Source organism: Loktanella sp. PT4BL, from assembly GCF_003201935.1.
In the GTDB taxonomy this organism is placed as follows: Bacteria; Pseudomonadota; Alphaproteobacteria; order Rhodobacterales; family Rhodobacteraceae; genus Yoonia.
Window position 1 is genome coordinate 113,712 of the sequence record NZ_QJJL01000004.1, and the last position, 57,671, is coordinate 171,382.

Annotated in this window: 52 protein-coding genes and 1 pseudogene (2 of these 53 cut by a window edge); 30 read left to right on the forward strand and 23 right to left on the reverse strand. The window is 56.4% G+C overall.

Going from position 1 to position 57,671, the window contains the following annotated elements; translation table 11 throughout:
• A protein-coding gene (locus tag C7964_RS14465; protein WP_110280375.1) for a surface lipoprotein assembly modifier crosses the window boundary here: on the forward strand, positions 1 to 58 show its 3' portion. The gene continues 1,319 nt to the left of window position 1, outside the view; the window shows 58 of its 1,377 coding nt (coding positions 1,320-1,377); the start codon falls outside the window, past its left edge; its stop codon occupies positions 56 to 58.
• 359 nt (positions 59 to 417) lie between these two features.
• Complete coding sequence (locus C7964_RS14470; protein ID WP_110280376.1) at positions 418 to 1,029, forward strand: GNAT family N-acetyltransferase; 612 nt, start codon at positions 418 to 420, stop codon at positions 1,027 to 1,029.
• A gap of 172 nt (positions 1,030 to 1,201) precedes the next feature.
• Here the strand turns inward: C7964_RS14470 and C7964_RS19765 are convergent, their stop codons facing one another.
• The 11 genes from C7964_RS19765 to C7964_RS14530 all read right to left on the reverse strand — a co-directional run bounded on the left by C7964_RS19765 (position 1,202) and on the right by C7964_RS14530 (position 11,311).
• Positions 1,202 to 2,071: a DUF6639 family protein gene (locus C7964_RS19765; RefSeq protein ID WP_146214870.1), complete on the reverse strand. Its 870-nt coding sequence runs from the start codon at positions 2,069 to 2,071 to the stop codon at positions 1,202 to 1,204.
• 693 nt (positions 2,072 to 2,764) lie between these two features.
• Positions 2,765 to 3,700, reverse strand: coding sequence for an ornithine cyclodeaminase family protein (locus C7964_RS14485; protein WP_110280379.1), 936 nt, complete (start codon positions 3,698 to 3,700; stop codon positions 2,765 to 2,767).
• Positions 3,701 to 3,704: 4 nt separating this feature from the next.
• Positions 3,705 to 4,058 (reverse strand): RidA family protein, encoded by a 354-nt coding sequence (locus C7964_RS14490; RefSeq protein ID WP_110280380.1) that lies wholly within the window; start codon positions 4,056 to 4,058, stop codon positions 3,705 to 3,707.
• A 60-nt stretch (positions 4,059 to 4,118) separates the two neighbouring features.
• Entirely contained in the window at positions 4,119 to 5,903 is a 1,785-nt protein-coding gene (atzF, locus tag C7964_RS14495; RefSeq protein WP_110280381.1) for an allophanate hydrolase, read from the reverse strand.
• 3 nt (positions 5,904 to 5,906) lie between these two features.
• Entirely contained in the window at positions 5,907 to 6,533 is a 627-nt protein-coding gene (locus tag C7964_RS14500) for an urea amidolyase associated protein UAAP2 (protein WP_110280382.1), read from the reverse strand.
• Between the two features lie 12 nt (positions 6,534 to 6,545).
• Positions 6,546 to 7,370, reverse strand: a complete 825-nt coding sequence (locus tag C7964_RS14505; protein ID WP_110280383.1) for an urea amidolyase associated protein UAAP1 — start codon at positions 7,368 to 7,370, stop codon at positions 6,546 to 6,548.
• 75 nt (positions 7,371 to 7,445) lie between these two features.
• Positions 7,446 to 8,135, reverse strand: a complete 690-nt coding sequence (locus C7964_RS14510; RefSeq protein WP_353652419.1) for a cysteine hydrolase family protein — start codon at positions 8,133 to 8,135, stop codon at positions 7,446 to 7,448.
• Positions 8,132 to 8,917 carry an ABC transporter permease gene (locus C7964_RS14515; RefSeq protein ID WP_220000180.1) on the reverse strand — a complete coding sequence of 262 codons (786 nt, stop codon included), beginning with the start codon at positions 8,915 to 8,917 and terminating at the stop codon, positions 8,132 to 8,134. The genes C7964_RS14510 and C7964_RS14515 overlap by 4 nt, the downstream gene beginning before the upstream one ends.
• 4 nt (positions 8,918 to 8,921) lie before the next feature.
• Entirely contained in the window at positions 8,922 to 9,611 is a 690-nt protein-coding gene (locus C7964_RS14520; RefSeq protein WP_110280385.1) for an ABC transporter permease, read from the reverse strand.
• Positions 9,612 to 9,685: 74 nt separating this feature from the next.
• Positions 9,686 to 10,456 (reverse strand): transporter substrate-binding domain-containing protein, encoded by a 771-nt coding sequence (locus tag C7964_RS14525; protein WP_110280386.1) that lies wholly within the window; start codon positions 10,454 to 10,456, stop codon positions 9,686 to 9,688.
• A gap of 60 nt (positions 10,457 to 10,516) precedes the next feature.
• A complete protein-coding gene (locus C7964_RS14530; RefSeq protein WP_110280387.1) occupies positions 10,517 to 11,311 on the reverse strand; it encodes an ABC transporter ATP-binding protein in 795 nt (264 codons plus the stop codon).
• A 117-nt stretch (positions 11,312 to 11,428) separates the two neighbouring features.
• Between C7964_RS14530 and C7964_RS14535 the strand changes: the two genes are divergently transcribed.
• Together C7964_RS14535 and C7964_RS14540 are read left to right on the forward strand one after the other, a co-directional pair.
• Complete coding sequence (locus tag C7964_RS14535; protein WP_110280388.1) at positions 11,429 to 12,340, forward strand: LysR family transcriptional regulator; 912 nt, start codon at positions 11,429 to 11,431, stop codon at positions 12,338 to 12,340.
• A 576-nt stretch (positions 12,341 to 12,916) separates the two neighbouring features.
• On the forward strand, positions 12,917 to 13,246 hold the full coding sequence (locus C7964_RS14540; RefSeq protein ID WP_181417199.1) for an EF-hand domain-containing protein: 330 nt from the start codon (positions 12,917 to 12,919) through the stop codon (positions 13,244 to 13,246).
• Positions 13,247 to 13,318: 72 nt separating this feature from the next.
• On the opposite strand, the gene C7964_RS14545 is transcribed toward C7964_RS14540, so the two are convergent.
• Entirely contained in the window at positions 13,319 to 14,617 is a 1,299-nt protein-coding gene (locus tag C7964_RS14545; RefSeq protein ID WP_181417200.1) for a sensor histidine kinase, read from the reverse strand.
• Between the two features lie 59 nt (positions 14,618 to 14,676).
• On the reverse strand, positions 14,677 to 15,393 hold the full coding sequence (locus C7964_RS14550) for a response regulator (protein WP_110280391.1): 717 nt from the start codon (positions 15,391 to 15,393) through the stop codon (positions 14,677 to 14,679).
• A gap of 197 nt (positions 15,394 to 15,590) precedes the next feature.
• Between C7964_RS14550 and C7964_RS14555 the strand changes: the two genes are divergently transcribed.
• From C7964_RS14555 to C7964_RS14615, 13 genes are all read left to right on the forward strand, one after another.
• The gene (locus C7964_RS14555; protein WP_110280392.1) at positions 15,591 to 15,812 is read left to right on the forward strand and encodes a hypothetical protein; all 222 of its coding nucleotides are present in this window, start codon (positions 15,591 to 15,593) and stop codon (positions 15,810 to 15,812) included.
• Between the two features lie 413 nt (positions 15,813 to 16,225).
• Positions 16,226 to 16,525 carry an EF-hand domain-containing protein gene (locus C7964_RS14560; RefSeq protein WP_110280393.1) on the forward strand — a complete coding sequence of 100 codons (300 nt, stop codon included), beginning with the start codon at positions 16,226 to 16,228 and terminating at the stop codon, positions 16,523 to 16,525.
• A gap of 161 nt (positions 16,526 to 16,686) precedes the next feature.
• On the forward strand, positions 16,687 to 17,397 hold the full coding sequence (locus C7964_RS14565) for a hypothetical protein (protein WP_110280394.1): 711 nt from the start codon (positions 16,687 to 16,689) through the stop codon (positions 17,395 to 17,397).
• A 1-nt stretch (position 17,398) separates the two neighbouring features.
• The gene (locus C7964_RS14570) at positions 17,399 to 18,040 is read left to right on the forward strand and encodes a hypothetical protein (RefSeq protein ID WP_110280395.1); all 642 of its coding nucleotides are present in this window, start codon (positions 17,399 to 17,401) and stop codon (positions 18,038 to 18,040) included.
• Positions 18,041 to 18,082: 42 nt separating this feature from the next.
• On the forward strand, positions 18,083 to 18,520 hold the full coding sequence (locus tag C7964_RS14575; protein ID WP_110280396.1) for a hypothetical protein: 438 nt from the start codon (positions 18,083 to 18,085) through the stop codon (positions 18,518 to 18,520).
• Between the two features lie 38 nt (positions 18,521 to 18,558).
• Entirely contained in the window at positions 18,559 to 19,803 is a 1,245-nt protein-coding gene (locus C7964_RS14580; RefSeq protein WP_110280397.1) for an efflux RND transporter periplasmic adaptor subunit, read from the forward strand.
• The gene (locus C7964_RS14585; protein ID WP_110280398.1) at positions 19,796 to 20,512 is read left to right on the forward strand and encodes an ABC transporter ATP-binding protein; all 717 of its coding nucleotides are present in this window, start codon (positions 19,796 to 19,798) and stop codon (positions 20,510 to 20,512) included. Before C7964_RS14580 ends, C7964_RS14585 begins: the two co-directional genes overlap by 8 nt.
• A complete protein-coding gene (locus C7964_RS14590; RefSeq protein ID WP_110280399.1) occupies positions 20,502 to 21,713 on the forward strand; it encodes an ABC transporter permease in 1,212 nt (403 codons plus the stop codon). Before C7964_RS14585 ends, C7964_RS14590 begins: the two co-directional genes overlap by 11 nt.
• A gap of 204 nt (positions 21,714 to 21,917) precedes the next feature.
• Positions 21,918 to 22,700 carry a MipA/OmpV family protein gene (locus tag C7964_RS14595; protein WP_110280400.1) on the forward strand — a complete coding sequence of 261 codons (783 nt, stop codon included), beginning with the start codon at positions 21,918 to 21,920 and terminating at the stop codon, positions 22,698 to 22,700.
• Between the two features lie 21 nt (positions 22,701 to 22,721).
• Complete coding sequence (locus C7964_RS14600; RefSeq protein ID WP_110280401.1) at positions 22,722 to 24,119, forward strand: TolC family outer membrane protein; 1,398 nt, start codon at positions 22,722 to 22,724, stop codon at positions 24,117 to 24,119.
• A 365-nt stretch (positions 24,120 to 24,484) separates the two neighbouring features.
• A complete protein-coding gene (locus C7964_RS14605; protein ID WP_146214871.1) occupies positions 24,485 to 25,150 on the forward strand; it encodes an alpha/beta hydrolase in 666 nt (221 codons plus the stop codon).
• A gap of 515 nt (positions 25,151 to 25,665) precedes the next feature.
• Positions 25,666 to 26,073, forward strand: a complete 408-nt coding sequence (locus C7964_RS14610) for a helix-turn-helix transcriptional regulator (protein ID WP_110280403.1) — start codon at positions 25,666 to 25,668, stop codon at positions 26,071 to 26,073.
• 9 nt (positions 26,074 to 26,082) lie between these two features.
• Entirely contained in the window at positions 26,083 to 26,310 is a 228-nt protein-coding gene (locus tag C7964_RS14615) for a hypothetical protein (protein WP_110280404.1), read from the forward strand.
• A gap of 1,225 nt (positions 26,311 to 27,535) precedes the next feature.
• Here C7964_RS14615 and C7964_RS14620 read toward each other — a convergent pair.
• Positions 27,536 to 27,793, reverse strand: a complete 258-nt coding sequence (locus tag C7964_RS14620; RefSeq protein WP_110280405.1) for a hypothetical protein — start codon at positions 27,791 to 27,793, stop codon at positions 27,536 to 27,538.
• A 139-nt stretch (positions 27,794 to 27,932) separates the two neighbouring features.
• On the opposite strand from C7964_RS14620, the gene C7964_RS14625 reads away from it, so the two are divergent.
• The 3 genes and pseudogenes from C7964_RS14625 to C7964_RS20345 form a co-directional block, all read left to right on the forward strand.
• Positions 27,933 to 28,703 (forward strand): recombinase family protein, encoded by a 771-nt coding sequence (locus C7964_RS14625; protein ID WP_110280406.1) that lies wholly within the window; start codon positions 27,933 to 27,935, stop codon positions 28,701 to 28,703.
• Between the two features lie 405 nt (positions 28,704 to 29,108).
• Positions 29,109 to 29,555 (forward strand): c-type cytochrome, encoded by a 447-nt coding sequence (locus tag C7964_RS14630; RefSeq protein ID WP_181417201.1) that lies wholly within the window; start codon positions 29,109 to 29,111, stop codon positions 29,553 to 29,555.
• A gap of 104 nt (positions 29,556 to 29,659) precedes the next feature.
• Positions 29,660 to 29,800, forward strand: a pseudogene (locus C7964_RS20345) (DUF5681 domain-containing protein); the annotation flags it as partial.
• A gap of 135 nt (positions 29,801 to 29,935) precedes the next feature.
• Here the strand turns inward: C7964_RS20345 and C7964_RS19770 are convergent.
• On the reverse strand, positions 29,936 to 30,325 hold the full coding sequence (locus C7964_RS19770; RefSeq protein ID WP_146214872.1) for a hypothetical protein: 390 nt from the start codon (positions 30,323 to 30,325) through the stop codon (positions 29,936 to 29,938).
• A 180-nt stretch (positions 30,326 to 30,505) separates the two neighbouring features.
• Between C7964_RS19770 and C7964_RS14635 the strand changes: the two genes are divergently transcribed.
• Positions 30,506 to 30,904 carry a c-type cytochrome gene (locus C7964_RS14635; RefSeq protein ID WP_181417202.1) on the forward strand — a complete coding sequence of 133 codons (399 nt, stop codon included), beginning with the start codon at positions 30,506 to 30,508 and terminating at the stop codon, positions 30,902 to 30,904.
• Between the two features lie 440 nt (positions 30,905 to 31,344).
• On the opposite strand, the gene C7964_RS14640 is transcribed toward C7964_RS14635, so the two are convergent.
• Entirely contained in the window at positions 31,345 to 32,751 is a 1,407-nt protein-coding gene (locus C7964_RS14640) for a preATP grasp domain-containing protein (RefSeq protein WP_110280408.1), read from the reverse strand.
• A 131-nt stretch (positions 32,752 to 32,882) separates the two neighbouring features.
• Here C7964_RS14640 and C7964_RS14645 point away from each other — a divergent pair, with 131 nt between their 5' ends.
• Positions 32,883 to 33,701 carry a class II glutamine amidotransferase gene (locus tag C7964_RS14645; protein ID WP_110280409.1) on the forward strand — a complete coding sequence of 273 codons (819 nt, stop codon included), beginning with the start codon at positions 32,883 to 32,885 and terminating at the stop codon, positions 33,699 to 33,701.
• 126 nt (positions 33,702 to 33,827) lie between these two features.
• Here C7964_RS14645 and C7964_RS14650 read toward each other — a convergent pair whose 3' ends face one another.
• From C7964_RS14650 to C7964_RS14660, 3 genes are all read right to left on the reverse strand, one after another.
• Entirely contained in the window at positions 33,828 to 42,284 is an 8,457-nt protein-coding gene (locus C7964_RS14650) for a glycoside hydrolase family 94 protein (RefSeq protein ID WP_110280410.1), read from the reverse strand.
• The gene (locus C7964_RS14655; RefSeq protein WP_110280411.1) at positions 42,284 to 43,306 is read right to left on the reverse strand and encodes a universal stress protein; all 1,023 of its coding nucleotides are present in this window, start codon (positions 43,304 to 43,306) and stop codon (positions 42,284 to 42,286) included. The genes C7964_RS14650 and C7964_RS14655 overlap by 1 nt, the downstream gene beginning before the upstream one ends.
• Before the next feature lie 286 nt (positions 43,307 to 43,592).
• Positions 43,593 to 43,859, reverse strand: a complete 267-nt coding sequence (locus tag C7964_RS14660) for a hypothetical protein (protein ID WP_110280412.1) — start codon at positions 43,857 to 43,859, stop codon at positions 43,593 to 43,595.
• Between the two features lie 200 nt (positions 43,860 to 44,059).
• Here C7964_RS14660 and C7964_RS14665 point away from each other — a divergent pair, with 200 nt between their 5' ends.
• The 6 genes from C7964_RS14665 to C7964_RS14690 are packed head-to-tail and all read left to right on the forward strand — an operon-like array spanning position 44,060 to position 50,201.
• The gene (locus C7964_RS14665; protein ID WP_110280413.1) at positions 44,060 to 46,702 is read left to right on the forward strand and encodes an erythromycin esterase family protein; all 2,643 of its coding nucleotides are present in this window, start codon (positions 44,060 to 44,062) and stop codon (positions 46,700 to 46,702) included.
• A gap of 43 nt (positions 46,703 to 46,745) precedes the next feature.
• Positions 46,746 to 47,189 carry an Hsp20/alpha crystallin family protein gene (locus C7964_RS14670; RefSeq protein WP_110280414.1) on the forward strand — a complete coding sequence of 148 codons (444 nt, stop codon included), beginning with the start codon at positions 46,746 to 46,748 and terminating at the stop codon, positions 47,187 to 47,189.
• A gap of 24 nt (positions 47,190 to 47,213) precedes the next feature.
• On the forward strand, positions 47,214 to 47,615 hold the full coding sequence (locus tag C7964_RS14675) for an Hsp20/alpha crystallin family protein (RefSeq protein WP_110280415.1): 402 nt from the start codon (positions 47,214 to 47,216) through the stop codon (positions 47,613 to 47,615).
• Between the two features lie 44 nt (positions 47,616 to 47,659).
• Complete coding sequence (locus C7964_RS14680) at positions 47,660 to 48,169, forward strand: Hsp20/alpha crystallin family protein (RefSeq protein ID WP_110280416.1); 510 nt, start codon at positions 47,660 to 47,662, stop codon at positions 48,167 to 48,169.
• A 57-nt stretch (positions 48,170 to 48,226) separates the two neighbouring features.
• The gene (locus tag C7964_RS14685) at positions 48,227 to 49,630 is read left to right on the forward strand and encodes a DegQ family serine endoprotease (protein ID WP_110280417.1); all 1,404 of its coding nucleotides are present in this window, start codon (positions 48,227 to 48,229) and stop codon (positions 49,628 to 49,630) included.
• 28 nt (positions 49,631 to 49,658) lie between these two features.
• The gene (locus C7964_RS14690) at positions 49,659 to 50,201 is read left to right on the forward strand and encodes a nucleotide exchange factor GrpE (protein ID WP_110280418.1); all 543 of its coding nucleotides are present in this window, start codon (positions 49,659 to 49,661) and stop codon (positions 50,199 to 50,201) included.
• A 25-nt stretch (positions 50,202 to 50,226) separates the two neighbouring features.
• Here C7964_RS14690 and C7964_RS14695 read toward each other — a convergent pair whose 3' ends face one another.
• Complete coding sequence (locus C7964_RS14695) at positions 50,227 to 51,111, reverse strand: UTP--glucose-1-phosphate uridylyltransferase (protein ID WP_110280419.1); 885 nt, start codon at positions 51,109 to 51,111, stop codon at positions 50,227 to 50,229.
• 277 nt (positions 51,112 to 51,388) lie between these two features.
• On the opposite strand from C7964_RS14695, the gene C7964_RS14700 reads away from it, so the two are divergent.
• A complete protein-coding gene (locus C7964_RS14700; RefSeq protein ID WP_110280420.1) occupies positions 51,389 to 52,600 on the forward strand; it encodes an SAM-dependent methyltransferase in 1,212 nt (403 codons plus the stop codon).
• 59 nt (positions 52,601 to 52,659) lie between these two features.
• On the opposite strand, the gene C7964_RS14705 is transcribed toward C7964_RS14700, so the two are convergent.
• The 3 genes from C7964_RS14705 to C7964_RS14715 form a co-directional block, all read right to left on the reverse strand.
• Positions 52,660 to 54,222 carry a bifunctional aminoglycoside phosphotransferase/ATP-binding protein gene (locus C7964_RS14705; RefSeq protein ID WP_110280421.1) on the reverse strand — a complete coding sequence of 521 codons (1,563 nt, stop codon included), beginning with the start codon at positions 54,220 to 54,222 and terminating at the stop codon, positions 52,660 to 52,662.
• 50 nt (positions 54,223 to 54,272) lie between these two features.
• Positions 54,273 to 55,895: a chaperonin GroEL gene (groL, locus tag C7964_RS14710; RefSeq protein ID WP_110280422.1), complete on the reverse strand. Its 1,623-nt coding sequence runs from the start codon at positions 55,893 to 55,895 to the stop codon at positions 54,273 to 54,275.
• 326 nt (positions 55,896 to 56,221) lie between these two features.
• On the reverse strand, positions 56,222 to 57,145 hold the full coding sequence (locus C7964_RS14715) for a DUF5765 domain-containing protein (protein WP_286163974.1): 924 nt from the start codon (positions 57,143 to 57,145) through the stop codon (positions 56,222 to 56,224).
• Positions 57,146 to 57,466: 321 nt separating this feature from the next.
• Here C7964_RS14715 and C7964_RS14720 point away from each other — a divergent pair.
• On the forward strand, positions 57,467 to 57,671 hold part of the coding region annotated (locus tag C7964_RS14720; RefSeq protein ID WP_146214873.1) for a chemotaxis protein CheB (this coding region is incomplete at its 3' end). Its footprint extends 3,891 nt past the window's final position; 205 of 4,096 annotated nt are visible.

Genomic DNA, 57,671 nt, shown 5'->3' on the forward strand with positions numbered 1-57,671 from the left:
CAGCCGTTTTGACCGCACATCATTTTCAGCGAGCCTGACGATTTCATCGCAGTTCTAGCATATCTGGGAGGATGGTGCTGTGAGAGAGGATTGAACTCTACAATATGATAACAAAATCAAAGTATTAAGTATTTTTTTGTAACGGTGTAACGGCCGGAAAAACGTTCTCAATGAGACTACTCTTGATCGTAATCGTATCAACTACCAGTACAAGAAACCCGCAGAGGTGATCCGGCGGGTCTGGCTGCTCTATTTGTATAGCCTAGTCAGTGGCGCCCCAGTACACGACAGCCGCCGCCGGCACGGGCGTAGAAAGCCTGACCCGCAGGACCTGTCAGTCCATTCAACATGCGAATCGTAGGCCACTAGAGATATGACTGTTAAGGTCTGCTGAACGAACTTGAGGAAAGAGCACCAATGCCCAGCACGCCCATGTTCACAGAAGCCGCTTGCCCGATCCCGCTCGCGCCGCCGCTTCGCCCCTTCCGGCGCGAGGATGCGGCGGTCGTCGCGCGGCTCAACAACGCAGCATCGGGCGGCATCCTCCTGCACCACTGGCATGAGAAGGCTGGCGCTGAGGGTGATCCGTGGGAAATCGGCCGCCTCCGCCAGATCGGCCGCATGGAAGACGGACAAACCATGGTCGTCGTGGATCGAGGCGAGGGCGTCGAGGCGGTATTGTTGGGGAACCCTATTGGGCAGGAGCCCATGGAACTCGCTGAGGCCGGCATCTACCTCCCCGTTCTTGAGCTTCAAAATCTCGTCCTCGGCAGCTGGTACCTCAACGACCTCGCCACTGTCGAGAGCGCCCGCCGCCAGGGCCTCGCCCGCCGACTGCTCGACACAGCCGAGGCCATCGCCCGCGCCGGCCGCCACGATCTGATCTGCTTAGTCGTCTCCGACGCCCACGCTCCAGCGCGCGCGCTCTACGCCGCATATGGCTACAACGAGATAGCCCGCCGCCCCATCCTTAAGGGTGGCTGGGACGGCCCGGGGAACGACTGGATCCTGCTAACGAAACCGCTTTAGCCAAGGCACCTTTCCCCAAGTCACCGTCCCCTCGCAGAGCGGGACAGCGCCACCCTCACGCGCCTCATAGAACGGCTGCGGCAGCTCTCTCCGTGTCGCTATCAGCCGCGGCGACCGCTGCGAATGGCAGAAGTCGGCGCACCTCAGCCATTCGTGCGCCGTACAGTATCAGTCACTCTGGGCTCGAAGCCGCCATTCGCTGTGATGGGCACCGAGGTCCGCTCTGTGGGGCTTTCCACACTTCTAGTTCTGCTTGCCGAATGTCGGCTTCAGAACAGTCTCTTGGGTAGCGCCGAGTTACATCTGCGGATTTTTCTCGCCTTTGTTGTGTTTCCGCGGAGCACACTTTTTGAGGTCGAACGTAAAAGGAGAACTCACCGTCAGCGATCTGGCGTATGCGCTCACAACCATCTGCTTCGGCATTGAAGTACTGCCAAGCGTTTGTGGCGAACTTCCTTGGGTCGAAGCCATAAATGAGTGAAGAGATCAGATTGATCTTCGGAGGAAGACTAACTGGCGCGGCATCAATAAACGCTTGGCGCCATCTTGGATCAATAATGTCGAGCTCCATCGCAGCGGCAACATATTCATGGTCCACAAAGGCAAGATCAGTTCCCTGACTGGATTGCTCCAACAAGGCGTGGGCCATTTCGTGAGAGATCAACGCTTGGAATACGATCTTTGTCGGCAGGACGCTATAAGGACCGCCATCTTCAATCGCTTCACCAAGTGCTTGCGGATGAATAACGCGGATGATTTCATCACGGCAATCATAGGTGGCAAGACAGTCTCCAAATGCATGCTCAATTTTTTCGACAAGAACGATTTCAATCGGGCTAGACTGATGCAGCCCACATTCAAGCAGATGCGCCTTGGCTTCAGCCGCTAGGATACAGGCGAGTTCTGAGAACTCTGGCGTGGGTGAAAGTACCGAAAGCTGGTGGTCTTGACATAGAAGCGACTCAGCAGAAGCCGACAACGCGTATGTTCCGCCGCCACCAATGACTGCCAGAGCAGAGCAAAGTCTACCAATGTTCCTCATCCGATACCCTGTCAGACCAGCACTGTATTTTTTCCCAGTTGGCAGAATTAATAATGGAAGGCGACTGTGAAGACCGCCAAGATTAACCCATAAGGGTTATAACTTACCACTCAGTTTATCTTAGCTTGGAACTAAAGAGGTGGAATTGACATTAGTCAGTTTAGCTTAAGGCTGCTCACGGCCCTTACCGGACATTCACAGGCGATTGCGACGCTGCGGTGCAGCTTCCCCCAAAGCGGACATTGGCAATGGAATGCAGCATTTCGGCTGAGCCGATGTCTGCTGGGCGGGACAAACCCGCCTTTTGCTTGTGCAGCCATTGCCGACGCAGCATTTCTTCGCATGTGCAGCGGCGGGCTTTTGGAAGCGAAGCAAGTTTCACCGAACCAGCCATTCAGAGCGACGAAACTAGGTACGACCAACCTTTCGCTGCATGATCGCTCAACAATCATGTCGTGGGACAAGCCGGACTTGTGCAAACGGGCCTATTGTTCATGCAGCATTTCCATGCATGTGTAACAATGAGCGTTCACAGGATAGAATTGAGCCGTGAGAGTTGCGATAATAGAACCGATCGCGAGAATAGCCGACCTGATCGGTGCGCAGCAGTTACTCGCGCGGCACAAGGGCCGCCGCTCCCGTCCCGTTTCCAGAAACAATAGGTCTTGGCTTGCGCAGCCACAGCTTCATCGATCACCTGCTCCAGTCGAACAAGGCCTTAGAAATCATCAGATCGAGATGCGCACCGCCGCCATTTTTGAACACAGTGATGGTATCGCGTGAGGGCCTGCCAATTTGTTTCTGGGTCAGATCATAGAGGTCACCCACCACATCCGATCTGGAAATCGTGCCCTCCCGCAGCGGGATCAGCAGCTCGCCGATATGATCAAGTGTGGTTTCAAAGCTGTCGACACATATTTGTGCGCGACCAAGCAATTCATCATCAGCTTCACGCATGTCAGACTTGAATGCCCCGATCAGGTCGACATGCGTGCCGGGCGCAACCCATTTCCCCAATAGGATCGGGTTTTGTGACATTGTCGCGGTCGAAATGATGTCGGCTTGCTTCACGCCAGCCTCCAGATCAGTAATCGCCTCAACCTTTGCTTTTTGGCCGGCGTGCCGTAACGCCAGTGCGCGGCCTTTTTCAGGGGACCGCCCCCAAATCATGATGTGCGCCAAATCTGGGAAAAGCGTTGAATAAGCGTCGACCAGACTGTCCGCAACGACGCCCGCCCCGACAATCAAAAGGGTCTTGCTGTCAGGGCGGGCCAGCAAAGACGCGCCATAGACAGAGTCTGATGCCGTTTTCCAATAGGTCACCAGACCACTGTCGACAACGGCAAGCGGTGCGCCCGTTTTGTCGTCGAAGATCAGCACTGCGCCCTGCACGGACGGTCGTTGTACTTGGGCATTTTCAGGAAAAACGGTGAAGGATTTCACTCCGATTCCGAAATCATCAATCCACGCAGCACGGTTTACGAAGCTATCGCGATCACTGCTCAAGAATTGATCGCTGATTTTCGCAGGGCTCCGCTCGTGCCCGCGTGCGATCGCATCAACAGCATTTTTCCAACCAAAACCAGCTGGAAGAGACGTGGCATCAATGACCGGGATACTGGCAGTCATCCCATTACTTCCGTGCGGCGGTCAGGATGATCTCAACTTTGTAGTCCGGTGTGGCAAGGCGTGCCTCGCCGCAGGCGCGGGTCGGTGCCTGGCCTTCTGGGACCCATGCGTCCCAAACTGCGTTCATTTCGTCGAAGTCAGCCATGTCTGCCAGCCATATCGTCGCCTGAAGCATATGCGACAGATCCGATCCGGCCTCGGCTAACAGTCTTTCGATCGAAGCAAGGCAATCGCGCGTCTGTTGTGCGACGCTCTCACCTGGGGTGCCAACCTGCCCAGCCAAGTAGATCGTATCGCCATGTGTGACGATCTGGGACATTCGCGCGTTGGTATGCGAACGGGATATAGGAGTTGTCATAGAAGTTACTTTCTGTTGCCTTAAGTTCGGGGAGGAAGATGAGCGGGTTGCTTGACCGCGCTATGCAGTCTTGGAAAGGTAGGCCTTCCAACCTCCATATTCTGTGATGTCCACGGCATTTCCTAATGCACGGCTCTCACAGATAAATCCGTTCACCTGTCGTCCGTCGGAAAGTATAATTGTCCCCAAGCCAAGCGGCGCAGGAATGAGTTTGAGGAAGCCACCCAGTGTGCTTTCAGGGAGCCGCCAGATTTCCACCTCAATACCGGCCCCGCCACTCTCGGGATCACGTACAAGTCCCGGCTTGGGTGGCGTTGTGTCGGCAAGCGCAAACAGCCTGTATTCCGACGAGGTTTGAACGGTTTCACGTAGAACACCATCCCGCTCTGTAAGCTGGCTGTTCAAAGGCATACCCGTCAAATGAGCGCCGACAACGGCGATGTCGATGTAGGACCCATCCGCTGCGTCCGGTGTGTCCTGATCTGCGATGGTAAGGCGGTCCCGCCCGGTTGCTCCAGACAAAAGTTGATGGATTTGGCCTCCGAGACGGGCAAGTGCTGCATCAGTGAAAGCCGGTGCGACGAGAGTGACACCTGCGGGCAAGCCGTCTGTGCGGAACCCCGCCGGAACAGCGATCGCTGCGTAGTCCAGCAGATTGACGCAGTTGGTGTAATAGCCAAGTTGCTTGTTGAGCTGGATTGGCTTAGCCTCCAGTTCCGCCAAGGAATAGAACGACGGCGTGGTTGGCACGCACATCACATCGATATCGTCCCAAACCACATCAAGCGCGACTTTCGCTTCGGCGGCTTTGTATATCGCATCGAACGTATCAACAGCGCTGTATTGCAAACCGTCCTCGATAATCTCCCGGGTGATTGGGTGCAGTGGATCAGGCGATGCATCAAGCCAAGGTGTCAGGGCATGGGTACGCTCAGCCACCCAAGCCGAGCCGTAGAGCATACGGGCCGTTGCGGCGAAGGGGTCAAAGTCAAACGGGACAAGAGTGTAGCCAGCTTTTGAAAGAGCTGCACAGGCGGCGGCGTAGTTATCCTCGGCCTGTGTGTCGCCAAAGAATTCAAGCGAAGCGGCGCTTGGCACACCAATGCGAAGGCTGTCTTGTGGCAAACCTACGAGTGCGGCGTCACGTGCATATGGGTCTACCCCGTCAACACCTGAAATGATGCCCCGCACCATATCGGCATCCTTCGCGGTCAGCGCAAAAACCGACAGACAATCGTGACTTCTGTTGGCAGGGAATACGCCCGTGGTCGGAACCATGCCTTTGGTTGGCTTGACCCCGACGATATTGTTGAACGCCGCCGGAACGCGACCTGATCCTGCGGTATCTGTGCCATAAGAAAAGCTAACCAGATGCGCCGCAACCGAGACGCCCGATCCAGAACTGGAGCCTCCCGAAATCATCTTTTCATCAAACACCGAATGGGGTGCGCCATAAGGTGATCGGACACCAACCAGCCCCGTAGCGAACTGATCTAAATTGGTCTTGCCAATCAGAACGGCCCCTTGATCGAGCACGCGTTGCACCGCCGTCGCAGTGCGTTCGGCTATGGGCTGTTCGCCTGCCATGCCCATCGTGGTCGGTAATCCGGCCACATCGATATTGTCTTTCACTGCAAAGGGAACGCCGTGAAGTCGCCCGCGGTCTGCAGGATTGATGTCGTCCAATTCTGCCGCAAGCTCCAGAACATCAGCATGGTCTATCCGTTTGATAAAAACCGCTGGGTCGCTGTAGGCGTCACAACCAGCAAGAACCTGTTTCATTACATCAGTGACGGTTTCACCGCCTGCATAGCGTCGGGCGAGTTCGCAAAGGCGTAAATCCATGGGTCAGTCTTCCTCAGGCGTCCAGATCAGTACGTTAACCGGCGTCGGGTTGAACCCGTTGCAGGGATTGTTGATCTGCGGGCAGTTGGAAATCAGGCAGATCACATCCATCTCTGCGCGCAGATCCAGCGAATTGCCGGGGGCAGACAGCCCGTCGGAAATGGCCAGCGCGCCCGTGGGCTCAATCGGGACATTCATGAAGAAGTTGACGTTGGCCACGATGTCACGTTTCTCCATGCCCCACTTGGCGGCCTCTGTGACGAAGTTGTCGCGGCACGCGTGCAGATGGCGGACCTCATGGCCAAATCGGACCGTGTTGGCCTCACAAGAACACGCCCCGGCGGAGGTGTCGTGCGCTCCAACGGTATCATGTACAACCGTCATCATCGGGTTACCTTCATTGGACAGAAGCACTGAGCCTTCGGTGATATAGGGGGACTTTTGAGCAAGGACCGTATCTTGGGCCGAGTAACGTTCCGACGTATCGTCGGCTCTGTAAAACAGCGTATCAACGGCCTGTTGGCCTTCAAGATCGATGATGCGCATCATCTGACCTTTGCGAATGATCGCAGACCAGCCGACGTTAGCTGGGATGTGGTGGTTGTCCGCGTGATTGGGGGCGTCTAGCATCTGGGTCACTCCTTATGACAAGCGTTTACGGTCGCCGAAAAGGGCGTCGGTGTTTTCAAAGGCGCGGCGGGCTTCGACGGTCCCGGTGCGGGCGAGATCGTCTGTCGCGGCGGGCGGCGCACGAAATTGGGTTACTGCCAAGGGCAGCGGCTCGCGATCCGGCGACATTGGATGTGCCGAGTTTGACAGGATCACAATCAGATCCATCTCGGCGCGCAGATCCACAGTAAACGGACCGCTACTGTTTTGATCTTCCCAATACAGCCGTCCGCCAGAGTCTACCGAAACCGGCGAGAAAAAGCTGATGCAAGGACCAACGTCGCGTTTGCTCAGCCCGTTTTTCAACGCGGCGCGCAGAAAGTGTTCACGCCCGCTCTGCCAATCACCACCGTCCGCAGGCCCGGGCAAGGATACACCGGCCAAACAGTCGGACCGTCCGAAATCATCATGGGTGATCGACACCATCGCACGCCCCATATCCGACAAAAGGACACGGCCCGTGGTCATCTCGCTGGTCCATTGCACCTTGATCGTGTCGCCGGGATTGAACCGTTCAGAGGTCTCATCGCTGCGCCAGAAACAGGCCGCGACCCCGGTCGCGCTTTCGGCCACAATCCGCAAACCATCGCCGCGTTTCAGGCGGCCGTGCCAGTACCCTTTGCTCGGCACGAAATCGTCAAAGATAACCGATGACGCCTCAATGGCCGGTACAGGTTGGACGCGGGCGGCAGACTGGCGCGCGGCAAAATCGCCGCCATCTCCATTCCCTTCGGACTTCAGCCTCTCATACCGCTCCTGCGGCGTTTCACCTGTGCTCAGGGTGGTTTGAACTGTCATGACGAATGGCTCCTTGTATTTGGAGAAATTGTGAAATCTTGAGGGCAGCCGGGATTGGCCGCCCTTAAGATTGAATCAAGCGGCCTGTGTTTCAGCTTTGTTTTCCATCGCGGACAGGACTTCATCCAAGGTGCGGATTGCGCCGTGCTGCAGGTATTCCATCGCGTTGAGCGATGCCTTATGCGCCTCCAGGCTAGAGCCAGCGACACAGTTTTCGATTACGCGGCAGAAATAATCGCCCTGATGGGCGTCAACGAAAGTGTAATGCACGCAGACGTCAGTCAGGCCGCCCACTAGGATCAGAGTCTCCGCCTTGAGCCCCCTCAGCAGGATTTCCAGGTCGGTCCCGTAAAACGCGGAATAACGACGCTTCGAGATGCGGTAATCATCCGGCAGCATGCCGAGTTCTTCTTCAGCGAAGGCGGTAAGTGGGTTGCTGTCAAGGCAGTGAACATCTTCATCGCCATCAGTTTCGCGGCCCATGTCGATCAAATTCGCGCGGTGGATCTCCTGAATGAATATCACTGGAATTCCGACCTCGCGTGCCTTGTCTATTGCCTCTTTTGAACGCGCCATACGCTCTGCGTAGTCTGGCATATGTGCAATCGCGCGCTTGTCATCAGGAATGGGGGCGAAGGTCGATTTCTGGATGTCGATGACGATGAGCGCGGCGCGCCCTTCGATCAGGTCACGTTTCTTCGAAGTGGTCATAGTGAGGCCTTTCGTTAACAGATAATATGATTGGGATGCGGAGGTCTGGCTCACGCGGCAACTCTTGCTGCGCCGGGTTGTGGTGTTTCTCGCGGGCGCAGATGGCCAAGGAAGCGCTTTTCGGCCAGCCGGAACGCGAAGGTGATCATGAAAACAATGGCCATGTAGAACACCATCGCGGTTAGAAAGCCTTCGTAGGCGAGGTAATAGCGGCCATTCAGCCAGCGACCGACGCCCAAAAGGTCTTGCAACGTCACCGTGCTCGCGATCACGGAGCCGTGCAGCGTGAAAATGACCTCGTTCGAGTAGGCAGGCAGCGCGCGGCGGAAGGCACTCGGCAGAACCACCAGCCGCATCCGCGCGTACGGTGACATGCCGCATGCCTTTGCGGCCTCGACCTCACCGTGGGGTGTGGTTTCGATCGCACCGCGCAGAAATTCGGTGGTATAGGCTGCTGTATTCAAGGTGAAAGCAATCATCACGCACCACCACGGGCTGCTGAGGATGGGATCCCAAAGGAAGCTTTCTTGCACGGCCGTGAACTGGCCAAGGCCGAAGTAGAATAGATAAACCTGCACCAGAAGCGGCGTGCCGCAAAAAACATAGGTGTAGACACGAATTGCGGGGCTTAGGAACGGCTTGCGGTATGCGCGTGCAATTGTCAACGGCACAGCGATTATCCCCCCGACAAGAAGCGCGAGGAATGTGAGTTGCAACGTGACCAACGCGCCGTCAACGAACCGGTCGAGGTTGTCATAGATCAGGACAAAATCGATTGGTGACTGAGTTTCACTGATGTTCTTCAGGTAGTCGTAAAAACTCTGTTCAGGTTCCATCGCCTTAGGCCTTTCTCACGCCAGCGGCGTACTTGCGGTCAACCGCCCGCAGGATCACATCAGACAGACCAGTGATGATCAGGTAGATAACCATAACAGCGATCATGAAGCTAAAGAGCATGTGCGTAGACCGGCCCGCCGTGAAAGCGTTCCAAACCAGATCGTGCAAGCCAATAACCGAGACAAGCGCGGTAGATTTGACCAGAACCAACCAGTTGTTGGTGAAGCTCGGCAACGCGAAACGTACCATTTGCGGCCAGGTGACGATCCGAAAGACCTGACTGGGTGTCATCCCCACAGCCTTCGCCGCTTCGATCTGGCCGCTCGGAACAGCAAGGATGGCGCCTCGAAAAGTTTCGGACATATATGCGCCGAAGATGAACCCAAGCGTCAGCACACCGGCCATGAACTGGTTGATGTCGATATAGCCCCAAAGGCCGGTCAATGCGCCGACTTGGCTCATCAACGTTTGACCGCCGTAGAAGATCAACATCATCAAGACAAGATCAGGCACGCTGCGCACAAAGAGGGTGTAGAGTTCACCCGCGCGTCGAACACCGCGCTTGGGCGAAAGTTTTGCATAGGCCCCCATGAGGCCCAATGCAATAGACAGAAGCAGCGACAGAACAGCCAACGAGATGGTCACCAAAGTGCCCTCGATCAGGATCTGTTTATACTCGAAGATCACATCCATTTGCTTTGTCCAGACATTGAGAGAAGTTGCGACAGGAAAGCCGGAGGACCCCCTGTCGCGCTCTCGTAACGGGGTTACTCGCCGTAAATGTCGACGTCGAAATAGGTGTCGTTGATTGCCGCATAGGTGCCATCAGCGCGGATCGCCGCAATTGCCGTGCTCAACTCAGCCGCCAGCTCGTCACCTTTGCGCACCGCGATGCCGGTCCCCTCGCCAAGGCATTCTGGATCATCGACATTGTCGCCAAGAAACGCGAACCCTTCACCCTGTGGGGTGTTGAGGAAACCGTCGATGGCCTGAAGCGTATTGTTCAACTGCATGTCCAGACGTCCGGCGACAAGATCTGCAAACACATCTTCTTGCGTGTTGTAGAGGCGCAAGTCAGCGTCAGGGAATGCCTTTTCCACATGACATTGCAATGTGGTGCCGCGCAGTACACCGATCTTCAGCCCTGCGGTACCTTCTGGTGTCAGTTCGAATGTTGCGCCTTCCGCCGCGACGAACCGCGATGGTGTCTGATAATATTTTTCAGAAAAGTCGACCAAGCGAAGGCGATCTTCGGTGATCGACATGGAAGCGACGATCGCATCATATTTGTTTGCGATCAGAGCCGGGATCATGCCATCCCACTCCTGCTCGACCAGCTCGCATTCGCGTTCCAGCTCTTCGCACAAGGCAAGTGCGATATCGATGTCGAAGCCAGACAAAGACCCGTCAGCTTCCTTTTGCGAGAACGGAGGGTATGCGCCTTCCACGCCGATCCGCAATGGTTCTGCTGTCGCCATTCCTGCCATCAGTGCAATCGCACCAACTGCGGACGCGAGAAGTTTGTTTTTGAATGTCATTTGATTTCCCCTTTATGGACTTGGTCTGGTTTGTGAATGCGGGCTGCACAGCCTCGCGGCTTAGTGTCGGGTATTGGATAGAAATTCCTTCAAGCGCGCGGATTTCGGATCCGTGAACATTTGCTTGGGCACGCCTTGCTCTTCGATCAGGCCTTGGTGGAGGAAGATCACGTTGGATGAGACATCTCGCGCGAAAGCCATCTCATGTGTCACAACCAACATGGTGCGCCCTTCCTCTGCCAGTGAGCGAATGACTTTCAAAACCTCTCCCACAAGTTCGGGATCAAGAGCTGAGGTTGGCTCGTCGAACAGCATCACCTCGGGCTCCATGGCAAGCGCGCGGGCGATGGCCGCACGCTGTTGTTGACCGCCTGAAATATGCGCGGGGTAATAGTCGCGACGCTCGTACATGCCGACGCGTTCCAGAACTTCTTTGGCGTTCTCGATGGCCTCCGCGCGCGATTGCTTCAAAACATGGATTAGCCCCGCGATGACGTTTTCCATGACAGTCATGTGGGACCAGAGATTGAAGGACTGAAACACCATTGCCAGTCTTGCGCGGATGCGTTCCACCTGCCTGGGGTCCGCAGGCCGGGCTATGCCGCCGCGATCTTGGGTCATCTTGATGACCTCACCGTGGACGGATATTTCGCCGGATGTCGGCGTTTCCAGCATATTGACGCACCGCAAGAGCGTGCTTTTCCCTGATCCAGAAGAGCCCAACAATGAAATGACGTCACCTTCGCGTGCCTCCAGCGAAACACCCTTAAGGACTTCATGCGTTCCGAATGACTTGTGAAGATCATTGACGCCAAGCGAGACGTTCGTGTCGGCAGAGGTCGAAACAGCGTTCATACGGGTTCCTGTGCGGCTTAAGAGACTGATTTGCTGATCCGAGGCTAACAACTAAATCCCAAGCCCAGAAAGCGCGTTTAACTTGCGCTCAGCGAAGCTTTTACCTACGCTATAATAATGGGAAACACGCTTCGCCACCTCAATGCACTTAGGGTCTTCGAGGCCGCTGCACGGCATTCTAGTTTTGCCAAAGCGGCAAGCGAACTGAACGTCAGCCACAGTGTTGTCAGTCAGCATATCAAAAATCTGGAGCTATGGTTCGGAACCGATCTTTTCATCAGACACCGTAACCGGGTCGAGTTGAGCGAAAATGGGCGGACCTTGCTTCCGCAAATCGCGAGCGGCCTGCAAACGCTGACAGATGCAAGCGAAACCCTACTGCGAAAAACACGGACCGGTACAGTGGTTGTCAGCGCGGAACCTGCGATTGCCTCGCTCTGGCTGCGCAAGCGCATAACCGAATTTTGCAGTCTCTTTCCGCGAATAGACGTCGACCTGCGGCCAGCGTGGACCCCGGCACAGATTGGCGAAGGGCATGCCGACATCGTCATTCACTTTGAGACCCGGTTGCCGGGACGTGGCGTGACAAAGGATAGATTGTTCCCAATTGACGGCTTTCCGGCCGCGACTCCGCACTTAAGCGCTAAGCTTTCGTCGCAAGATGCCAAAGTTGATTGGAACCGTGCGATTCTCATCCACGACAATGGAAAAGAGACCTGGCATAAATGGTATGCGGCCCACGAGCCGGAAAGCACCGGCTGGAACTCAGGCAAGGTCTACTCAGATCTTTCTCTCGCAATTGACGCGGCGGCGGACGGAGAAGGGGTTATCCTTGCCGATAATATCCTATGCGAGCGAGAGATACTGTCGGGGCGGCTGGTCCGCATGGATCCACGAAGTATTCGTTGCATCTGGTACGAAATCGGATTGGACAAGAATACCTCGGGGTCATCCGCAGCATCATTTTTAAAGAATTGGCTGCTTGAGCAGACAAAGCATCAACGAGATGAGCCTGCACTTGCTCGGTAACCACTGTCGACTTTTCCAATCGGCAAGACTGTCGCTGTTGTTTGAACGGCGTAAGATCAGTTAATTTTCGGAATTATTCCCATGCTTGCCGCGGCAGATATGAATGACCGGTCTTCTCGCTGCAAGGCGGCACCGAATCTTCAGTTCACGCACCATTTTCTACGCTGCGAGCGCGTGCAGCGCAAATTCCACACTTCCGCAATTGGCTCTTTTCTGCCATTCGCTGCAGTTGCGAACATTATTTGGTTAAATTCTACACGCCGATGCCTCCTAGGCGGACATAGGGTGAATTCGCCGCGTTTCCGTTAGAGGCAGCTTTCGTGCGCTTTCCGGACCTTCACTTTGGATTGCACACAAGTTGCACGCCTCCGGTGGGTGCGACCCTGATCCAGCGAGAAAGTCTGTCCGCTCCTCCAAAGCTCCGAGCGAAGAAGTCCATACCCTCGAAAGCTCTGAAAGGTACGAGACCAAGATTGGAATTTCTCTGACAAATCCTATTCGCCTCAGATTAGGGATCACATGGTATTCGCTTGCAGGTGGCTGCATAGGTGGCGCTGTTTCAGAAGGAGACTTAGAATGAACGGACTTGGACCGATTTCAATCAACGGCGCCAATGTTTTCGGCAGTTCGCAAGAGATGCGCGATCGACTAACGGAAAAAGTCGATACCGATCAGAATGGCCGAGTGAGTTTCGAGGAAATTGCAGCAACGGAGCGAGGCGCGCCGGTCGCTGACAGGCTGCGCGCCTTCGATGCCGACGGCAGCGGAGACCTGTCGACCGAAGAATTGTCGCAGATTCAGCAGCACGTCGCCGAGAAGGTCCGCGATAAGGTCCAGGTAGCGGCCTTCTCCGGCGCCGCCCCTCAAGCAATGTTCGACGCGCTCTTTGCCGAAAAGGAGGACTGAGACTGCTTCGAAGGCCCTGTGACCGAACAACAATTGAAACCTGTCGTTCGTCCAGCGACGGCACCGATCCTATCAATCCTGGGCACGCGTCGAAGGCGTAAACCTCGGCAACGTTACGGTGATGCGCGCACCGCCCTTCGGCGCATCACCGATCGAGACGTTGCCATCATGGGCTGCAACCAAGGTTTGCACGATTGCCAGACCAAGCCCCGCGCCTCCTGTTTCACGCGACCGCGAAACTTCTAGCCGGGAGAAAGGTTGCATTAACTCGTCACGTTTTGCGGCGGGGATACCCGGGCCGTCATCGTCTATGCAGATCTTCACGATGCCGGCCTCGGCTGTAAGGGAAACATGCGCCGATGTCCCGTATCGCAGCGCATTCTCAACGAGGTTAGAAAGAACCCGCCGCAGGGCCACCCGATCCCCGAGGATGTCAAAGCCCGTTGGCATGGTCTCGACGGTAAGATCAATATCGCGACCCGACGCCCTTCGATCCTTCACTTCGCCGCAAACCAAATCCGAGAAATCGATCAGTTCCAGATCGAGACTGCCTGCCTCGCCGCGGGTCGCGATGAGGGCGCCGTCCATCAGCGAGACCAGATCGGCAATGTCCGTCTCGGCCTGTCGGCGGTCCTCTGGATTGGACAGTTTTTCGATGCGGAGCCGCAGCCGTGTTGCGAAGGTTCGAACGTCATGCTGAATGCCCCCGATCATGGCGGACCGGGCTTTGAGTAGGGATGCGACCTGCGCTTGCTGTCGCCGGAAAACCTCGATTAGCAGCCGCACCTCCGCTGTGCGAGCCCGGATCTCGGGCAAGGCGGCATGCGGATCGGCAGGATCGATGGCCTCCACCGCGCGTGCCAACCGCTGAACTGATCGAAATTCGCGGTTGAGGAGCAGCAAGGCGACAAAGGCAATCAGAGCCCCGAGAAACGCTGTAGGAAAGCCAAGCGGAACGCCCCTTTCCGTGAACATCATGGCACTTTCGCTGGCAACGATGAGAACGCCGCCGTCGTTCAGAACCACCCGAAACTCCACCGCAGTAAGGAGGCCGCCGCGGCTCTGGTTGAACAGGTTTCGGGGGACCGCATAGGCAGCAAATGCGCGACCGTCCAACATTGCACGATAGCTGGCGGTGCGCTCTGGTTCGTCCGGCCAAAGGGGGGCGAGATCGGTTTGAAGTTGCGCATCTGGCGCCACTCGAACGGACATTTCGGATGATTGTAGCGCCTCGACCACAGCTTGGCGTTCGTCAATCGGAGTGACCTCAAGGAGCCTTACAATCGCCGCCAACTGACGCGGTTGGGGCAATCCCGTCTTCGGCTCGGCATCGTTCAGGGCATAGAAAAGCGCTACAGGTATCGAGAGCATGGCCAACAGGCCAATGACAAAGATAACGCCAACCCGCCAGCGAATGATCGGTCGTCGCGTCACGAGATGCTCTTTACGGGAGATGTCAGGAGATAGCCCGCGTTCCTGACGGTGCTGATTAGGTCTTGATCTGCGCCATGCGCAGTTAGCTTCCTTCTGAGCCTGGAGACGAGCATATCGACCGATCGGTCGAAGGGTTCGGCCCCGCGCCCACGCAACGCGTCGAGGATTTGGTCGCGTGACAGAACGCGCCGTGGCCGATCCACAAAACAGGCCAGGAGATCGAATTCGCCGCTGGTCAGCGCGATGCGTGTTTCATCCGCGCCAAAAAGCTGCCGTGCATCGACATCGATCACAAAACGGTCGAACGCGAACCTCTGATTGATGTCAACGGGCTTTGGCATCGCCGTGCGGCGCAGCACTGCGCGGATGCGAGCAAGCAATTCGCGCGGTGCGAAGGGTTTGGCGACGTAGTCGTCAGCCCCCATCTCAAGGCCGATGATACGATCGATCTCGTCGTTCTTGGCGGTCAGCATGATGATCGGAGGCGCACCGTCCCTAGAGAGGCGGCGACAGATGGAAACACCATCTTCCCCCGGCAGCATAAGGTCGAGGACGATCAGGTCGGGATGAATACAGGCAAGCTTTGCATCCATCTCGCTGGCATCTGACGCAGTCTCGAGCGCGAAACCCTCCTTCAAGAGGAAGTCGCCCAGCAGGTCCCGGATTCCGGGGTCGTCGTCCACGAGCAAGAGGAGCAGCTGAGAAACAGTCATATCGGCAGTATTTTCTGATACGCCTCTCGCGGCAAGCCAAAGCCACGATCGTTACATACTGTTACGCGCGGTCGACAAACTAAGACACATTGTTTCGTGCCATCGATATCGGTGAAACGTTCCCTTGCTATCCCTTTCATCACAGAAGCGAACTACCTGAAAAACAGTCAACCGAAGAAAACGGAGCTGAAGTGAAAATGCAGGACAAGGCAGATTGGCCCTATTCCAAGCCGTTCGAGGCTCGCGAAGACCAGAAGAAGTCATCAGTGCCTCCTTTGTCCGAGCAGGACAGGCGCCGACTTCTCAGAGAGTGGTCGGACGCAAACACGCGTGGTGACGACGAGGCCCGCCGCCGGGTCGAAGACGCGATACTCGGCCGACCTGCACCCCGGAACGCGACGGACGCTTGCGATGAGTAAGCGTCCCCGCAGGAGCCGCAGCTCTACTCCTTCAAAATAAACCAACGAAAGGAAAGCAGTATGAAACGCACTCTCGTCATCGCCACTCTCATGGGCGGTCTGACCCTGGGCACTGCCGCCGCCGCGCATCTAGGTGCGCCAGGACACCGGCATGTCGTCCTTCCGGCGCCGCATGTCGTCGTCACCCCGCCACCTCGCGTCGTACGACCGGCCGCGCCCTACTGCGCCACTTATGGCTGCTCGGGCTCGGTCACCACCACTGGACCGCAGGGCAACAGCGTTACGAGATCAGGCAGCGCATCCTGCGCCGATGGCACCTGCACGCACTCGCGCTCCGTGACTGGGCCGCAGGGCGAAACCGCCACCTTCAATCGTCTGATCTCTCGCTGAATTCCTATCCAAGGAGGAACAACATGATCCGCACCAACCCACTGATCCTGGCCGCTCTGATGGGAGCGTCCATAACCATGGCACTACCCGCTGCCGCGCAAGACGCTGAGCTTGGCGCCGAGAATTACCGCCAGGCAGATGCCAATGGTGACGGCGTGCTCGTCTACGCCGAGTTCGCCACTTTCATCGATCTGAACGCCGCTGATGATCTCGGCAATGCAGCCAGAGTCAGTTCACGGGGTATGCACGCGCGCGCCTTTGAACGGATTGATGCAAACGGTGACGGCGTTGTCTCGCCGCAGGAGCTACAGGCAATCCAGTGATCACAGCGATTTGACCTGCGTCAAAGCCGTCGCCACGCAACACCATCACTCACGGAAGGCGACGGCCACTGCGCTGCACCAGAGGCAATTTTATCCTTACCCCCCCCCGGGACTTCTGGTGCAGCGCCTTTTCTCTCCAACCCGCAAACGGAACCTGTCCAATGAACTCAAAGCTACTGATCATCGCCACGCTTTTTGCCGTGACCCTTGGAGTCATTGCCGTAGGCGCTGATGGGCGTGAGGTATGCGTCGCACGCGCACCGGAAACGGCCGGGCAGGACGTCGGGTATGAGCTGATCGACATTCTGCGACGAGAAGCCTGGGTAACGACCGATTGGACGCTCGAAACGTATGCAGATTTCTCACCCGGCCTCACCGCGCTGAACTGGCTCAAGAATGACCCGCGGCTTGGGTATGCGGCCCGGGCGACGGTCCTGCGCTCGCCGGGATGCGACGCGGATGGGGAGTTCACTTACCAAACCATGTTCGGTCGCACGTTCTTTCACATTGCGGACATCACGGGTGCAACGGGAGGCGATCTAACGAACGGTGCGCTGACTGAAGGCGCCGTCCTCAAACACCACCGGCTCGAATTCGAGGCCGACCAGACTGTGTCGTTTCTTGTCTCGCCCGCGGGTGAGAGTTTCGTTCGCGTCAACCGACCCATCAATGCAATCCCTGGCGACAACGGGCTGCCTGAGGGCTGGATCCTGCAAGAACTGACACTGGCCAATACGTGGACGGCAGACCTTATCGGAGAGGTTCGCGTGCTCCGACTTGCCGATGGAACGTCCTACCAAGGGCCAATCATCGAGATGCCAGTAGATGTTGTGCACGTCCAAACCGACCCTTCGGATTTCGCGGAGAACTGAAATGAGATGCATACGAACCATTTGGATCGGGCTGGCCGTCGTCTACGCCGCTTTGCTTGCTTGGCATCAGCCGCTGCGTGGCCCGCTGAGCGAAGACGAATTGCGAGCGGCTTTTGGGGCGCAGTACGCGCAAATGCACCTGATCGAAGATGCGCAGGCCCGGGCCTTTCTGGACTTCTTTCTCAACGATGACGGTCGTCCTTTTCACATGGTCAATTTCAACGCCCTTCCCGAGCGGTCGCCGGAAGCGGACGAAGCCGCACAAACCTACGGTGCATTCATGGCGCCACGCCTGCTCGCGCGGGCGAGCTACCCAGTCCTGTCGACCGATGTAATTGTCGGGCTCACCAACACGCTCGGCCCTGGTGTCGACAACGCCGAGCGCCTCGTGGTGGTCCGCTACCGCAGCCGACGGGACTTCCTGAACATCATTTCAACCCCTGAATTCCGCGAGGCTGTGCAGCACAAATCCGCATCACTTGATGGCTGGTACTCGGCGCCATCGACCGCCGCTGCAATGGTATCCGTCCCGTTGCTGGCACTAATCGCGCTTCTGGCGATCGGCGGACTTGGCACGCTAGTGGCGAGACGACGGCATCGGATGGTCCCCCGCCAAAGCACAAAGACCCTAACCCACTCATAACCCGATCCACCCCATCGAGACCCGCCACCAAAGGACATCAGAATGACAAGACAGTATCCTGCATTCGTTTCGGTCGTCGCGTTCGCACTCGGCTGCCTGGACCTGCTTCGTGGGGTCAGCCACACGCTCTTGTCGTCGTATGCGGCATCCGATGTCGCTGGACTGGATTTGACCGGACCGACAGGGCTCGACCAACTGGTGCTGATGAACGCGTTCGGTGCCGCGAATTTCCTGAGCGGTGCCGCGTTGATCTATTTGTCTCTCAGGGACCGTCTTGGGGCATTGCTGTTTCTGGCGGTTATCCCCTGCGCCTATCTAATGGCGGGTATCGGCCTTCGCGTGAATGGTGCCGACCTTGCCGGTCAAGGTGTGTTTCCCGGCCAATACATGATGGCAGGATACATAAGCCTCTGCATCATCACGGTTTTTGCGGCGCTTCGCGCGATGCGACGTCAAACCCGAGGCGCGCTTTCGTTCTGAGAAGATAGTGACTTCCGCACGCTAGAAGGAAAAATGCGATGACTGATGCACAAGACGAAATCAAATCAAAACTGGGTCTGAAAAGCGGCGGTAGAACGTTCCGTGTTTGGCCCATTTTGCTCGTGCTTTTCGCCATTCTGAGTGCCGCGTTTGTATTCTTGCAGGCGCCTCGTTCCGACCAAGATGCACTTGGGTACAGATTGGCGCCTGTCGCGCGGGGCGATTTGACGGTTGCGATCAACGCCACGGGATCGGTAGAACCGACCAGTATGGTCGACATTTCCAGTGAGTTGTCCGGAACCATCGCGGAGGTCTTCGTCGATTTCAACGACGTGGTCGCCGCTGGCGAAGTGCTCGCCCGACTGGACACATCAAAGCTTGAAGCACAGGTCGAGGTTCAGCGCGCCAATTTGCGGTCGGCTGAGGCGCGTCTAGTGCGGGCGCGCGTTAATCTTGATGAAGCGCAAGCTACCGCAGAGCGAACCCGCGCCTTGGGCGACCGTGGGGCCTCGAGCGACCAAAGTGTCATCGCCGCCGAGGCCGCTCTCGCCAGGGCTGTGGCAGAACTCGAGATTGCCGAGGCGGATGTTTCTGTTGCGACCGCCAATTTGCTTCTTGCCGAGACCGACCTTACCCATGCCTGCATATGCTCCCCGGTCGATGGCATTGTCCTTAATCGCACGATCAACCCAGGGCAGACGATTTCCGCTGCAATGTCGGCCCCAGTCCTGTTCACGATCGCGGAAGACCTCACGGAAATGGAGCTCCAGCTCGCAGTGGACGAAGCCGATATCGCGCGCCTTGTGGCGGGGCAGACGGCGAGTTTCGAGGTCGACGCCTATGACGACACGCCCTTTCCAGCAACCGTTCGGCACATCCGGTTTGCCCCGGAAACTGTGGATGGCGTTGTCACGTATACGGTCATCCTGGACATCGAGAACGAGGATCTCGCGCTGCGTCCCGGCATGACGGCCGTGGCCGATATCGTCGTGAACGACGTCACGAATACACTGCTCGTTCCCAATGCCGCGCTCCGCTTCGTGCCACGGATCGAACCGGAGCCTGCGACGGACGATGACGCCGGAGGCGGTTTGCTTTCGATGATCCTGCCCACCCCGCCAACCCTATCGACAGCGCCGCGGTCGTCGTCAACGGTGTGGGTGCTTCGGGACGGAGAACCGGTCGAGATCGAGATCGTCGCCGGCGATACAGATGGACGTTTCACCGAAATCCGGGACGGCTTGCAGGAGGGCGACCAGGTGATCGTGGGTCAGGATGGCTGAGGATCTGCTTATTTCCCTGCGTCAGATCAAGCGGATTTACGGATCGGGCGCGGCCGAGGTCCGGGCGCTGGACGGTGTCGATATCGACATCACCCCGGGCGAGTTCGTCGCGATAATGGGGCCAAGCGGGTCCGGAAAATCCACGGCAATGAACGTGATCGGTTGTCTCGATCGCCCGACCTCGGGGCAATACCGCTTCAACGGAGTAGAAGTGGGCGGACTATCCAATGATCAACGCGCGCTCCTACGGCGGCATTACCTTGGGTTCATTTTCCAAGGCTACAACCTCCTGCCGCGCATGTCGGCACGCGACAATGTCGAGTTGCCGTTGATCTACAAGGGCCTGCCAAAGCAAGAGCGGATTGCGCGCGCCGAACGGGCGCTCGATCTGGTGGGGCTTGGCGGCCGTGCCGGGCACGACCCGTCTCAGCTTTCAGGCGGACAGCAGCAACGGGTTGCGATCGCACGTGCATTGGCTGGCGAACCGCAGGTGGTCTTGGCCGATGAACCCACGGGAAACCTCGATACCAAGCGGTCAGCCGAGATCATGGAATTGTTGGTCGACCTGCGCCGAGAGCGAAACCTGACCATCGTGATGGTCACCCACGAAGACGATATGGCCGCTTATGCCGATCGCTTGATCTGGATGGTCGATGGCAAAGTCCAGCGCGACGGGCCAACGCGGCGGGAGGTCCAAGATGCTGTTTGAAACGCTCAAGCTTGCGCTCGCGTCAATCCTTCGAAACGCACTCCGTTCGTTTCTGACCGTGCTCGGCGTGGTGATCGGGGTGGCATCGGTGATCGCCATGGTGACAGTCGGTCAGGGGTCATCCGATCAGGTGATTGCCGATGTAGAGCAGCTTGGCACAAACGTCCTGATGGTCCTGCCCGGACAGCAGGCTATGGGCTCCCGCAGTATGGGCGAGAGGGCCCGCCCCTTCACACTCCGGGACGTCGATCTTCTGTTAGAGGCGGTGCCAACGATCGAAGCCGCCGCGCCCATTGCCAGCGGACAGGCGACCATGGTCTTCGGAAGCGAGAACCACCGGGCCCAGATCACCGCTACCGACGCGCGCTACCTTGTGGCGTCGGATTGGCCTCTCGCGCTCGGGCGGAACTTCACGGTCGGCGAAACGCAAGGAGGACGCGCGGCTTGTATCCTTGGTGAGACAGTCCGCGAGGCGCTTTTCAGGGCAAGCGACCCTGTCGGCGAGTCCATCCGGGTTCGAAATTTCACCTGTGAAGTGATCGGTGTGCTCGTGGCCAAAGGCGCCTCCTCCTTTGGGACCGACCAGGACGACGTCGTGCTGATGCCAATCCGGACATTTCAGCGCCGGGTCGCGGGCAATACCGACGTGGCCACGATCTATGTCGCAATCGAGGACGGCGTGTCGACCGAGGACGCCATGCGCGAGATCGAGTTCGTGATGCGCGATCTGCGCCGCATTGGTGAGACCGAGGAAGACGACTTTACTGTGATGGACATGAAGCAGGTTGCCTCGATGCTCACTGGGATCACGGGAGTGTTGACCGGACTCCTGGCCGCCGTGGCGGCGGTCAGCCTACTGGTCGGTGGCATCGGTATCATGAACATCATGCTGGTAAGCGTCACCGAGCGCACGCGCGAGATCGGCATTCGCATGGCGATCGGCGCGCAGGCCAATCAGGTTCTTATGCAGTTTCTGATCGAGGCCGTTGCGCTCTCCTTGTTGGGAGGCGTTCTCGGGGCGGTTCTGGGATTGATCATTGCGGCGGTGGTTTCGCATTTGATGGTCATCCCGTTTGCACCCGACCCGCTTATCATACTCCTGGCCTTTGTCTTCTCCGCCTTTGTAGGCGTGATCTTTGGCTATTTCCCGGCGCGGTCAGCGGCGCGATTGGACCCCATCGAGGCGCTTCGTCATGAGTAGCTACGGACAACGCGACCCGACCTAGTCACCCGTGGTCGCCAAGCAACGGCCCGCTTTCCACCGATCTGATCCCAGCCTTTTGGCTGCAGTGCAGGACCCGTGACAAGCACGCAGGACACCTGCGACTGGAAAACTCCGAGGATCAGTGTGCCGTCGCGCTCCACTTCGCAGCTGTCACCAACACTAAATTACAAGGAACGCCATATGCTTACTGCAAGAATACCCCACCAGAAGAAGACCGCACTTCCTCGTCTTGTTGCGTCGGTCCTTGCCCTGACCTCAATACCGTTTGCCGCTCTCACCCAAGAGCAGCCACAAGGGTTCTCCATCGGTGTCGGAGTCGCCAGCGGGTCTGGGCTCTACACCGGCGAAGATGCTGACGCGATGGCCTTGCCACTGCTTCGCTATGATAGCGACGCCTTCTCGATTGGGGTGCCTGACGGTTTGCGCGTCACCCTTTTCGACAGGACTGACTTCCGGTTGAGTGCCGTTATTGCGCCGCGCTTTTCGGAGATCGACGCTTCGGATGCTCCTGAACTCGACGGGCTGGATCGTGAACTGACGGCCGACGGCGGCATTCAGGCGATTTACAGGTTCGGAGACCTGACGCGCATGAACTTTCAGGCTGTTACCGAGTTGACCGACGAGCACGGGGGCAGCGAGGTGTCGCTGGGCCTTAGTCGTGCCATTCCACTCGGCCGCGTCCCGTTGCTGCTCGAAGGCGGCGTCACATGGCAAAGCGAAGGTCTTTCCTCCTACCTGTACGGTGTCTCCGCCAGTGAGGCGACAGGGGCGAGACCGGCCTACAGCCCAGGCGATGTTATGGTCCCCCATCTCTCGGTCGGAACGGCAATCCCTATCGCGCGCAACACACGCCTGATCGCGAACATTCGCGCCGACTTTCTACCCGACGAAATATCCAGCAGCCCGATCATCGATGAAGACGTCACGCTGCGCGGTTTTTTCGGGATCACTCACAATTTTTGAGCAGCCAGGGGAACTCCAGCAATGCAGCATGTCAAACGAAAGCGGGGGATACTCGCGCAGAGTTCGATCTTTTTGGGGCTTTTAATCGTCCTGGCCCTGTCTGTGCCAGCGCGGTCAGAGACCCTACGCGATGCCATGGCCGACGCCTACACGAACTCGCAGCTTTTGGATCAGAACCGCTTTCTTCTTCGGGTCGAAGATGAGGGCGTGGCGCAAGCAGTGGCGCAGTTGCGTCCCGTGCTCACGTTTCTCGCATCTGCGAACCGCGACCTTGTTGGAAACACGACCACGACAACCGCAGGCCTCGTGGCAGAGTGGACGCTCTATGCGGGCGGTAGCCGGCGCCTGAGCCTGGAAGCCGCGCGGGAAACCGTGCTTGTAACTCGTCAAGGTCTTGTTTCCGTGGAGCAGCAGGTTCTGCTCGATGCCGCGACAGCCTATTTGAACGTCTGGCGCGACTTGCAAATCGTGGACGCGCGCGAAGCTAACGTCCGTGTCGTGACCCAGCAGTTGCGCGCGGCGCGGGATCGTCTTGAGTTGGGTGAGATAACCGCGACAGAGGTTGCCCAAGCGGAGACGCGGCTGGCTGAGGCGCGCGCGTCTCTTGCGTCGGCGCAGGGTCAACTTGCGATCAACAGAGAGCTGTTCCTGCTTGCCGTTGGCCGCGAACCTGGCGGCCCTTCCGGGCTGGGCACTTTGCCTGACCTACCCGCCTCGGAAGCCGCGGCCGACGCGCTCGCGCGTCAGAACACACCAACGATCCGGCAATTGCAGCACGAGGTGCGCGTCGCCGATCTAGCGGTTGAGGGGGCTCGAGCGTCCTATCGGCCGACCCTCTCGTTGGAGGGTCAGTACACGGAGACGTTTCAGGCACCGACCCCGAACGCAGAGGGTGAAAGCGCATCCATTGGCCTATCGCTGAGCATACCGATTTTCACAGGTGGCCAGCTCAGCTCCCTGGAGCGTCAGGCGCTCGCTCAAGCATCCGCCACGCGATCTGCGTTGTTGCAGCAAGTAAGAGTGAATGTGCAGATTATGGGAGTTGCCTGGTCGGATTACCGGATTGCAGGTGCCCAGATTGCTTCAGCCAGGCAGCGCATTGCATCGGCCGAAGTCGCGCTCGAGGGCGTACGGCAGGAGGCCGACCTCGGCGTCAGAACAACGCTCGACGTTCTCGATGCTGAGCAGGACCTACTTGATGCAAGGATTAATCTCATCGAGGCGCAAACAAGCTTGTTCGCAGCCGCCTACTCCGTCCTCTCCGCCGCTGGCATGCTCACTGTTGACCAACTTGGACTCGACGTTCCGAGTTTCGATCCCTCGACCTATGCCGACACTGTTTCAGGAGCTCCAGTGCGCGTTCCAAGCGTTCAGGGTCAGCGTTTGGACAGCGTCTTGGAGCGGTTTGGGCGGGACTGATTATCGTGCCAACGCCATGCGGACGGGCGCAAAGCCGACCAACACCCTCTTTCCAGACGAGCCTGTTTGGCATCCTTGCGATACTGTTGCTCGCCGGGTGCGCCGGACGGCCAACACTCTTGCCGCCGCAAGAAGAGTCGTTTGGAGGGGAAACAGTCCCCGTGTATTTCGTGACCACGCGCGCGCCCTCGGGTACGCCAGAAGTCTATTCTGGCGCTCGTGCCCTCTCGGCGTCGTACGGACGGGTCGATGTCGGCATCCCCACGGACCGGACGCTAGGAACCTTGCCAACGACGGACGGGCGACCGAACCCCTCAAGGCACTTCCATCAGAATGGGATCTACCGCTACCAAAGTTTCGCGCAGATGCGAGACGCTGCACTGACCTCGTCAGGCGGTATGGGCGTGTCTCTCTTCGTTCACGGTTACAACAATACGTTCGCCGAAAGCCTCTTTCGCCTCGCCCAGTTGCACCATGATGCCGACCAGACCGGAGCGGCGATTGCGTTCCAATGGGCATCGCTCGGCGATCCGCGCGCCTATGTCCATGATCGAGACAGTGCCTTGCACGCACGCCAAACACTCGCCGCAACGATAGAGCGCCTGTCGCAACCCTCTCCGAACCGCCTGCGTCTTGGGGCGCATTCCATGGGCAGCCTGCTCTTGATGGAGGCCCTGGTTCGGCTGAGCCTGGAGGGCAAATCCTCTTCGATCCGAGCTATTGACGAGGTCGTCCTGATCTCGCCGGACATAGACCTTGGTCTTTTCGCGCAGCAGCTCGCCGAAATCGACCTGCCGCCGTCCCGATTTAGCGTTGTTATCAATCGTGAGGACCGGCTCCTGCGACTGTCGTCCGCCATCTCTGGCGGGAATGCGCGCGTAGGCGCATCCCCAGATGTTGCTGCGCTGCGTAATCTTGGAGTTCAGGTTTTCGACCTCACCGGGCTGGAAGACGGCGATCGGCCCGGGCACTTCCTGCCTGCGACATCGCCACTGCTCCTTTCGATTATGCGGACCAACAGCGGCGACTAGGTTTGCTGGCCTTTCCGATCGTGCAGGCGCAGCGGACTCGTGTGGTCCATCTGTGGGATGCGACGCGACAAAGCCCGAAGTCACTCGAATCAATCCTGAGCACGCATTACAGACAACCGCGCTCAAGTCATTGATATCACGCCTCAATGACCACCATCCATCACCGGACAAGCCAGATTCTTTTCGAATGGCGGCTTTGATCTGTTTTGCGTCCGTTCCTGCAAATCGCAGCATCGGGTAGTTTGGGCTCTTTGCGGACCTTCGCTGCGCCACGTTCATGTGTTTTATGTTGAAGGTCCGCTTCTTCTTGAATTGCAGTCAGGCTTTGCACCTGCAGCGAACGTCCGGTTTCCGCCCATCAATCCCCCAAAATCTATCCGACATGCCACATAAGTTTGCCGCCACAGCACTACCACCGATTTAACTCTAGCAACCACTCAGAACCCACGCTCACCCTATCATGATCTTGCTAAAATACTGATGAGAACAACGTCATTATCAGGAGAAACAAGATCATGGCACGCAAACCCGGCCCCCACGCAACCTCGGACCTCGCGATGTACCTCGACCGCCGTATTCTGGAGTTGCGCCACAAGAAGAACCAGCGCGACATCGCCATCGCAGCAGGCTTCAACAACCCCAACATGTTATCAATGCTCAAGAACGGCGACACGAAGCTGGCAATCGATCGCACAGCATCCCTTGCCGCTGCACTAGAGGCCGATCCCAAATACCTGCTCAGACTGGCACTCGCACAGGATGGTAACGAGACGAAGGCACGTGTTTACGATGAGGTCATCGGCACGGTCGTTTCGCAAAATGAGGTAGGCTGGCTGGAGGTGTTGCGTGAGGCGTCTGGCAACAGTGACCCGGCAATCACCTCTCGGGCGCGCTCTGCCATGCGCGCGATCTTTGGGAAATAGGTGGCGCACATGGGCAACAAAAATCCAGAGACTGCGACAACGCTCACACCGAATGAACTGGCGTGGATATCCTTCCTGCGCGAACTCACCAATGACCGTGTGCCCAGGCCAACCTTGCATGCGGTGCAGGCCCTCCGGCTGGGACTGTCAGGGCAGAAGATCAGGTTATGCGACGATGGCTCACCGGACAATTCAATCTCGTTCTGGTCTGCCAAGCAGGTGCCTGACAGTCGATGATCTCCACGAGTTCATCCGGGCGCACTTGCTCTGATCTTAGATGTAAGACCCGGCCCCCAAAATTTCTTGCATTTCCTTGCATTTTGTAAACAAACTAACGCCTTGGCGTTACGAAAAGGTAAAGAAAGTTCTTTCCTTTTGTAAACAAAATTACGCCTAGCCGTAACGAAAAGACAACAAAGTGGAAACCCTCTGTCAATAAAATCAACTACTTAGGCAAGAATTTGTTGACAGAGTCCCAGAAACTTTTTTTCCGCCATTTTAGGCACCCTTTTCGGCCCATGAGACTTGAAAATCTGACCGCCAAAACCGGAACATCTGAACCGAAAGCAGGCTCGAACAAGGAGCCCTGGAAAGACGAAAACTCACTTCACCGCCACAGATCAACAATACCGGAACACATCATCAGAACACCGGAATGAGGATGAGGATAATCCACGCACTCAAAAGGACCGTCTCTCTTCTCTTAAGATATATTAAAGGTAAAGAAAGAAAGAGAAGAGAGACGGCTCTGACTGCACACTCAAAAGTCCATCATCCGGCACACAAGATCCACTTCGCAAATACACCACGGAAGCAAGTACCAAGCACATAGTCGCTCCGGCTCGCAAAGGCACTCACCAGACTTGTTGGGCACATTCAGCTACACTGGCTTAGCTATACAGCTAGAAAGCTGCCTGGCACGTCTCCCAGCGAGCCTGGCGATATGTCAAAGCCCAGAGCATAGCGAACGCATCAGAACTGACCGACGAAAGACTGCGGACTTTGGTCATGAGCAGACATACGCTTAGAGAGCCACGTCGTTGTTGGCTGTCTTGCGCCGCAGATGTCCGACCGACAGATGGCGCGCAGCGCACGGGTTCGCAAAACCGCTCGTAGGTGAGCGCTACGCATTTAAGCAGCGGAGTGTTGCTACAGATCACGGATGCACTCTGACAACGCTCTCAGCGAGTCTGAGCGATATGTGAACATCGAATTGCGCATGACCAGTGCGATGCGTCGGTCTGATCGGTGAGTCAAAGTTGGCGAGCTGTGCTGATGGAAAGGCATAGGACTCTGATCAAAGGGCTGTAAAGCTGGAATTGTCGGGCGAACTCGTCTTCTCGCTCCAGGGTGTTTTCCCGCCCACCGCTCAAAGACGCGCGCACAAGCTATTTGGCTACGTAATGGAATACGCATATAGCTGGATGGCTACGTGCCTCTATGAACGAGAACGTCAATTGACTCACTGGTGATACCATTCCAGAGCCCTTGCGAGACCCGCCAGGGCGTTAGCTTCGCCGATAATGTGACATGCGGACACGCTACACAGGACCGAATAGCAAGCATAAGCGGCCGCAGGCAGGCGGTCTATTTCACCCACCACCGGCATGTCGTCGATATCGCGATGAAGGTTTGCGATACGCCGCCGGTCATCCATGAAATCTAGTAGCCGGAAATAGCGGAAACAGACGCCGACTTTGTATTGGACATTGGTTTCCACACCCCTTTTCCTAATATGTGGAATCCAAAAGGGAATCGGATAGGTTTACACACCCTTGGCCCAATACATTCCCCTTCCCAACACCACAAAACACCAATACATATCAGCACGTTAATCACATGTGCCAAGGATATCAGAAATGAGTCGCAAGAGTTCGCAGAATCGGCAGCTTGTGGTGGGCTACGCGAGAGTTTCAACAGACAAACAAGGCAAAAGCGGTGTTGGTCTCGAAAGCCAGAAAGAGGGCATTCGTGCCTTTGCCGATAAGATGGACTGGCACCTGATCGAGATTTTTGAGGACGTTGCTACTGGGATGGGTTCGTCCAGTGTCAATGAGCGGCGGGGGCTCCAGAATGCACTTGTTGCAGCACGGGAAAACGACGCCCGTTTTCTGGCCTATGATTGGAGTCGTGTCAGCCGCGATACCAGTTCATTTGATGACATTGCAAAACTGTTGCCCAGCAAGGATGACATCTTAACGGTCGTAGATGGGAAGTCTTTGGAAGAAGCCTCTGTTGCCGGTCAGCATGCCTATGCGCAAAAGCAGGGTGAAGCTATCAGCAAGTCGACAAAAGAAGGGATGGCAAAGAAACGCGCCGAAGGTGTGGTGTTTGGCAATCCGGACATTCGCAATGTTCAGGTGACTGGTTCCGCCGCAGCATCTGAGAAAGCCAATACTTTGACGCGCCGAATTGCGACGGTGTTGCTGGAGCTAGATGATGATACCTTAACGCGTGCCGAGATCGCAGAGTCCCTCAACCAACGCGGCATTCTGACTGGTCAAGGTAACCTGTGGAATGAAGAACGCATCCGGGATCAATTGCGAAAAGCGCGCACCTTGATTGCAGCCGATCAGAAAAAAGCGACGGATGCGCACTACGCAAACAACCCGGCTTTCGGCTTGTTTTAGAACCACCGAACACGGCGCAGGAATGGCTGGCTGTTTATCCGGCTATGGATGGCGTGGCGCATCCCTCGGGTATCGAAGTCCTAGAAATACGGGAGCATCACCTGGGGGATGCGTTCCTTTTCACCGACATCTGGCGTCCATTTCCACCTGTATCGTCGGAGCTAATATCAACAGGCCACTACCGGCCAAGCGATGCACGCCAGGCGCTCTGGCAGGGCCCTCAAGCCCAGCCGCGCAATTCCGGATCGGGCGGTAACAATGCAGGACTGAGCAAGCATTGATCTTTGTCAACTTGGAGCAAGCTGGGAATGTTATGTAGCTCAAGTTTGAAGAGGCCGCCGTGTGAAGAGTGTTTGACGGAAGCGGCGGACCACTAATCTGGGAGGGTAAAGAATGACCTCAAGAATGAATAATCATATGGTTCCAAAGCGGCTGATTGCGGCCGGAATTTGGGTCATTGCATCTGCGAATGTCTCGATGGCATTGGATGAGGCGACACAACTCAAGCTCGGCGAAATTGAGTACATGGCGAATTGCGCCTCCTGCCATGGGATCGGCGGCTCCGGAGACGGGCCGGTGGCAGAGGTTCTGACCACCAAGCCTAGCAATCTCACACAAATCACGACGCAGTATAACGGCGTCTACCCAGCGGACGAAGTGTACCGCGTGATTAACGGGCTGAACATGATCAACCCTCACGGCAGTCGTGAGATGCCGGTCTGGGGCCCGCGATACTGGGAAAGTGCAAGCGAACGCTCCTCTTCAGTACCACACGACGTCGACATGCAGGCGATGGTACATGGACGGATCACCGCGTTGGTACAATACATCGAGTCAATTCAAGCCGATTAAGTTATCGCACAGCCAGTTGGAAACAGCAGTTGAACGGAGGTCCGCTGTGGGCTGTAAAGCGGCTATGACCAGCCTCCTAAAAACACACAGTTCAGAAAGGTGAGTCTGGAAACCCAAGAGGGCGACCGAAGGGTGCTAAGGGCTTCATCGCCAGCCTCAAGCGTGAGCTAGAGACCAAGATCACAGTGCGCGGGGTCAAGGAAACTGAAATCTCCAAGGCTGAGTGCGTTTCTTGTTCGGCATAAGGGGGGTCACTCCGGCATAAGGGGCTGTTTACAGGACTACACCATGGGGAGCCAGAGTGACCGGTGGCGTTTGTTCGGGAATACCAACGCCGCTGTTTACATTACCTCTCTCACAACGGTTCACTATGATTTTTATCAATCCGTGCCTTCTTGCCTTTCTATATTTTCTTCCAGCAAGCATGGGTGATCATGAGGTCTGTTATGAGCCACCAAAAACTTGAGAGGACGGTAGGGGAAAATGTCTGCTGTTGGTGTTTTGCAAGAGATGACATGGTCTTGCTTCACGAAGATACTGAAACATACTGGCATGAGGCTTGCTTCGAGGAAGCAGCGGAGATCTTTCAACCGTTCGTCGATTGGGTAGCCAGCCAGAAAACCCGTAAACCAAAAGTAGTCAAATAAATGGCGATAGGGGGCGTCTGGCTTGCCCCTCGATTGAAAGACGCTTTGCAAAGCAATTCTGGAACCAAGGAGAGACGAATATGAATACGCAAGTTCGGTTCTTGGTTTCTCTAGCTCGGGCATATCAGACTGCTGTGCCACTCTCGAAGACAGAGAGTAATTGACAAAAATCAAGTCACCAGCGCTGCGCAGTCGCTAACACTTAAAAGTGCGGCTTCGTTGAGTTTCCTTGTGGACAAGTTAGCGAGTTATTCACGGCTTCGCATGCTTGTTGGACGATTATCTCTTTTCAAGGAGGAAACTATGAAACGTGTTGTCATACTTGCGGGGACCATTCTTTTCTTAGGTTGCGTCGGGGCGCAGGCACAAGAAGACATCGGGAAGAATGAGTATGCTGCTGCTTGTGCTGTGTGTCACGGAGAAAGCGGCAAAGGAAACGGGCCGTTTTCGCGGTTGATGAACATCAGCGTACCCAGTCTCACAACGCTGTCGTCACAAAATGAAGGGAATTTCCCATTCCTTGAAGTCTTCATGACAGTGGACGGGCGCACGCAAGTCGAAGGACATGGATCACCAATGCCGGTCTGGGGAGAAAGATTCTCAGTTGCGGCTGCGGACGATTACGGCCCATATGGAAGCGAATTGATGGTACGGGGCCGTATTCTGAGTTTGGTGACCTATGTGGAATCCATTCAGGAATAGCCAAATCTAACCAATGGTGCCTACCATCAGGCGGGTGCCAATGGTGTCTTTGCAGTGTTTCTCTCGAACTGTATCAGGAACGACTGCCGCGCCAAACAGGGACATGAACGGGAGCACCCGAAATATCGCTTTGCGCCAAGTGGATGGTCGACTTGTTGCCGTTGCTTCCAGTACATTATCAGGTCGATGCCGATTGTGTAAATTTGTGCGAGGAAGCCTGCGTTGCATGCTGATAGTCATACCTACAGCCTGGTGCCCTGCAGAAAATGATGAAGCATGACACAAAATCAAGGCAGTTTTAAGCTGGCTCAAATGAGTGCAATGCCATCCACGCCTTGAGTATGACGGGTCAGACGTCTCGATCGGAATTTATTTTCTAATCGTCGCGGGCCCTCTTGATCATTGATATTTCAGTCTGAAGAAATGACCGCGACACCAATTCACACCGTTAAGTCAGCAGCGCGGATCAGCCGTTCAAGCGCCTCTTGGCCGATCTGGCGGGCAGCACATTGGCTGGGTGCAAAAACCAGCAAATTGGCTGCTATTCCCTCTTTGCTCGCGGGTGGTGATAACATCACTGCGCCTTGCAACGGCACTTCGTTGCAATGGTAGCGATAAAGAAGCGGGTCCAGTGCGGCAATCGCCTTTGCCGTACTAATGCGATGGCTGTTGATCATCTGCTGGATCACCACAACACCGTCAAAGGTATGGTCGGGGGCGATATCATGCAGGATCTGCAACGGAAGTGAGACACCGCCCCATCGTGCGTTGCACTCGATCCAATGGATCGTCCCGCGCGCACAGATGACCGCATCAAGACTACATTTGCCATAGTACCCCAAGGCCTGCAGAACGCCACCGATCCGGATAGCTTGGTCAATCAGCCTGACCTGCAACGATTGAGGCAGGCCGCATCTTACCGCACCAACAAAGGCGGCCTCGGTACCCAATACGGTTTGTTCAAATACACCTTGCGCCACAGGTGGCCCGCTTTTGGTTTGCGGTATCCAAAGCTGTACCGAAGGGCTGCTGATCACGTCGCGATCCCAGACACCCACAAGGATTGGATAGCGGTCATTCCAGCCCCTCGCATGGAGGCGGCCCAGCAACAGGCCTTCCAAGCTCTGGACAGTCTGGTGGGCCAAAAGTGTGGCATCGAGCCTGATGTTGCCTGTCGACCCCGCACTGTCCGGTACTTTGACGATCACCTGCGCGCCGGTGCGGCCGAGGTGCAGCGCCAGGGCCGCCGCAGCCTTCGGACCATAGGCGGACATCGTGGGCGGGATGGCTTTGTCGTCAATCACGTCTCGGGCGATGCGTGCAAACCATAGCTTGTCGTTGGCGCGCTCGCTAATCTGCGGGGCTGGGCCGTTGACATGCACGAGGCATCCTGCCGCAGCGCCGATCACTTGTGCCAAGTGCCAGATCGTTCCGGTTGTCAGGTAAGACGTAAGCGTCAAGCCCGCGTGCGCGCGCGCTGCCTCAACAAGCGGCTCACGCAAATAGGGGATGGTCATCGCCTGTGTCGCAACGGCGCGTTCATCAGCAGGATCGGCAGCCAGAACTGTCAGCCCATTGATCCCTCGATACTCCTGCAGGTAAGCTTGAAATGCGGGATCAGTTGCATGCACCAGCAAGAAATCACCCGCACTGGCCAAATGCGCGAGACGGTGATCCAGCGGCGGATCACCGCGGCCCTGAAGCAGGCCGATTTGGGAAAGATCTCCGATCAATACCTGTGGACCAGTGCCCCTGCCCTGGGCCTTATGACTGCCGAATTCGCCCGACCATGCAAAGGCGGGTTCGTCCGCCAAAAGGCGCTGTGTTATGGCGGTAGTGTCGGACATGGCTGGACTGGCCTTGCATGAGATTCTTGTTTGGCAATTTGCCTCACATTTGACGTATGAAAACTGATTTATGTCAGTCACGCGCCGGCCACGTGGCTATCCTTGGTTCCGCAGATATCTGGAGGACAGCCATGTGCCGCTTATATGCTATGCATGCGAATGAACCGACCCGTGTCGAATGTGGTCTCGTCAAATCCCAGAACGCGCTGATGGCCCAAAGCCAGGGCGACATGGAGGGCTATTCCCATGGGCATGGCTGGGGTGTCGCGGACTACGATGATGGGCTGCCGTTGGTAGAAAAACAGACATGGGCCGCTTTTCATGGCGAGCACTTCGCCAAGAAGGCCGCCCGCGTCTATGCCCGTACCGTTGTCGCCCACGTGCGTCGCGCAACTGTTGGCGGGACAAGTATTGAGAACACGCACCCCTTTCACCACGGCAAATGGATTTTTGCCCACAACGGCACGGTACCGGAATTTGATCAGGTCCGCCCTTTGATCCTTGAGAAAACTGACCCGCTTCACCGTGTTGAAATCGCAGGAACCACTGACAGCGAGCATGTTTTTCGCTATCTCATGAGCCTCTTTCTGCAGCATCCCGAAAGGGGGTTGAAAGAAACCGTTCGCGCAGGGCTGGAACAGGTGATCGCGTGGTCTGCGCAAATAGCACCGGACAGGCCTGTGGGGCTGAATATTGTGCTGACCGACGGGCATCATTTGATCGGTTCGCGCTATAACCGGTCACTGCACTATCTGGTGCGGGAACATGTTTACGACTGCCCTATCTGCGGCAAGCCGCACGTGCATCATGAACACGACACCGACTACCGCGCGGTTGAAATCGCGTCCGAACCAGTGACACCTGACGAGATCTGGTACGAGGTACCGAACAAAACGATCTACACCGTGGCCGAGGACTATCGGCTGGATATGGAGCCATTGAGCCGCTAGGCCAAGTGGTCGCGTCCTGCCAAGCGAATGTGAACCGGTCTCAGCTTTCCGCAGCAGACGCAACAAGTGAGCACAAAACGTAATTTCAGTGCGCCAAATGCCTCTGTGGCAGCACTTTTGCCCAGATTATTCTGCGTGTGTCGGCGTCTCGGGCGATGCGACGATGGTGACAACAACCTGACAGCTATGTCCTTTGCCCGGATAGGGGACCACTTGCCCCTCTATCGCATACTGGTCGACCGCAATCCGCGTCAGACCATGACCGATTTTCTCAGGATCTTTGATCGTTAGGTCGATCCGACCATGCTCACTTTCGAGGATAATCTCGACATGCCCCCAGCTGACCGGCAGGCAAGGATCCAACCGTACACCATCTGGCTCTGGCTGGATGCCCAGAATGCCTGAAACACCCAACTGCCATGTCCAACCGGCAGCACCCGTGTACCAGGACCACCCCCCTCGACCAGTCTGCGCCCCTACGCCCGATACATCACCGGCAAGTACGTAGGGTTCGCAGCGGTAATGCTCTGCGTCACGCAACGTGCTGGTCCGACCAATGGGGTTAATGATGTCAAATACATTATGCGCACGGTTACCGTCCCCGATCTTCGCATAAGCCATACCCAGCCATGCCGCAGCATGCGTATACTGCCCGCCGTTTTCGCGCACCCCAGGCGGATAGGCCCGAATATAGCCAGGATCGCGGTCGGTCTTGTCAAATGGCGGTGTCAAAAGTCGGATGAGCCGGTCCTGATCATCAACAAGATTGCCGACTGCCGATCGCAAAGCAGATTGCGCGCGCGCGTCCGACGGCAACCCCGATAAGACCGACCATGCCTGCGCAATAAGATCAATCCGGCATTCATCGTTCTGTGCCGCCCCCCATGGCATACCGTCATCGTCAAAGGCCCGCAGATACCAGCCACCATCCCACCCATGCCGATCAAGTGCGTCAGCCATTTCAGCGGCGTATGCTTGCCAACGGTCTGCAGCATCCGTCTGCCCCGCCTTTCGCGCTACGGGTGAAAAGACGCTGATTGCCGCAATCTGGAACCACGCAAGCCAGACGCTTTCGCCCTGCCCCTTATCACCGATACGGTCCATTCCGTCATTCCAGTCACCACCACCGATCAGCGGCAAACCATGCGACCCCGTTACCATCATCCGGTCCATGACGCGCATACAATGATCGAGCAATGTGCCAACTTCGCCCGTTTCGAACAGGGCGTAACGGTCATGTTCCTCGGGACCCAGTTCAGGTGCGCGCAGGAACGGGATTTCGACATCAAGTATATCCGTGTCACCTGTTGCTTCGATATATCGCCCCGTCACATAGGCCAGCCACACATAGTCATCAGAACACCGCGTGCGTACCCCGCGCCCCAGCGGCGGGTGCCACCAGTGTAATACGTCACCTTGCTCAAACTGATAGTGAGCGGCGCGCAGAATCTGTTGACGCGTCTTCGCTGGATCGGTCAGCAGCAACGCTAGCACATCCTGCAACTGGTCGCGGAAGCCATAAGCACCCCCCGCCTGATAGAATCCTGCACGTGCCAGAAGACGGCAAGACAAATTCTGGTATGCCAACCACCGATTGATCACGAGATCAAACGCTGGATCGGGCGTTCTCACCTGAACAGCCCCAAGCCGTTTGGCCCATGTCGCCTGCAAGGTTTCGAACGCGTGTTGCGTCGTTTCCGGGTTCCGCCATTTCTCGATCATCGGGGCCAATTCGGCCGCACTCCCTACTTCACCAAGCACAAAAGCAACATCCGTGTGTCCATGCGCGGGTATCTCCAAATGTACCTGATAGGCCGCGCATGCGTCGCCGATCTGTGGAAAATGCCCGCCCAGATCCCAACGTCGCAAACCATCCGGGTCAGTTACATCACCCTCGCGACCCAAGAAGACCGCACGATCTCCGGTGACGCTATGGGCGGGCTTGGTTGCTGTCAAAAACGCCGTGTGCGATGCAAATTCTACGTTCCACAAATTGCGACCGGTGATGGCTTGCAACGTTGCATCATAGCGACTGATAGTATGGGGGCAGGATGCACTACCCAAGGCACCCAGCAACCAATGTGCATAATATGTGGCTGTCATCCGACGGGGCTGATCCGAAGGATTGGCAAACCGCAGTCGAACCACCTTGACCGGATCATCGACAGGTACAAAACACAACATCTCTTGGCGCAATCCATGACTGTTCTTTGTCCACTGCGTGAACCCCGCGCCATGCCTTATCTGACAGTCGGCATCCTGCCCCTTGGGTTGTGGTGTCGTTGTCCAGACAGCCCCGTTGGCTTCATCGCGCAGATAAACCACTTCGCCAGGCGCATCAGTGACCGGATCATTCGACCACGGCGTCAAGCGATGCTCGCCGCTATTGACGGCCCAACTCATCCCCAACCCTGCCTCACTGACAAGGCAGCCAAAACTGTCGTTCGCCAGGATATTGCACCAAGGTGCAGGTGTGCGGATACCAGGTGCAAGGTGGATCAGATAGTCGCCGTTGTCCGGATCAAACCCGCCATATCCGTTGTCAAACTGCAAATCGTCCGGCCTGGCAACCGCGCTGACCGAAGGTTCAGAGATGGGCTGTTCTGGCAGAAATAGGGGGAGCTGATCACGCGCCTGCACGGCCAAATCCAAAATCTGTCGCAGGGTCTTATTCTCATCTAGCAACATAACCGCCGCTGATGCCTCTAGCCCGCGCCGCAATTGGGCGGACATCTGGTCGCCCGCCAGCAAGTGAATACCGCCGCGCATCCCCAACATGCCTGTTGCCTGGGTGTCACTGATGACGGAAAGCACCTTTTCACGCAGCGGCTCTTCATAACTGGTCGCCGCATCACGCAGAATAACCAGGTCAACATACAAGCCAGCGTTGTACCACAGCCGGTGACCGCGCACCAAAATATCCAGCAGTGGCGCGGTGTCAGAATCCGACAGCTTAAGCAGCAAAATCGGGTAGTCCCCGGAAATGCCGAAACGCCAAAGGTCAGGCTGGCCATGCCATTCCCCTGCATCAGTGGGCGGCGCTGTGCGATATGTCGGGTGCGTGTGCACGACCAACGACGACAAGACCTGCAATTCCGGCAGATGCTCGGCTGCGATCCCCAGTCTGCGCACCTTGCGCGCTGCCTCCATCAATGCGTCACGGAATGTATGGTCGATCATGGCAAGCGGATAGCGTCGGGCGGTCTGCACAGCCTCCTTGCGCGACGCGGCGGCGACGCTGAGAAACACAAGCTCCCGGGTTTCCATTGGTTTCAGCGTCACACGCACCTGAAGCGACATGACCGGATCAAGCGTCCAACCCGCGCTTTGACTGAGCCCGTTCAGCAGACCCTCGGGCGCGCGTGCCGTCCGGTTCCGGCCCAGAAAATGCCGGCGCTCGGTTTCCCACGCGGTCACGACGATCTCGGGATCGTCGGAGACGAGTTTGTGCAGGAACACGGGCGGCTTCGTTTCCGGGCGGCGGGGCCTGCGTGTGAAAAGCAAAGCCTGTTCCTCGGGTAAATACGCACTGTGGACAAACAGCTTGCTGAATGCCGGGTGTCGCTCATCCTCAAGTGGCGGTGCAATCGTCACTTCGGCAAAGGTTGTCAGATCAAGAATGCGCGTGACGTCGCTTTCGTTGGTCAGGGTGACGCGACGGATCTCAACGTCATCAGAAGGGGCCACCGTAACATCCATACGCGCAACGATGCCATCATGCCTAGACAGCAGGTCAACCATGTGCTGATGGAAGACACACTTTGTTTCCACATCATCGCGCGCTATTGGCACGGACCCCAGTGACCACAGATCACCACTTTCGGCATCCTGAAGATAAAGCCAGATCCCGTCGCCCGTGCGCACAGGATCGGGGCGCCACCGCGTCAAAGCGGTGCCGTTCAATCGCAGCCCTCCACCACCGCCTTGCGTGATTAGCGATGACATGCGGCCATTGCTCAACAAATGCACCTGCGGCACGGCCAGATCCGGCGATGGCACCCATGATGCCAATTCGGGCGCTTGATGCGTTTCTGCGGGGTGATCCCAACGTTCGTCGGCGCGACCCAGCTCCAGTGGCGCATCCCAGGGGACGCGCTCTTGCAGCAACAGGTCCATGGCGCGGATTGTTTTTTCACGCAAAAAGCGGTGAACCATGGTGTCGTTCTGGAGGGCGTTGACGATCGCCGTTTGAATCATACCCTGATGGTGCGCCATGAACGTGGTAACCGCGACAAAATCGCGGTCTGTCGAGATCCGCTCAGGGGTGAAATCGAGCGCTTCGATGAAACCGTATCTGGTCAGTGCTCCAATCTGCGCCAAAACGTCCAGGTTTTCAGCTGCAGCCCTTGGCCAACCGCAAAGCGCCAAAGCCGACCCATAGGGTGCAATGACCAGATCATCGGTTAATCCCCTGCGGATACCCAGACCGGGCACTCCGAAGGCACGGTATTGAAACGTCCCGCGTGTATCCGTCGTGCCAAAAGCCGATTCCGAAATACCCCATGGCACACCCCGGTCGTGGCAATAGGAGCGCTGGAAATCCACCGCTGTCAATTCGCTTTCACCCAACAGCGTGTCCCGGTAACTGGGTAGGAACAGCGGCGGCATCAGGTATTCGAACATTGATCCGTTCCACGACAGAATCGAAGGTTTGCCCTGTAATCTGGTGATCGGCCTGCTGAAAGAGAACCAATGCTCAACCGGTGCATCATGTTTGGCGATTGCAAAATAGCTGGCCAAACGGGCCTCTGTCGCGAGCAGGTCGTAATGGCTGTTGTCCATCTTCCCAAGGCTCTGGTTATAACCGATCCAGAACAGCCGCACGGAGGCATCGTAGAGAAACGCAAAATCCATGCCGAATGCCAGCTGATCTGACTTTGTGGCAATGTCTCGCAGAGTATCGCGCATGGCCTCTTGCTGGGCGAAACCCTCGGAAATGGATTGGCGCAGCAGATCCAGCCATGTCTGTGCCTCAGCACAGGTTTCCGGATGCTCTGCCTGCAAGCTTGCCAGCATCGCGGCGAATGTTTCGAACGAAACATCTTCGCCTTCCCATGCACCAGAGGGGTGCAACTGTTCAGCGATCTGACCGGCGATAGTCGAGAGTGCATTCGGACGCGCGGCCAGAACGGTCAACCAGGGCAAGAACATATCAATATCGCGCGCAATCGCATGCAGATCATGGCGGAAACGTTCCAACCATGTCGTGATATCTCGTGCTTGTTCGCTGGAAATATCCGGTGATTTCTCGATTGCCTCAAGCGCAAGAACCTCAAGTTCATGCCAATGCGTCCTGTCAATTGCGGCAAAGGCCGCTTTCCATCGCAACGGTGACGTCTGCGCATAGGAAAGCTCACTGCGGATGGCCCGCTCGGTTGTATCCAAAGCCGAATGATCCCGCCCCGACACATCACGCAGCGCCGTACACAGCAGGTCCAACACCACCTCAAGACCACTGAGACTGTCAGATCCGATCAGCGGACCTTCAGTCAATTCAAGGCATCCCTGTTTCAGCGTCACCAGCGCCACCGCAAGGTTACCGCTGTCAACGGTTGACACATAACGTGGCTCTAACGGCTCCAGCGTTTGGGTGTCATACCAGTTCAGTACATGACCACGATACGTTGTCATGCGGCCCAGCGTATTCAGGGTATTGCGCGCCCGGACAGCAAAATCGCTCGTTGTGATAAACCCCATGTCGCGCGCCGCCAATGCCGACACGAGGAACATCCCGATGTTCGTTGGCGATGTGCGGTGGGCGATCTCTTCCTTGTGGCCAAACTGATAATTGTCCGGTGGCAGCCAATTGTCTTTCGGCCCAACGAATGTTTCAAAAAAGTGCCATGTACGCCGCGCAACGCGGGTGAGGAAATCGCGTTCCTGTGCGGTAAGCGCGTGTGCGCGAAAATATCTTGGCCGCGCGCTCCAGACAGATATCTCAGGCGCGATCAGCCAAAGCGCCAATACCGGGCCCGCCGCCCAAAATCCATGCGGATCATATTGTAGCAGATATGCAGCCATCACCAAGGCAATCGCCGAAGATGGCCACATCAATGTCCATGACATCTGCCGGATACTGTCGCGTGACAGCTTTTCTGAGGCATGTGCGGCGGAAGTCCATTCCAACCTGTTCTTTCCGCTCACATAGACGCGCCAGAGTGTTCGCAATATCGCATCAAGAGCGATGACGGTATCGCTGACCAGAAAGGCGATGAAAAAGAACCATCGCCCGAATGTCGTCCTGATATTATGGACGGCACGTCCCAAAGCGCCGCGCTGGATGCCACCCGTGGCAATGGCAAAAGCTTCTCCGATAAGATAGCTGCCTGGCGCAGCGATGGCCAAACCCGTCCAGACCAACGCGCTTCCCGGCATTAACAGCCAGCCGCCGATCAGAAACAGCAAGAGCGCAGGCGACATCAGGCTGCGGCGCAGGTTGTCCACCAGTTTCCAACGGTCCAACCCAGAAAAATCCGTTCTAGCGCTCTTGCCGTCGGCCATAGGAACTTTGCGGCCAAGCCAAGGTAGAAGCTGCCAGTCACCGCGCATCCAACGGTGTTGCCGCATTGCATAGTCAGGGTAGGTTGCGGGCAAGTCCTCATAAAGCACCACGTTGCTGACCAAAGCGGCCCGCCCGTGCAGCCCTTCGAAAAGATCATGGCTTAGTACATGATTGTCAGGGACGCGGCTTTGCAAACTTGCATGCAAAGCCGCGATATCATAGATCCCCTTGCCCACATAGATACCTGTCCCGAACAGGTCTTGATAGACGTCCGATACGGCCCTGCTGTAAATGTCGATGGCAGTATCTCCGGCATAGAGGTGCGTGAAATGCGTGCCTTTCCCAAGCTTCGGTAAAATCTCAATCCGCGGCTGCAGGATGGCATGGCCGGCCACGACCCGCCCGCTTTCTTGATCCACAACAGCCCGATTCAGCGGATGTGCCAGAATGCCCACAAGCCGCGCGCCTGACTCCGGTGGCATCTTGGTATCCGCATCCAGCGTGATCGCATAGCGGATACCCCGCAACACATCCACCGGTCCTGCAACCACGTCGAATGCATCATTGCCAGTGCCCAGGACATAGCGGTTGAAGTCTTCAATTTTGCCACGCTTGCGTTCCCACGCCATCCAGCACCCTTCTGCCGGATTGTATTTGCGACGGCGATGCAACAACACAAATGGCGGGCTGGACCGCGTCTTATAGCGGCCATTCAAATCATCAATCCGTTCTCTGAGAGCTGCTTCGATCACGTCATCTTCTGGCAGTGTCTGGGTCTGTGCATCAGCTAGGTCCGATAGAATGACAAATCGGAACATGGGGTCAGGATTGGCGATGCGCAGCAGTTCAATCTTTTGCGCGATTTCGTCCACTTCGGCGGGTGTCGCGATGATGACAGGAATAACGATCGCGGTGGCGCAGTCTTTTGCAATCCCTTTCGAAAAATCCATTTCGGGTAGGACGTCAGGTCGGCTTAGTCGTGTGATAATCCAATGACCGAACCACACACTCGGGATTGTCGCGGGTAGAAACGTGAGTGTCAGCCCCAATACCCATTGACCGATAGTCGCATCATGACGCCAGAGATAAGCGACGGATAAACTGATCGCCGCGCCCACCAGCAAGATCAGTCCCGCAGCATAGAGGGATTGCCTGTAGCGCCATAAACAGCGCTTAATGACCACAAAAGGGGATGTCCGGCACTGCAGTTGTTTTTCGAGTTGCCGCAATCCCGCATCAATCAACCAATATCCGACATGGCAACGACTGCTGGAGATGTCCTCGTTTCGGGCCCTTTCAACCACCGCACGGGCGACCTCCGTTTCGGACTTGCCGCTTCGCCACGCGAGTTGATCGACCACGCGTCGGTAACGGTTGCGGGTCTCGAATGTCATGGCTGCATAGACGCCGGCGGGGTCATGCGTCAGTTCAGCCTCGATACAGCTCACCTGATCAACGAAATCCGCCCATTTGATGCTGTCGACTGCAATCAGATTGGTGATCGCATGCGCGATAAGATCGACAGGCGTCGCATCAACGGTCGCTGGGTAATAGACCGCTGCGTGCAGTGCCAAATCTGGATCAATGGCGGCGACCGCATCAACAAGGTTTTGTAGGCATGCTAGCCGCAGCATTGATGGGATAGCCCAGAGCTCAGCATTCCCCAGCGGCGCAGTCGTCTGATATTGCGCAATAAAATCAACCATGGATGTCTGGGTGATCTGGGCGTTCAGCGAACCCAACAAGGCCTGCGCCAGCACGTAAACCCGCGGCGGCCCTGCCTCCTTCTTCCCCGCGATGGCGGGCAACTTGTCGTAGAATTGCCGTGGCAAATCCTTATCCAACCGTCGCAGCGCGCGTCTGACCTGATAGTCGTTATCAAGGATCCAGTCTGCGACCCGTGCGTGATCGGGTGGCGGATCGGTGCAAAAGGCACGAACCTTCTCGAACCATTCATCCATGGTGGGCAACGCGCGATAGATCGCCAGCTTTTGAGGAGGTCCTGGAACAACAGCCGCATTCAGCGGCTCAGCGTCCGCCAAGCGCTTGGGGACGTCCCGTTCTGTCGCGAAGTCATCCATCAGTCGGTCCCAGTCGGTTTCCGAACACCTTTTGACGACACGTGGCCGAATGTATGACTGCCGAAATGCCCGTTTCTGTTTCGAACCAGCAGCACCGGAATATTTGCCTTTTCAAGCACGAAACGGGCGACGTCGCCGGTAGGCACGTCCAAATGCCCACTTTGCCCATGCGTCGCCATGACGACAAAGTCGATATCTTCACGTGACATAGTGTCAATCAGGGACCGCCGCGCATCGCCGCTCTTGGAAACCTTGACTGAAACTGTCAGACCATTGTGCGCAATTCGTTTCTTGGTACGTTCAAGATACCCTTTGCCCGCTTTTGTGTTGAGACGGCGCACCTGATCGTGCAGATCCAGGGCCTCCTGTGAGGCCCCTGAGATCTCTGTCAGGCCAGTATCAGGCGGCACGTAACACAGCATCACTTCGGCTTTGTCAGCTTGCGCGATTTTGACTGCCATTGGGAGTGCAGATTCGGCGCGTGGCGACCCGTCCAGTGGCACCATAATCCGGCGATACGGTGTACCCGAGACGCCCGTGGCGGTGTCGGGGATCATCAGGACGGCAGCACTTTTTGATATAAGAAGGGCCCAAGCCGTCTCGCCCAGATACCCGCCACCATCGCTGCGCGACCGCAATGAGGCCGCGATGTCGCCGGTCCGACTGTCCATCAATGACTTGATTTGGCTAAAGCGTTCCCCTTCCAATAGTCTAACCCGGCAAGGCGCATCGTCGCCTAGAGATGTCTTGCTAAGACTGTCCAGCCGCTTCAGCGCCAGGTGCTTTTTGATATCCCAATCCACAGGATCAGTCGGACCGTCACCACCAGCCGTTTCACAAATGACTTGCAGCAGCTCCACGCTACCACCCAGCGCGCGGGCCACATGTTGCGCATGGTTGATGCTGGCCTCGCTGACATGCCCATCTTCGATAAAAACCAGAACGTCAGACGGTGCAATAGATGGTTTTGCGTTTGAACGCTGGTCCTTGGTTACTGACAAACGGGGTTGCGATGAGGTCATCTTTTTGCGAGTCCTTTATGAACGGGCATCCAGCATTAACTAGGCGCATCCAACCCTGCAGGATCGCCGAAACACTGCTCCTGCGAACAAGACCTCAATGACAGATCATTGCGGACTGGTAATATGCGAGCGGGCAGAAGCAAAATAGACCAACGCACATTCCGCAGATTGATTATTGTCAATTCGCTAGTGTCAGGAACCTCGGGTTTTGATGGAAACGCGTTGGCTGCCCGCGCCGAACGGATGCAACCGCCATCTAGACCCCAAAAAAGCGCCTCTTGCGGCGCTAGACGGTTCCCTTGATCTTCCAGAGCTCGCGCAGCTGCGTAACCACATTATCCGGGATCCGGAAATAACGGCCAATTTCTGCGTCTGTCAGACCCAGATCGGAAAGTGCCTCAAGGCATCTTTTGGGCGTTGGTCCGAGCGTGTGAACATATTTTTGCAGCTCACTGGTCAGCTCGGCGTGCGTAGCCAAAGTACCAGACGACAAAGCCTTCCTACCGTGTCCGAACATACGGACGAGATCACTCACAATATCTTTGTCACTCATGTTGGGCGCCAAACTCCGTGCATGAAAACAGAATGACTAAGACTGGTAACGGAAAAATATTTAAGCCGACTGATCTGGGTCAATTCCCGAAACTCAATTCTGCAAACCGGCATGGATGCGCTGATTGGCTGCTTTTGACTGAGGCCCTGAATTGATGAATCTCAATGTGTCGGTCTTGCCTGCATTGCAACGTGCGCCGCATGGAAAACATCATACAAAGATTCGCTGGAAGAGAAGACGCTGGCCGCAAGCTTGGCGAAATCCTTGTTCAGCTCGAACTAGATCATCCGCTTGTATATGCATTGCCGCGCGGGGGTGTCCCCGTCGCGGTCAAGGTCGCGAAAATGCTTGGCGCACCGCTTGATCTGCTTCTGGTACGCAAGATCGGGGCGCCCCGAAACCCGGAAGTCGCACTTGGCGCGATTGTCGAAGGCGCAAACAGCGAAGTTGTCATCAATGAAGATGTGCGGCGTATGTCTGGTGCGGATGATGCCTATCTGAACAAAGCAATAGCCGATCAAAGGGCCGAACTCGCCCGCCGCAAGGCAATTTATCTGGGCGATCGCCCACGTCTTGATCCGGCTGGCCGGACTGTCATTATTGTGGATGACGGATTGGCAACAGGCGCCACAATGAAGGCCGCGCTGATCGGCTTGAAACGCAGTGCCCCCGCGCGGATCGTCGTTGCATTGCCCGTCGCACCAAAAACGGCACTGGACGAAATCTCGGATCAGGCCGATGATGTCATTTGCCTGCATCCCGCCACTGCGTTCAGGGGTGTCGGTGGTTTCTACCGCGATTTCCATCAACTGTCAGATACCGAAACGGTGTCTCTAATTGATCAGATCACGGCACCGACCCAAAACACCGGCCAGAAGGGCCAGATGCACAAACGGCAGGTCGCGATACCGCCGCTGGAGCTGGTGGGTAATCTGACCGTACCTCCTGACCCGCGCGGAATTGTTGTGTTTGCCCACGGCAGCGGATCCAGCAGGCTGAGCCCGCGCAATACCTATGTTGCAGAACAGCTAAACAAACAAGGGTTTGCGACACTCCTTTTTGATTTGTTGACGCCCCGAGAGGGTCTGGACAGACGCAATGTCTTCGATATCCCGCTGCTGGCTGACCGTGTCATTGAGGCTTGCATATGGGTCGCCTCGGAACCCGATATTGCAGATTTGCCGCTTGGTTTTTTTGGGGCCAGTACCGGTGCGGCTGCGGCACTTGTTGCTGCCGCCGAATTGAACGGCAGAATTGCTGCCGTCGTTTCACGCGGCGGACGCCCCGATATGGCGATGGATCATTTGCCGATGGTGACCAGCCCGACACTGCTGATCGTGGGCAGTCTGGATCACGACGTTATCAGGTTGAACGAAGCAGCCCTTGCCGCGCTGACCTGCACGAAAGGTCTGGAAATCGTCACTGGTGCCGGACATCTTTTCGAAGAGCGTGGCACATTGGACAAGGCTATTGATCTGGCCGCGAACTGGTTCAAATCGCATCTTGTACCGACCCCCGTCCGACCTATCGCACCACCAGAGCGCCCTACCGCGCCTGCAATCCTGCGTGACGCAGCGGAGCCGCTACCCGAAATCACCGATCCCGACTTCGCAAAAGCCTTTGACCGCTTTGGGTCGAAGCGTGTCGTACTGCTGGGCGAGGCATCTCATGGCACGTCAGAGTTTTATCGCGCACGGGCCGCGATCACCCGCCGCCTTATCGAAGAGCACGGGTTTTCAATTGTCGCGGTTGAGGCCGATTGGCCCGATGCTGCAGCGGTAGATCGTGACATCCGGCTCAAGCCGCACCGGCCGATCCTCTCTGCGCCTTTCCAACGCTTTCCCACATGGATGTGGCGCAACGCCGAATTTGATGAATTCACGCGGTTTTTGCAGAACCACAACAGTACGAAAGAGGCCGAAGATCGTGTCGGGTTCTACGGCCTCGATTTGTATAACATGAATGCGTCGATCGCGGCTGTTCTTGCCTATCTTGACCGCGTTGACGAAACAGCGGCAGCAGTCGCCCGTTCGCGGTATGGATGTTTGCTGGCGTGGTCGAATGACCCTGTCGCTTACGGCCGCGCAGCATTGACGCCTGGCTTTAGTGTCTGCGAAAAACCGGTCCTGCAAATTCTGTCCGATCTGTTCAAAAAGCAACTGGCTTATTCCAGTAAGGATGGCGAACAATTCTTTGACGCTACGCAGAACGCGCGACTTGTTGCTTCGGCCGAGAAATACTACCGGATAATGTATTACGGATCGCACCTGTCTTGGAACCTGCGTGACCAGCATATGTTCCAGACACTCCGTCATATTCTGGCCCATGCCGGACCGGACAAAAAGGCGGTCGTCTGGGCGCATAATTCCCATATTGGCGATGCACGCCACACAGACATGGGCCGCACACGCGGAGAATTGAACATCGGCCAGCTTTGCCGTGAGGAATACGGAAATGCAGCCGCATTGATCGGGTTTGGGACGGCATCGGGTACAGTGGCTGCCGCGTCTGAATGGGACGCACCGATGGAAACCAAGGATATCCGCCCGCCCCGTCCCGACAGCTATGAGGCGCTTTGCCATGATGTCGGGCATGCGCGGTTCCTTTGGGATTTCCGATCCGACCGCTCTGGCCCTCTCAACGAACTTCTAAGCAAACCAAGATTAGAGCGGTATATCGGCGTAATCTATCGCCCTGAAACCGAACGTGCGAGCCACTACAGCCCTGCGATCCTGCCTGATCAATATGACGCTTTCGTCTGGTTTGACAAAACACAGGCGATCACTCCGCTGCCGACCCTGACAAATACGACCGAAGACGAAACCTATCCTTTCGGCCTGTGATGACGCGCAGCAACCGCCACTACAAATGAAAAGGAGTACTGCAATGCTACAAACAACTTTTTCTCCAATGCGCACAATGGACCCGTTTGCGGACATGCGCAGGATGCAAAGTGCGATGAACCGCCTGTTCGACGGCACACGCACTGCAGGTCAGCCCGCGACATACCCGGCAGTCAACTTCTGGGCTGGTGAAAACAGCGTTTTGATGACGAGTGAACTGCCAGGTCTGACAGAAGACAACATCGAACTGACCGTTCAGGACACGACGCTGTCAATCCGCGCCAACTTCCCCGAACCCGAAACAGGTGATGATCTCGTCTGGCACCGCCGTGAACGGGTAGAGGGAGCGTTCTTGCGCACAATCGAACTACCGTTCCGTGTCGACCCCGAGCGCGTGGATGCCCGCTTTGAAAACGGCGTGCTTACGGTCGAAATGCAGCGTCCTGACGCCGACAAGCCAAAACACATCAAAATCAAAGCATCCTGAAGTCACACTTGAAAGGAGAACATCATGGCACAGGAACTGGCCACACAAGAAACAAGCGATATTGCCACCACGAATGGCGATGCAAATCGCCGCGCGATGGCGTTCACGCCCGCTGTCGATATCTTTGAACGTGACGACACCACGGTAATCGTGGCCGATATGCCGGGCGTGGCGCCCAATGACGTCGATGTGACGCTTGAAAGGCAGGTTCTGACATTGCGCGGCAAGGCCACGCCCTATGCACCCGAAGGCTATCGGGCACTGTCGTCCGAATACCGCGTCGGCGACTACATCCGCGTCTTCACGCTGTCGGACGAAATTGATCAGGACAAGATCAATGCAGCATTCAAGAACGGGGTTCTCCGGCTTGAACTGCCACGCTCAGCAGAAACCAAACCCAAGAAAATAACAGTAAAGGCAGCTTAATCCGCCTTTGCGACAGATCAAACCAATTCACGGAGGACCAAAAAATGCAAATCAGCGATCTAATCCCATGGGGTCGGCACAAGGACAAGACCCCTTCAGGCGAAGGCAATGACAGTACCAATCCCCTGGTTTCACTGCAACGGGACATCAACCATGTGTTCGAGGATTTCTGGCACAAGGTTGAAAATGGCTGGACCGGACGCCGCGATACAATGGGTATGTTCGGCCCCAGCACCGACATCACCGAGACAGACAAAAATGTGGACGTGTCAGTCGAACTGCCCGGTATGACACAGGATGACATCGACATCTCCCTGTCGCATGACGCCTTAACCATACGCGGCGAGAAGAAGGTCGAGCACGAAGAAGAACGCAAGGGTGTCTATATGTCCGAACGCTCTTACGGGTCCTTCTATCGCACTGTCCCGTTGCCAGCGGGCGTTGACGCCGACAAAGCCGACGCAACCTTCAAGAACGGCGTTCTGACAATCAGCTTGCCCAAAACGCCCGAAGCGCAGGCCAAAATCAAACACATACCTGTCAAGGCAGCATGACACTGCAGGGGCCGGGTATCCCTGGCCCCCGCATACGGATTGAAACGGAGACAAGAGATGCGCGCTGTACTTCCTCGCTTCCGTCACGCCTTTGTTGCGATCTGGATTGCGACGCTGACCGTCACGTCACCAGCCATTGCACAAACAGCTGACAGACCGTTGTTTCTCAATGACGACGGGTTGCCTACATTGGCGCCCTTGTTGGCCGAAGTGACCCCCGCTGTCGTAAATGTATCCGTTGAAAGCCTCCAGACACTCGACATGAACCCGCTCTTCAATGATCCGTTTTTCCGACGGTTTTTCGACATGCAACCGATGCCCCAGCAGCCCCGGCAACGCCGCCAGATGAGCGCGGGATCGGGTGTTATCATTGATGCGGATGAGGGATACGTCTTGACCAATTCCCATGTCGTCGAAAACGGTGAGCGGATTCTCGTGACGCTGAAAGACCAGCGCCAGTTTGAGGCGGAAATGATCGGCAATGACCCAGGAACGGATATTGCCCTGCTCAAGATTGAGGCCAGCGGATTAACGGCCCTTGATCTGGGCGATAGCGACAGATTGGAAGTAGGCGACTATGTTCTGGCGATCGGAAATCCGTTCGGCCTGGGCCAAACGGTGACATCCGGCATCATCAGCGCATTGGGTCGCAGCGGGCTGAACATCGAAGGTTACGAGGATTTCATTCAAACCGATGCCTCGATCAATCCCGGCAATTCGGGCGGCGCATTGGTAACACTGAACGGTCAATTGGTTGGCATCAATACAGCGATTATCGCGCCATCCGGCGGCAATGTCGGTATTGGTTTCGCCGTGCCCGTGAATATGGCAGAAGCGGTTGTTGACCAGCTTATCAAATTTGGTGAGGTCCAGCGCGGCCAACTTGGTGTCAGGGTGCAGGATTTCACCCCTGACCTCGCCGAAGCTTTAGGCATGGACACAGGTGTCGGTGCCGTAATCACGCAGGTTGAACCCGGAAGTGCGGCAGAAGAGGCGCAAATGCAGGCCGGTGATCTGATCGTTGCGGTTGATGGTCGCCCTGTGGTTGGTGCAGCCGATCTGCGGAGTCAGATCGGGCTGAGACGGATCGGTGCTCAGATCGAAATCGGTATTCTGCGCGACGGTGAACAAATTGAAATTACAGTAACATTGCGCGAGGGCGGCCAAACGCACACACGCCAGACCGACCGCGGATTTGATCAGCTTTCAGGTGCCTATCTGCGCGATCTTGCGCCGGATGATCCGCTTTTTGGTGATGTATCCGGCGTCATCGTCGCCCAAGTGGATGCCGACAGCCGCGCGGCACGCTCGGGACTGCAGGCGGGTGATGTCATCTTGGCTGTGAACCGCGTTGCCGTGGGATCAGTCGCCGAACTGCGCGAAGAATCGGCGGCCGTCAAAGGGGCTCTGGCACTCACGATCCAACGCGGAACAGCCCGTGTTTTCCTGCTGATCCGGTGATCGCTAAACTTCAAGAAAGGACCCTGTCATGGACAAGGACGAAACCAAGCGCGAAGACCACCGCGATGACACCCACACGGCGGTCCCGGACCCGAAGATCGCATTGGAAGAGCTGACAGACAAATGGAAACGCGCGCTCGCTGACGCAGAAAACGCCCGCAAACGCGCGGATCGTGCACGTGTTGAAGGGCACGACTATGGCGTCGCGGTCGCGGTTGAAGCCCTTGCCCCGGCATATGACGCGGTCTGTCGCGCGATTGAGGCTGGTCATGCCGGCCCTGACGCGGAAACCCCCCAAATCGTCGCGCATTTGGAAGGCCTGAACAGCATCAGATCCGCGTTCGAAACCGGGCTGAAGGCGCTTGGGGTCAGGACCATCGCGCCGAAAAACACGCCGTTTGATCCAATGCTGCACGAAGCCATGCAAATCGAAGAAACAGACCGGACCAAAGCAGGCGAAGTTCTTGTTCTGCATCGTCCCGGGCTGGCGATTGGAAAACGACTGATCCGACCCGCCCATGTGACCGTCAGCGCAAGCCCAAGTAGAACCGTGAAAGATGAGAGCTCTTGATGGGTCGGCAGCGTCACCTGCGGGGCTAGTAATCACCGGATGTCTGAAAGGCTGCAAGGACCTCGGTATATGCCGGATCCTTGTGGGCCATAAACAGTGTCGCCGCCAGCATTCCTTGCTTGGAGCCACAATCAAACCGACGCCCCGAGAAGCGAAAGCCGGCAATTCCGGCCTTTCTGCCACTTTGTGCAATCGCATCGGTCAACTGGATCTCACCGCCAACACCCGGGGCCTGGTGGGCAAGCGCGTCGAAGATGATGGGGTCAAGGATATAGCGCCCAACAACCGCCATCTGCGATGGGGCCTTGTCAGGTGCTGGCTTTTCGACAATCCCGTCGGATAGGACAAAGTGCCCCTCTTGCGAGGTGACAGACAGAATGCCGTATTGCCCTGTCAGCGCTTTCGGCACTTCCATGACTGCAATCAGATGTCCCGCCTTGTCGCGATCATAGGCATTGACCATCTCGCGCAGGCATCCCGGCTCGCCAAGGATCAGGTCATCAGGCAAGATGACTGCCACAGGGCCGTCCAGCAGATGTGGTCGCGCGCATGCGACCGCATCACCCAAACCACGTGGTTCAGGTTGATTCACGAATATGATCTCGCACGTGCGGGTGTCCAGCGCCGCGGCTTGCAGTTGATATGCCAGTTCAGGTTTGCCGTGATGGGTCAAAGTCATCCGCAACTGGGTGTCATCCAAAACGTAATGCTTAATGGCTGCCTTTGATGGATGGCTGACAAATATCATTCTATCCACTTCGGCTTCGCGTGCCTCGTCTATCGCATATTGGATCAACGGTGTGTCGATGACGGGAAGCAGTTCCTTTGGCGTTCCTTTGGTTGCCGGCATAAATCTTGTACCCAGGCCGGCCACAGGAAAGATCACTGTTCGTACCTTTGATTGTGTCATTGCCGAACCTCCCTGCAACTTGAATGATTTGGCTGCGATGCCGGTCAGACACGAAACGCCTTACAGCCGACCTTCCGGCGGCCGTCAGGCTTCTTAGTGACCCGAAAAACCAAAGCCGGATTGACTTATCTCAATGGTTGCTCCGGTTTTGACAATGCTCAATTTGTGTTCTGGCGCAGGTGCTAAGTTCTGTGAATGTTCGCAGACAAAAAAGGAATAATCATGTGCTGCAGTTTGAGCCGGCCATTGTGGCCAGCCATCACGAGATGCCGATAGGATGTGGGATCGCGCATTCGACCTGATGCTGCGCCGCCTGTTGCAAAAAGGCAGCCTGCAGGTGACCTTGCCGAACGGTCAACGTCTTCACTACGGTGACGGATCCGGTGTCCTCCTACATGTCGAATTGCACAATGTGGCGACCGTCAGACATCTCGTGCTGAATCCTGAACTGGCATTGGGCGAGGCCTATATGAACGGCACGCTGACAATCACGGAAGGCGATTTGCACAGCTTTCTGGGTTTGATCGTGAAAAACTATCGGAACGCGCCCGGTGTCTGGTGGCAAAGACTGTTGCCGAGACTGCGGATCGCGCTGCGCCGGTTCACACAAAATAACGTCGCTCTGCGAGCACGGCGCAACGTGGCGCATCACTATGATCTGTCAGATACGCTCTATGATCTCTTTCTTGATCCTGACCGGCAGTATTCTTGCGGATATTTCCGTGATCCAAACGACACACTGGAACAGGCCCAGACCAACAAGAAATATCACATCGCGCGCAAGCTGATGATCGAACCCGGGATGGGGGTGCTGGATATCGGTTGCGGTTGGGGCGGCATGGCGCGCACGCTGGCGCAGGATTTTGGCGCCCAGGTCCTTGGCATTACACTATCCCAACAGCAATACGCCTACGCCTCGGAGACCGCAGATCGCGAAGGGCTGGCCGACCGCGTAGACTTTCAACTGTGCGATTATCGCGACGTGACGGGGACATTCGACCGGATTGTGTCGGTGGGCATGTTCGAACACGTTGGATTGCCGCACTATCACGCTTACTTCCAAAGCATTCACGATAGGCTGTCCCCCGATGGGATCGCCTTGGTGCACACAATCGGCTGGACGGGTCCACCGGATGCCACCAATCCGTGGATTGCCAAGTATATCTTTCCCGGAGGCTATATTCCGACCATGTCAGAGGTCATGCAATCCGTCGAAACCTCGCATCTGTGGACGGCTGATGTCGAGGTCTGGCGCCTACATTACGCCGAGACGTTGCGGCACTGGTCCGAAAGGTTCGCGGCTAACGAAGATAAGGTTCGCGCGCTCTATGATGACCGTTTTGTACGCATGTGGCGCTTCTATCTGGCGGCCTGCGAACAGACCTTTCGGCATGGACGGCAGGCAGTGTTCCAGTTTCAACTGACGCGCCGCATTGATGCCGTGCCTCTGACGCGCGACTATCTTTATCAGCCACAGACCGCGAAATAATCGCACAGATTGCCCACGTCCTTTATCTACGGGTCATTGCGTTTTGTTTGATGGCGTTGTCACTTAGTCGACTGACGACGGTATGCCGATGCGGGCAAGTGCTCGCTGATCTGCGCCATCAAATCAGACAGCGTTTGCGCTGCGTCCAGCCGATGCCAGCCGATATCCCCGATCGGCAGGTCGTTTTGCTGCACCGCGACCTGCGCGTCCGCGTCCGAGACATCTTGCACCCGGCCACCCACGCGGGCCACGCGCAGCGCAGTACACGCATCCAGCCAAATGCCCGCGAACCGGCACCCCGAATCCTTGGCGATCTCTTCCGACAACCGGCGTTCGTCAGCCGTAGCATGCACCGCATCAAGGATAACCGCCTCTCCTGCTGCCAAAGCCAGCTTCGCCTTGGATCGCATGACCCGGTAAATCGTGTCGCTGACTTCGGGCTGATAGGCCTCCGCCGGTAGTCTCTCAAAAGGAGATACCTTGAAGTAGGCCTTGCGTTCCAGATCGCTGCGCAGATGTACCGCACCGGGGAATGCGCCGATCAGGGGTGCAATCTGTGTCGCGATGGTCGTTTTACCGCTACCCGACAGCCCGCCTATTCCTATCATTAGTGGGGCGACGGGCTTGAGGAAAGACAGTCCTTGCCGCAGTAATATTCTAGCCTCTGCAATCAATGCGTGGGGGGCTTCATGGACGGCAGAAGTTTGCACGTCAACCATCGCGCGAATGCCCGCACGAACCGCTAAATAAATAGGAAGGGCCGCCAGACCGGCATAGTGATCATCGGTTTCGCTATGGAACAGGTACGCATTCAGCACCTGATTGGCCGCCGCATCCAATTGATGATGCGACAAGTCCATTAACAAAAACGCCAGATCGTAGAGTACATCGCAAGTGCCAAACCGTTCATCAAATTCCAGCGCGTCAAATGGTGTCGGCACATCACGCCACATTACGATGTTACGCAGATGCAGATCACCGTGACAGCGTCGCACCCAACCCGCCTTTGAGCGGCCTTCCAACAGGCCCTCTACGCGGCGGAGTTCCCGTTCCGTCGCATCAAGATAATCGTGGACCAATGTCGCGCCTAGCTGGACAGTCATTCCGCCCATCTCGCGCCGGAGTTCTTCGATAATCTCGCGGACCAGGACTCGGCTATTCTCTGTCCGCGTTGCCGCATTACGATGGTAAGTCGCGATTGACTGTCCAAGGTTTTCGGCCAACTGCCGATCAATCAATCCACGCGCTGCCAGGACGGAAAGCTCTGCTTCGGCTGGAAACCGGGTCATGCGCAGCACCCATTCAACAACACGACCATCTCCACCAAGCACCATCGCCCCATCCGGAGCACGCGTGAGGGGAACGACATCATGATAAAGACCGGGCGCGGCATGGCTATTGAGATCCACTTCGCGCTGAAGCATCTCATGACGTTGCCCAAGTGTAGAATAATCGAGGTAATCGTATTTGACCGCCCGCTTGATCTTCAAGGCTTCGGTTTCATGCAAAAAGACAAGTGCCGCATGTGTCTGAACGACTTTATCGACAACAGACGCACCACTTGACGCATGCGTCTTGAGAAAAGCGATCGCCTTATCCTGATTTGCCGGCATGGTTGTCATAGCAATCTAGCCTCGCTTATCTGCCTCAGCATCTGTTTCTGACTGCATCTTCAGAACCCCAATGCAGGCTCCTGCGGCGCAGGCTTTTCGGGCTCCGGGATGTCGGTCATCGTGGCCTCGGTCAAAAGCAATGTACCTGCAACGGACACTGCATTTTCAAGCGCTACGCGGATAACTTTGGTGGGATCAATGATACCTGCTTTCAAAAGATCAACATAGTCATTCGTCGCGGCATCAAAGCCGATCGCCCCCTTGCTTTCCAGCATACGCGCCACCACGACCCCGCCATCAACCGCTGAGTTCTCAGCGATCTGACGCGTTGGTGCACTCAGCGCACGGCGCAAGATCTCCAACCCGGTCTTTTCATCGCCCTGTGCATCGGCCTCTGCTGCCTCAAGAGACTTTGTACATCGCAACAACGCCAGGCCGCCACCGGGCACGACACCCTCTTCCACGGCGGCTTTGGTTGCATTGATTGCGTCGTCCAGTGCTTCTTTCTGGCTTGCGATTTCGGCCTCTGATGGCGCGCCCACACGAATGACGGCAACCCCGCCCAACAGTTTCGCCAAACGTTCCTGAAGTTTCTCTTTGTCATAATCGCTGGTCGTATTCTCGATCTGCGCCTTAATCTGGTGAACACGCGCCTTGATCGCGGGTTTAGCGCCTGCACCGCCAATTATCGTTGTCGTTTCACGATCCGATTTAACCCGTTCGGCGTGCCCTAGATGTTCAAGTGTGACACTTTCAAGTGTCATACCCACGGTCTCGGAGATAACCTGCGCGCTTGTCAGAACCGCGATATCTTCCAGGTTCGCCTTACGGCGATCACCAAACCCTGGGGCCTTCACGGCAAGGCACCGCAGAGTGCCGCGCAACTGGTTCACAACAAGAGTTGCCAGCGCATCTGCATCAATGTCTTCTGCAACAATAAACAAAGGCTTGCCGGTCTTAAGCACTTGTTCAAGAAGCGGCAGAAATTCTTTCATGCTGCTGATCTTGCGGTCACATAGAAAGACATAAGGGTCTTCCAGCGCCGCCTCCATCCTTTCGGGATCGGTCACGAAATAGGGCGATATAAACCCACGGTCGAATTGCATACCTTCGACGGTTTCAAGACTGGTTTCGGTCGTCTTCGAGTCCTCAACAGTGATTACGCCCTCATCCCCCACCCTCGCAACAGCATCTGCAACCATCCTACCGATCTCAGGGTCATTATGTGCCGAAATTGTCGCGACCTGTTCCTTTTCCTTGCTGGTGCGCACCGGTGCAGACATTGACTGCAGGTGGTCGCGTGCAATCTGCAAGCCGCGATCAAGACCGCGTTTGATATCAATGCCGCTGGCCCCTGCCACGACATTGCGTACCCCGTCCGAAAAGATAGCATGGGCGAGGATCGTCGAGGTACTGGTGCCATCTCCTACTGCTTCGCCCGTTTTTTCCGCCGCCTGACGCAGCATCTGCGCGCCAAGATCCTCTTCCGGGTCTGCGAGACTGATCTCTTTGGCGATAGTGACACCATCGTTGCAGACAATGGGCAGACCAAATTTCTTCTGGATTAATACAGATTTCGATTTTGGCCCAAGCGTAACCCGCACAGCATTGGCCAGTGCCGTGGTTCCGCGCAACAGCTTTTCACGCGCGGCTGAATGAAAAAGTATGTTCTTATGTGCCATAACCAACCTACCCTAATTCTCTCTAAATAGGATAGCCCCCCAGGCCATTGCCCGATTGACGTTGATCAATCCGGAACCGTATTCAGAACAGAAACGACATCAAAGAGTGTCACGCATAACGGCTGTAATATCCGCAGCGTGACGTCCACTTTAACGCACTCAACAGTCTTCACGCCTTGCCGAAGCGTCACTTTTTCTGGCCATGCCATGTCTTGCGCGCTCCAAAAAGGCGACAGGAGCGTCAATGCGTGGTGTCGCACAATTCGCGCACTCCGTTCTCTCCCAAGCTTGACCGCATGACAGACATGATGGTCTTGCGGCTCAGATCAAAGCCTCGTTTTGCCTGCTGTTGTCCGGATGTTGTCCGCAATAGGCCAACCCCACCAAGTCTGTGCTGAAACCTTTTTCCTGATCGCCGGGCTCAAGCCGATGAGCAGGATGATGATCGAAAACAAGCACCAAATAGCTGGCATCTCGTTGGGGTTTGTTGTCAGTGCGTTTGCCAATATCGGCCCCGCCAGAAGATGCGCGATCACAAAACGCCAAGCCCCGTACATTAGGGGCAAAACGAACACCGACAACATGTAGGTTGGAAATCCGGTATGGACGCCGAATAGGCGTTCTATCGGTACTAGCAATCCATTGTAGGGAACATTCCACGCAATGTGCCAGTTGCCTGCAACTGTACACCATTCTTCTGCACACAGCGCGCTACCGGGCAGGCATTGTCCCAGCGATTGCAATGGCAGGATTTGAATCAGCATCACGGCTGTCGAAACCGCACAAGCACCATAGACCCATTGACGGATCCTGCGCTTCAGTGGTGAAGGGACAAGTTCAATCGCGAAGGCATTGATGAAGAACGGCTGCACAGCGATATGGAGGTAGGATGCCAAGGTCACTGTCCTGTTGGCCGAAGTGCCGCATTGGTCCAGAACCAGATACCCCCAGAACTGCAGCGCCTCCATTATGGTAAAGAAACCAAGCGTGATCCAGATCGCTGGCACATCACCACGTCGATAGGTAACCACCGAAGCCGTAACCCCCAATACGACCATGGCTGCTGAGGCTTCGACGTTCCAACACATAGCAATTCTCCAACGTGCACCCGCATAACAGTCGCGCTGCATGTCTGATTGATCATTATCAATCGGGATTTGTGTCTTGGTCACCTTGTTGGAAGCATGTCGTAGAATGACGCGACAACACGCATAACCGATTTTTAAAAGTCTTTTGGTGTTGAGGGACACTCAGGAACAAACACTCTTTTTGGGAGTTTGCACAAATAGAACGCCCATTCCGTTCATCACTTCATCGCATTTTCTGCACTTGTTTGCTTGGTCCGACTGCAGTGAACGAAAGGCATTGATCGTTGCCATGAGAGGCGTTGGTTGCGCCCTGCTGACGGAGCACGCAATTGATTTTCATCAATGGACTTACACCGGTTTTTCTTAATAACATAGAAACGGGCGCTATCATTGGTTCTTCGATATTGCGCTTACTCTGACGCCATCAGCCAAGTCTTGTCGCAAGACCGGACCAAAAGGCTTTGGGCAGAAATCCGGGTTAAGATGGCACGAAAAACGACAAAACTAATAGCATCACGCACGAACGCATCTTTGGGCTCAGATACGACGCAACCCAAGTCTGAAACATCTGTTCCTGTTGTCGGCCTCGGTGCATCGGCAGGTGGTCTGCAAGCCTATAGCACGTTTCTTGATGAAGTCCCGCCCGACACTGGTGCGGCCTTTGTCTTGGTCCATCACGTTGACCCCG

What these genes read in the sequence shown, in the direction of transcription:
- C7964_RS14470 (WP_110280376.1), top strand. Translation starts at nt 418, where the DNA reads ATGCCCAGCACGCCCATGTTCACAGAAGCCGCTTGCCCGATCCCGCTC.
- C7964_RS19765 (WP_146214870.1), bottom strand. Translation starts at nt 2,071, where the DNA reads ATGAGGAACATTGGTAGACTTTGCTCTGCTCTGGCAGTCATTGGTGGC.
- C7964_RS14485 (WP_110280379.1), bottom strand. Translation starts at nt 3,700, where the DNA reads ATGACTGCCAGTATCCCGGTCATTGATGCCACGTCTCTTCCAGCTGGT.
- C7964_RS14490 (WP_110280380.1), bottom strand. Translation starts at nt 4,058, where the DNA reads ATGACAACTCCTATATCCCGTTCGCATACCAACGCGCGAATGTCCCAG.
- atzF (WP_110280381.1), bottom strand. Translation starts at nt 5,903, where the DNA reads ATGGATTTACGCCTTTGCGAACTCGCCCGACGCTATGCAGGCGGTGAA.
- C7964_RS14500 (WP_110280382.1), bottom strand. Translation starts at nt 6,533, where the DNA reads ATGCTAGACGCCCCCAATCACGCGGACAACCACCACATCCCAGCTAAC.
- C7964_RS14505 (WP_110280383.1), bottom strand. Translation starts at nt 7,370, where the DNA reads ATGACAGTTCAAACCACCCTGAGCACAGGTGAAACGCCGCAGGAGCGG.
- C7964_RS14515 (WP_220000180.1), bottom strand. Translation starts at nt 8,917, where the DNA reads ATGGAACCTGAACAGAGTTTTTACGACTACCTGAAGAACATCAGTGAA.
- C7964_RS14520 (WP_110280385.1), bottom strand. Translation starts at nt 9,611, where the DNA reads ATGGATGTGATCTTCGAGTATAAACAGATCCTGATCGAGGGCACTTTG.
- C7964_RS14525 (WP_110280386.1), bottom strand. Translation starts at nt 10,456, where the DNA reads ATGACATTCAAAAACAAACTTCTCGCGTCCGCAGTTGGTGCGATTGCA.
- C7964_RS14530 (WP_110280387.1), bottom strand. Translation starts at nt 11,311, where the DNA reads ATGAACGCTGTTTCGACCTCTGCCGACACGAACGTCTCGCTTGGCGTC.
- C7964_RS14535 (WP_110280388.1), top strand. Translation starts at nt 11,429, where the DNA reads ATGGGAAACACGCTTCGCCACCTCAATGCACTTAGGGTCTTCGAGGCC.
- C7964_RS14540 (WP_181417199.1), top strand. Translation starts at nt 12,917, where the DNA reads ATGAACGGACTTGGACCGATTTCAATCAACGGCGCCAATGTTTTCGGC.
- C7964_RS14545 (WP_181417200.1), bottom strand. Translation starts at nt 14,617, where the DNA reads ATGCTCTCGATACCTGTAGCGCTTTTCTATGCCCTGAACGATGCCGAG.
- C7964_RS14550 (WP_110280391.1), bottom strand. Translation starts at nt 15,393, where the DNA reads ATGACTGTTTCTCAGCTGCTCCTCTTGCTCGTGGACGACGACCCCGGA.
- C7964_RS14555 (WP_110280392.1), top strand. Translation starts at nt 15,591, where the DNA reads ATGCAGGACAAGGCAGATTGGCCCTATTCCAAGCCGTTCGAGGCTCGC.
- C7964_RS14560 (WP_110280393.1), top strand. Translation starts at nt 16,226, where the DNA reads ATGATCCGCACCAACCCACTGATCCTGGCCGCTCTGATGGGAGCGTCC.
- C7964_RS14565 (WP_110280394.1), top strand. Translation starts at nt 16,687, where the DNA reads ATGAACTCAAAGCTACTGATCATCGCCACGCTTTTTGCCGTGACCCTT.
- C7964_RS14570 (WP_110280395.1), top strand. Translation starts at nt 17,399, where the DNA reads ATGAGATGCATACGAACCATTTGGATCGGGCTGGCCGTCGTCTACGCC.
- C7964_RS14575 (WP_110280396.1), top strand. Translation starts at nt 18,083, where the DNA reads ATGACAAGACAGTATCCTGCATTCGTTTCGGTCGTCGCGTTCGCACTC.
- C7964_RS14580 (WP_110280397.1), top strand. Translation starts at nt 18,559, where the DNA reads ATGACTGATGCACAAGACGAAATCAAATCAAAACTGGGTCTGAAAAGC.
- C7964_RS14585 (WP_110280398.1), top strand. Translation starts at nt 19,796, where the DNA reads ATGGCTGAGGATCTGCTTATTTCCCTGCGTCAGATCAAGCGGATTTAC.
- C7964_RS14590 (WP_110280399.1), top strand. Translation starts at nt 20,502, where the DNA reads ATGCTGTTTGAAACGCTCAAGCTTGCGCTCGCGTCAATCCTTCGAAAC.
- C7964_RS14595 (WP_110280400.1), top strand. Translation starts at nt 21,918, where the DNA reads ATGCTTACTGCAAGAATACCCCACCAGAAGAAGACCGCACTTCCTCGT.
- C7964_RS14600 (WP_110280401.1), top strand. Translation starts at nt 22,722, where the DNA reads ATGCAGCATGTCAAACGAAAGCGGGGGATACTCGCGCAGAGTTCGATC.
- C7964_RS14605 (WP_146214871.1), top strand. Translation starts at nt 24,485, where the DNA reads ATGCGAGACGCTGCACTGACCTCGTCAGGCGGTATGGGCGTGTCTCTC.
- C7964_RS14610 (WP_110280403.1), top strand. Translation starts at nt 25,666, where the DNA reads ATGGCACGCAAACCCGGCCCCCACGCAACCTCGGACCTCGCGATGTAC.
- C7964_RS14615 (WP_110280404.1), top strand. Translation starts at nt 26,083, where the DNA reads ATGGGCAACAAAAATCCAGAGACTGCGACAACGCTCACACCGAATGAA.
- C7964_RS14625 (WP_110280406.1), top strand. Translation starts at nt 27,933, where the DNA reads ATGAGTCGCAAGAGTTCGCAGAATCGGCAGCTTGTGGTGGGCTACGCG.
- C7964_RS14630 (WP_181417201.1), top strand. Translation starts at nt 29,109, where the DNA reads ATGAATAATCATATGGTTCCAAAGCGGCTGATTGCGGCCGGAATTTGG.
- C7964_RS19770 (WP_146214872.1), bottom strand. Translation starts at nt 30,325, where the DNA reads ATGCCCGAGCTAGAGAAACCAAGAACCGAACTTGCGTATTCATATTCG.
- C7964_RS14635 (WP_181417202.1), top strand. Translation starts at nt 30,506, where the DNA reads ATGAAACGTGTTGTCATACTTGCGGGGACCATTCTTTTCTTAGGTTGC.
- C7964_RS14640 (WP_110280408.1), bottom strand. Translation starts at nt 32,751, where the DNA reads ATGTCCGACACTACCGCCATAACACAGCGCCTTTTGGCGGACGAACCC.
- C7964_RS14645 (WP_110280409.1), top strand. Translation starts at nt 32,883, where the DNA reads ATGTGCCGCTTATATGCTATGCATGCGAATGAACCGACCCGTGTCGAA.
- C7964_RS14650 (WP_110280410.1), bottom strand. Translation starts at nt 42,284, where the DNA reads ATGGATGACTTCGCGACAGAACGGGACGTCCCCAAGCGCTTGGCGGAC.
- C7964_RS14655 (WP_110280411.1), bottom strand. Translation starts at nt 43,306, where the DNA reads ATGACCTCATCGCAACCCCGTTTGTCAGTAACCAAGGACCAGCGTTCA.
- C7964_RS14660 (WP_110280412.1), bottom strand. Translation starts at nt 43,859, where the DNA reads ATGAGTGACAAAGATATTGTGAGTGATCTCGTCCGTATGTTCGGACAC.
- C7964_RS14665 (WP_110280413.1), top strand. Translation starts at nt 44,060, where the DNA reads ATGGAAAACATCATACAAAGATTCGCTGGAAGAGAAGACGCTGGCCGC.
- C7964_RS14670 (WP_110280414.1), top strand. Translation starts at nt 46,746, where the DNA reads ATGCTACAAACAACTTTTTCTCCAATGCGCACAATGGACCCGTTTGCG.
- C7964_RS14675 (WP_110280415.1), top strand. Translation starts at nt 47,214, where the DNA reads ATGGCACAGGAACTGGCCACACAAGAAACAAGCGATATTGCCACCACG.
- C7964_RS14680 (WP_110280416.1), top strand. Translation starts at nt 47,660, where the DNA reads ATGCAAATCAGCGATCTAATCCCATGGGGTCGGCACAAGGACAAGACC.
- C7964_RS14685 (WP_110280417.1), top strand. Translation starts at nt 48,227, where the DNA reads ATGCGCGCTGTACTTCCTCGCTTCCGTCACGCCTTTGTTGCGATCTGG.
- C7964_RS14690 (WP_110280418.1), top strand. Translation starts at nt 49,659, where the DNA reads ATGGACAAGGACGAAACCAAGCGCGAAGACCACCGCGATGACACCCAC.
- C7964_RS14695 (WP_110280419.1), bottom strand. Translation starts at nt 51,111, where the DNA reads ATGACACAATCAAAGGTACGAACAGTGATCTTTCCTGTGGCCGGCCTG.
- C7964_RS14700 (WP_110280420.1), top strand. Translation starts at nt 51,389, where the DNA reads ATGTGGGATCGCGCATTCGACCTGATGCTGCGCCGCCTGTTGCAAAAA.
- C7964_RS14705 (WP_110280421.1), bottom strand. Translation starts at nt 54,222, where the DNA reads ATGACAACCATGCCGGCAAATCAGGATAAGGCGATCGCTTTTCTCAAG.
- groL (WP_110280422.1), bottom strand. Translation starts at nt 55,895, where the DNA reads ATGGCACATAAGAACATACTTTTTCATTCAGCCGCGCGTGAAAAGCTG.